Source organism: Alteromonas sp. ISO5, assembly GCF_058105165.1.
On the sequence record NZ_CM176572.1, the window covers coordinates 5,068,861 to 5,125,945 of the forward strand.

Annotated in this window: 54 protein-coding genes, 6 tRNA genes, 1 pseudogene and 1 other annotated feature (1 of these 62 cut by a window edge); of the genes and pseudogenes, 31 read left to right on the plus strand and 30 right to left on the minus strand. The window is 48.8% G+C overall.

The genetic code is table 11. From position 1 onward, the window contains the following. Positions 1–106 precede the first annotated feature (106 nt). The 6 genes from AC2T0J_RS22940 to gltX all read right to left on the minus strand — a co-directional run bounded on the left by AC2T0J_RS22940 (position 107) and on the right by gltX (position 3,516). Positions 107–1,006, minus strand: coding sequence for a M14 family metallopeptidase (locus AC2T0J_RS22940; protein WP_489808031.1), 900 nt, complete (start codon positions 1,004–1,006; stop codon positions 107–109). A 208-nt stretch (positions 1,007–1,214) separates the two neighbouring features. Continuing rightward, positions 1,215–1,290, minus strand: a tRNA-Glu gene (locus AC2T0J_RS22945). 166 nt (positions 1,291–1,456) lie between these two features. Further along, positions 1,457–1,532, minus strand: a tRNA-Glu gene (locus AC2T0J_RS22950). Positions 1,533–1,698: 166 nt separating this feature from the next. After that, a tRNA-Glu gene (locus tag AC2T0J_RS22955) sits at positions 1,699–1,774 on the minus strand. A 160-nt stretch (positions 1,775–1,934) separates the two neighbouring features. Continuing rightward, positions 1,935–2,010, minus strand: a tRNA-Ala gene (locus AC2T0J_RS22960). A 96-nt stretch (positions 2,011–2,106) separates the two neighbouring features. Beyond that, positions 2,107–3,516 (minus strand): glutamate--tRNA ligase, encoded by a 1,410-nt coding sequence (gene gltX / locus AC2T0J_RS22965; RefSeq protein WP_489808032.1) that lies wholly within the window; start codon positions 3,514–3,516, stop codon positions 2,107–2,109. A 247-nt stretch (positions 3,517–3,763) separates the two neighbouring features. On the opposite strand from gltX, the gene AC2T0J_RS22970 reads away from it, so the two are divergent. The 5 genes from AC2T0J_RS22970 to AC2T0J_RS22990 all read left to right on the plus strand — a co-directional run bounded on the left by AC2T0J_RS22970 (position 3,764) and on the right by AC2T0J_RS22990 (position 7,383). Then, positions 3,764–3,839: transfer RNA gene (locus tag AC2T0J_RS22970), tRNA-Val, on the plus strand. 30 nt (positions 3,840–3,869) lie between these two features. Beyond that, a tRNA-Val gene (locus tag AC2T0J_RS22975) sits at positions 3,870–3,945 on the plus strand. A gap of 510 nt (positions 3,946–4,455) precedes the next feature. Then, positions 4,456–6,090: a response regulator gene (locus tag AC2T0J_RS22980; RefSeq protein ID WP_489808033.1), complete on the plus strand. Its 1,635-nt coding sequence runs from the start codon at positions 4,456–4,458 to the stop codon at positions 6,088–6,090. A 134-nt stretch (positions 6,091–6,224) separates the two neighbouring features. After that, entirely contained in the window at positions 6,225–6,365 is a 141-nt protein-coding gene (locus AC2T0J_RS22985) for a hypothetical protein (protein WP_489808034.1), read from the plus strand. Between the two features lie 886 nt (positions 6,366–7,251). Beyond that, positions 7,252–7,383 (plus strand): hypothetical protein, encoded by a 132-nt coding sequence (locus AC2T0J_RS22990; protein WP_489808035.1) that lies wholly within the window; start codon positions 7,252–7,254, stop codon positions 7,381–7,383. A 10-nt stretch (positions 7,384–7,393) separates the two neighbouring features. On the opposite strand, the gene AC2T0J_RS22995 is transcribed toward AC2T0J_RS22990, so the two are convergent. Both AC2T0J_RS22995 and moaA read right to left on the minus strand, forming a co-directional pair. Then, positions 7,394–7,942, minus strand: a complete 549-nt coding sequence (locus AC2T0J_RS22995; RefSeq protein ID WP_489808036.1) for a GNAT family N-acetyltransferase — start codon at positions 7,940–7,942, stop codon at positions 7,394–7,396. A 4-nt stretch (positions 7,943–7,946) separates the two neighbouring features. Continuing rightward, positions 7,947–8,912: a GTP 3',8-cyclase MoaA gene (gene moaA / locus AC2T0J_RS23000; RefSeq protein WP_489810395.1), complete on the minus strand. Its 966-nt coding sequence runs from the start codon at positions 8,910–8,912 to the stop codon at positions 7,947–7,949. Between the two features lie 118 nt (positions 8,913–9,030). Here moaA and AC2T0J_RS23005 point away from each other — a divergent pair, with 118 nt between their 5' ends. From AC2T0J_RS23005 to AC2T0J_RS23015, 3 genes are read left to right on the plus strand one after another with little or no spacing between them, the layout of a single operon-like run. Beyond that, positions 9,031–10,812, plus strand: a complete 1,782-nt coding sequence (locus AC2T0J_RS23005; RefSeq protein ID WP_489808037.1) for an ABCB family ABC transporter ATP-binding protein/permease — start codon at positions 9,031–9,033, stop codon at positions 10,810–10,812. A 2-nt stretch (positions 10,813–10,814) separates the two neighbouring features. Then, the gene (locus AC2T0J_RS23010) at positions 10,815–11,042 is read left to right on the plus strand and encodes a DUF3820 family protein (protein WP_489808038.1); all 228 of its coding nucleotides are present in this window, start codon (positions 10,815–10,817) and stop codon (positions 11,040–11,042) included. Positions 11,043–11,046: 4 nt separating this feature from the next. After that, positions 11,047–11,376, plus strand: a complete 330-nt coding sequence (locus AC2T0J_RS23015) for a hypothetical protein (protein WP_489808039.1) — start codon at positions 11,047–11,049, stop codon at positions 11,374–11,376. A gap of 24 nt (positions 11,377–11,400) precedes the next feature. On the opposite strand, the gene AC2T0J_RS23020 is transcribed toward AC2T0J_RS23015, so the two are convergent. The 4 genes from AC2T0J_RS23020 to AC2T0J_RS23035 are packed head-to-tail and all read right to left on the minus strand — an operon-like array spanning position 11,401 to position 14,983. Next, positions 11,401–12,744: a class II 3-deoxy-7-phosphoheptulonate synthase gene (locus tag AC2T0J_RS23020; protein WP_489808040.1), complete on the minus strand. Its 1,344-nt coding sequence runs from the start codon at positions 12,742–12,744 to the stop codon at positions 11,401–11,403. A gap of 45 nt (positions 12,745–12,789) precedes the next feature. After that, positions 12,790–13,554, minus strand: coding sequence for an ATP-binding cassette domain-containing protein (locus AC2T0J_RS23025; protein WP_489808041.1), 765 nt, complete (start codon positions 13,552–13,554; stop codon positions 12,790–12,792). Further along, a complete protein-coding gene (locus AC2T0J_RS23030; RefSeq protein WP_489808042.1) occupies positions 13,551–14,519 on the minus strand; it encodes a FecCD family ABC transporter permease in 969 nt (322 codons plus the stop codon). The genes AC2T0J_RS23025 and AC2T0J_RS23030 overlap by 4 nt, the downstream gene beginning before the upstream one ends. Beyond that, complete coding sequence (locus AC2T0J_RS23035; RefSeq protein WP_489808043.1) at positions 14,519–14,983, minus strand: low molecular weight protein-tyrosine-phosphatase; 465 nt, start codon at positions 14,981–14,983, stop codon at positions 14,519–14,521. Before AC2T0J_RS23035 ends, AC2T0J_RS23030 begins: the two co-directional genes overlap by 1 nt. Positions 14,984–15,137: 154 nt before the next feature. On the opposite strand from AC2T0J_RS23035, the gene pepE reads away from it, so the two are divergent. Then, positions 15,138–15,851, plus strand: coding sequence for a dipeptidase PepE (pepE, locus tag AC2T0J_RS23040; RefSeq protein ID WP_489808044.1), 714 nt, complete (start codon positions 15,138–15,140; stop codon positions 15,849–15,851). On the opposite strand, the gene bioD is transcribed toward pepE, so the two are convergent. The 4 genes from bioD to bioB are packed head-to-tail and all read right to left on the minus strand — an operon-like array spanning position 15,844 to position 19,562. Continuing rightward, positions 15,844–16,446, minus strand: a complete 603-nt coding sequence (gene bioD, locus AC2T0J_RS23045) for a dethiobiotin synthase (RefSeq protein WP_489810396.1) — start codon at positions 16,444–16,446, stop codon at positions 15,844–15,846. The genes pepE and bioD overlap by 8 nt on opposite strands. 59 nt (positions 16,447–16,505) lie before the next feature. Continuing rightward, positions 16,506–17,306, minus strand: coding sequence for a methyltransferase domain-containing protein (locus AC2T0J_RS23050; RefSeq protein ID WP_489808045.1), 801 nt, complete (start codon positions 17,304–17,306; stop codon positions 16,506–16,508). Next, a complete protein-coding gene (locus tag AC2T0J_RS23055) occupies positions 17,293–18,468 on the minus strand; it encodes an aminotransferase class I/II-fold pyridoxal phosphate-dependent enzyme (protein ID WP_489808046.1) in 1,176 nt (391 codons plus the stop codon). Before AC2T0J_RS23055 ends, AC2T0J_RS23050 begins: the two co-directional genes overlap by 14 nt. Continuing rightward, the gene (bioB, locus tag AC2T0J_RS23060; protein WP_489808047.1) at positions 18,468–19,562 is read right to left on the minus strand and encodes a biotin synthase BioB; all 1,095 of its coding nucleotides are present in this window, start codon (positions 19,560–19,562) and stop codon (positions 18,468–18,470) included. Before bioB ends, AC2T0J_RS23055 begins: the two co-directional genes overlap by 1 nt. A 98-nt stretch (positions 19,563–19,660) precedes the next feature. Here bioB and bioA point away from each other — a divergent pair, with 98 nt between their 5' ends. The 3 genes from bioA to AC2T0J_RS23075 all read left to right on the plus strand — a co-directional run bounded on the left by bioA (position 19,661) and on the right by AC2T0J_RS23075 (position 21,921). Next, the gene (bioA, locus tag AC2T0J_RS23065) at positions 19,661–20,938 is read left to right on the plus strand and encodes an adenosylmethionine--8-amino-7-oxononanoate transaminase (RefSeq protein ID WP_489810397.1); all 1,278 of its coding nucleotides are present in this window, start codon (positions 19,661–19,663) and stop codon (positions 20,936–20,938) included. Positions 20,939–20,960: 22 nt separating this feature from the next. Continuing rightward, positions 20,961–21,476, plus strand: a complete 516-nt coding sequence (locus tag AC2T0J_RS23070) for a DUF2937 family protein (RefSeq protein ID WP_489808048.1) — start codon at positions 20,961–20,963, stop codon at positions 21,474–21,476. Positions 21,477–21,633: 157 nt separating this feature from the next. Further along, positions 21,634–21,921, plus strand: coding sequence for a hypothetical protein (locus tag AC2T0J_RS23075; protein WP_489808049.1), 288 nt, complete (start codon positions 21,634–21,636; stop codon positions 21,919–21,921). Here AC2T0J_RS23075 and AC2T0J_RS23080 read toward each other — a convergent pair. Together AC2T0J_RS23080 and AC2T0J_RS23085 are read right to left on the minus strand one after the other, a co-directional pair. Further along, positions 21,889–23,064, minus strand: a complete 1,176-nt coding sequence (locus tag AC2T0J_RS23080) for a GNAT family N-acetyltransferase/peptidase C39 family protein (RefSeq protein WP_489808050.1) — start codon at positions 23,062–23,064, stop codon at positions 21,889–21,891. The genes AC2T0J_RS23075 and AC2T0J_RS23080 overlap by 33 nt on opposite strands. Next, positions 23,061–24,512: a RimK family ATP-grasp domain-containing protein gene (locus tag AC2T0J_RS23085; RefSeq protein WP_489808051.1), complete on the minus strand. Its 1,452-nt coding sequence runs from the start codon at positions 24,510–24,512 to the stop codon at positions 23,061–23,063. Before AC2T0J_RS23085 ends, AC2T0J_RS23080 begins: the two co-directional genes overlap by 4 nt. A gap of 245 nt (positions 24,513–24,757) precedes the next feature. On the opposite strand from AC2T0J_RS23085, the gene AC2T0J_RS23090 reads away from it, so the two are divergent. Further along, positions 24,758–25,732, plus strand: a complete 975-nt coding sequence (locus AC2T0J_RS23090; protein ID WP_489808052.1) for a calcium/sodium antiporter — start codon at positions 24,758–24,760, stop codon at positions 25,730–25,732. A gap of 24 nt (positions 25,733–25,756) precedes the next feature. Here AC2T0J_RS23090 and AC2T0J_RS23095 read toward each other — a convergent pair whose 3' ends face one another. Continuing rightward, on the minus strand, positions 25,757–26,146 hold the full coding sequence (locus AC2T0J_RS23095; RefSeq protein WP_489808053.1) for a hypothetical protein: 390 nt from the start codon (positions 26,144–26,146) through the stop codon (positions 25,757–25,759). 241 nt (positions 26,147–26,387) lie between these two features. On the opposite strand from AC2T0J_RS23095, the gene asnS reads away from it, so the two are divergent. The 8 genes from asnS to AC2T0J_RS23135 all read left to right on the plus strand — a co-directional run bounded on the left by asnS (position 26,388) and on the right by AC2T0J_RS23135 (position 37,422). Further along, the gene (gene asnS, locus AC2T0J_RS23100; protein ID WP_489808054.1) at positions 26,388–27,785 is read left to right on the plus strand and encodes an asparagine--tRNA ligase; all 1,398 of its coding nucleotides are present in this window, start codon (positions 26,388–26,390) and stop codon (positions 27,783–27,785) included. Positions 27,786–27,962: 177 nt separating this feature from the next. After that, the gene (locus tag AC2T0J_RS23105; RefSeq protein WP_489810398.1) at positions 27,963–29,051 is read left to right on the plus strand and encodes a paraquat-inducible protein A; all 1,089 of its coding nucleotides are present in this window, start codon (positions 27,963–27,965) and stop codon (positions 29,049–29,051) included. After that, positions 29,048–30,682 (plus strand): intermembrane transport protein PqiB, encoded by a 1,635-nt coding sequence (gene pqiB / locus AC2T0J_RS23110; protein ID WP_489808055.1) that lies wholly within the window; start codon positions 29,048–29,050, stop codon positions 30,680–30,682. The genes AC2T0J_RS23105 and pqiB overlap by 4 nt, the downstream gene beginning before the upstream one ends. 5 nt (positions 30,683–30,687) lie before the next feature. Then, complete coding sequence (locus tag AC2T0J_RS23115; RefSeq protein ID WP_489808056.1) at positions 30,688–31,269, plus strand: PqiC family protein; 582 nt, start codon at positions 30,688–30,690, stop codon at positions 31,267–31,269. Then, positions 31,253–32,380, plus strand: a complete 1,128-nt coding sequence (locus tag AC2T0J_RS23120) for a GGDEF domain-containing protein (RefSeq protein WP_489808057.1) — start codon at positions 31,253–31,255, stop codon at positions 32,378–32,380. Before AC2T0J_RS23115 ends, AC2T0J_RS23120 begins: the two co-directional genes overlap by 17 nt. Positions 32,381–32,506: 126 nt before the next feature. Then, on the plus strand, positions 32,507–33,661 hold the full coding sequence (locus AC2T0J_RS23125) for an efflux RND transporter periplasmic adaptor subunit (RefSeq protein WP_489808058.1): 1,155 nt from the start codon (positions 32,507–32,509) through the stop codon (positions 33,659–33,661). An 18-nt stretch (positions 33,662–33,679) separates the two neighbouring features. Further along, positions 33,680–36,823, plus strand: a complete 3,144-nt coding sequence (locus AC2T0J_RS23130; RefSeq protein ID WP_489808059.1) for an efflux RND transporter permease subunit — start codon at positions 33,680–33,682, stop codon at positions 36,821–36,823. Positions 36,824–36,939: 116 nt separating this feature from the next. Further along, positions 36,940–37,422 (plus strand): GNAT family N-acetyltransferase, encoded by a 483-nt coding sequence (locus tag AC2T0J_RS23135; protein WP_489808060.1) that lies wholly within the window; start codon positions 36,940–36,942, stop codon positions 37,420–37,422. A 15-nt stretch (positions 37,423–37,437) separates the two neighbouring features. Here AC2T0J_RS23135 and AC2T0J_RS23140 read toward each other — a convergent pair whose 3' ends face one another. Beyond that, complete coding sequence (locus AC2T0J_RS23140) at positions 37,438–37,857, minus strand: CBS domain-containing protein (RefSeq protein ID WP_489808061.1); 420 nt, start codon at positions 37,855–37,857, stop codon at positions 37,438–37,440. Positions 37,858–37,986: 129 nt separating this feature from the next. On the opposite strand from AC2T0J_RS23140, the gene AC2T0J_RS23145 reads away from it, so the two are divergent. Beyond that, positions 37,987–40,287 (plus strand): efflux RND transporter permease subunit, encoded by a 2,301-nt coding sequence (locus tag AC2T0J_RS23145; protein ID WP_489808062.1) that lies wholly within the window; start codon positions 37,987–37,989, stop codon positions 40,285–40,287. Here AC2T0J_RS23145 and AC2T0J_RS23150 read toward each other — a convergent pair. After that, positions 40,278–40,631: a hypothetical protein gene (locus tag AC2T0J_RS23150; RefSeq protein ID WP_489808063.1), complete on the minus strand. Its 354-nt coding sequence runs from the start codon at positions 40,629–40,631 to the stop codon at positions 40,278–40,280. The two genes, AC2T0J_RS23145 and AC2T0J_RS23150, sit on opposite strands and share 10 nt — an antisense overlap. Before the next feature lie 220 nt (positions 40,632–40,851). Continuing rightward, positions 40,852–40,968: a sequence feature (His leader region), on the plus strand. A 45-nt stretch (positions 40,969–41,013) separates the two neighbouring features. Here AC2T0J_RS23150 and hisG point away from each other — a divergent pair. From hisG to hisIE, 8 genes are read left to right on the plus strand one after another with little or no spacing between them, the layout of a single operon-like run. After that, positions 41,014–41,916, plus strand: coding sequence for an ATP phosphoribosyltransferase (gene hisG / locus AC2T0J_RS23155; RefSeq protein ID WP_489808064.1), 903 nt, complete (start codon positions 41,014–41,016; stop codon positions 41,914–41,916). A 15-nt stretch (positions 41,917–41,931) separates the two neighbouring features. After that, positions 41,932–43,236 carry a histidinol dehydrogenase gene (gene hisD / locus AC2T0J_RS23160; RefSeq protein WP_489808065.1) on the plus strand — a complete coding sequence of 435 codons (1,305 nt, stop codon included), beginning with the start codon at positions 41,932–41,934 and terminating at the stop codon, positions 43,234–43,236. A gap of 15 nt (positions 43,237–43,251) precedes the next feature. After that, positions 43,252–44,337 (plus strand): histidinol-phosphate transaminase, encoded by a 1,086-nt coding sequence (gene hisC / locus AC2T0J_RS23165; protein WP_489808066.1) that lies wholly within the window; start codon positions 43,252–43,254, stop codon positions 44,335–44,337. After that, the gene (gene hisB, locus AC2T0J_RS23170; RefSeq protein WP_489808067.1) at positions 44,334–45,404 is read left to right on the plus strand and encodes a bifunctional histidinol-phosphatase/imidazoleglycerol-phosphate dehydratase HisB; all 1,071 of its coding nucleotides are present in this window, start codon (positions 44,334–44,336) and stop codon (positions 45,402–45,404) included. Before hisC ends, hisB begins: the two co-directional genes overlap by 4 nt. Beyond that, the gene (gene hisH, locus AC2T0J_RS23175) at positions 45,404–46,009 is read left to right on the plus strand and encodes an imidazole glycerol phosphate synthase subunit HisH (RefSeq protein WP_489808068.1); all 606 of its coding nucleotides are present in this window, start codon (positions 45,404–45,406) and stop codon (positions 46,007–46,009) included. Before hisB ends, hisH begins: the two co-directional genes overlap by 1 nt. A gap of 2 nt (positions 46,010–46,011) precedes the next feature. Further along, entirely contained in the window at positions 46,012–46,749 is a 738-nt protein-coding gene (gene hisA / locus AC2T0J_RS23180) for a 1-(5-phosphoribosyl)-5-[(5-phosphoribosylamino)methylideneamino]imidazole-4-carboxamide isomerase (RefSeq protein ID WP_489808069.1), read from the plus strand. Continuing rightward, positions 46,731–47,522, plus strand: coding sequence for an imidazole glycerol phosphate synthase subunit HisF (gene hisF / locus AC2T0J_RS23185; protein ID WP_489808070.1), 792 nt, complete (start codon positions 46,731–46,733; stop codon positions 47,520–47,522). Before hisA ends, hisF begins: the two co-directional genes overlap by 19 nt. A gap of 9 nt (positions 47,523–47,531) precedes the next feature. After that, positions 47,532–48,152 (plus strand): bifunctional phosphoribosyl-AMP cyclohydrolase/phosphoribosyl-ATP diphosphatase HisIE, encoded by a 621-nt coding sequence (hisIE, locus tag AC2T0J_RS23190; protein WP_489808071.1) that lies wholly within the window; start codon positions 47,532–47,534, stop codon positions 48,150–48,152. Between the two features lie 50 nt (positions 48,153–48,202). Here the strand turns inward: hisIE and AC2T0J_RS23195 are convergent, their stop codons facing one another. The 6 genes from AC2T0J_RS23195 to recR all read right to left on the minus strand — a co-directional run bounded on the left by AC2T0J_RS23195 (position 48,203) and on the right by recR (position 54,429). Then, positions 48,203–48,919 (minus strand): substrate-binding periplasmic protein, encoded by a 717-nt coding sequence (locus AC2T0J_RS23195; RefSeq protein WP_489808072.1) that lies wholly within the window; start codon positions 48,917–48,919, stop codon positions 48,203–48,205. A 100-nt stretch (positions 48,920–49,019) separates the two neighbouring features. Beyond that, positions 49,020–50,153: an alanine racemase gene (locus AC2T0J_RS23200; protein ID WP_489808073.1), complete on the minus strand. Its 1,134-nt coding sequence runs from the start codon at positions 50,151–50,153 to the stop codon at positions 49,020–49,022. Further along, positions 50,150–50,554 carry an MAPEG family protein gene (locus tag AC2T0J_RS23205; protein WP_489808074.1) on the minus strand — a complete coding sequence of 135 codons (405 nt, stop codon included), beginning with the start codon at positions 50,552–50,554 and terminating at the stop codon, positions 50,150–50,152. Before AC2T0J_RS23205 ends, AC2T0J_RS23200 begins: the two co-directional genes overlap by 4 nt. 144 nt (positions 50,555–50,698) lie before the next feature. After that, positions 50,699–51,343, minus strand: a complete 645-nt coding sequence (adk, locus tag AC2T0J_RS23210; protein WP_489808075.1) for an adenylate kinase — start codon at positions 51,341–51,343, stop codon at positions 50,699–50,701. 412 nt (positions 51,344–51,755) lie between these two features. Then, on the minus strand, positions 51,756–53,678 hold the full coding sequence (gene htpG / locus AC2T0J_RS23215) for a molecular chaperone HtpG (RefSeq protein ID WP_489808076.1): 1,923 nt from the start codon (positions 53,676–53,678) through the stop codon (positions 51,756–51,758). Positions 53,679–53,829: 151 nt separating this feature from the next. Further along, positions 53,830–54,429 carry a recombination mediator RecR gene (recR, locus tag AC2T0J_RS23220; protein ID WP_489808077.1) on the minus strand — a complete coding sequence of 200 codons (600 nt, stop codon included), beginning with the start codon at positions 54,427–54,429 and terminating at the stop codon, positions 53,830–53,832. A 369-nt stretch (positions 54,430–54,798) separates the two neighbouring features. Between recR and AC2T0J_RS23225 the strand changes: the two are divergent. Beyond that, positions 54,799–54,861 (plus strand): annotated as a pseudogene (locus AC2T0J_RS23225) (hypothetical protein); the annotation flags it as partial. Between the two features lie 335 nt (positions 54,862–55,196). Here AC2T0J_RS23225 and AC2T0J_RS23230 read toward each other — a convergent pair. The 3 genes from AC2T0J_RS23230 to AC2T0J_RS23240 form a co-directional block, all read right to left on the minus strand. Next, positions 55,197–55,763, minus strand: coding sequence for a YecA family protein (locus AC2T0J_RS23230; protein WP_489808078.1), 567 nt, complete (start codon positions 55,761–55,763; stop codon positions 55,197–55,199). Between the two features lie 86 nt (positions 55,764–55,849). After that, on the minus strand, positions 55,850–56,308 hold the full coding sequence (locus tag AC2T0J_RS23235; protein ID WP_489808079.1) for a hypothetical protein: 459 nt from the start codon (positions 56,306–56,308) through the stop codon (positions 55,850–55,852). A gap of 502 nt (positions 56,309–56,810) precedes the next feature. Then, positions 56,811–57,085, minus strand: partial view of a YbaB/EbfC family nucleoid-associated protein gene (locus tag AC2T0J_RS23240; protein ID WP_279318504.1) — the 3' portion only. The gene runs 52 nt beyond the window's last position; 275 of the gene's 327 nt are visible here — the last part of the coding sequence; the start codon falls outside the window, past its right edge; its stop codon occupies positions 56,811–56,813.

Genomic DNA, 57,085 nt, shown 5'->3' on the forward strand with positions numbered 1-57,085 from the left:
ACGTAAACCATGACATCCCCGCTACGCGTTAAGCATAGCGAGGAGTATACATTTAGACGTCTAGAAACCCAAACATCCAGACGTCGATACTCGATCGTTTATCACATTATTTCAATAAATGCTGTAAAGCTCCCTCTACAGCCGCCACCTGAGCACGGTTACAAACTTCTGGCGTGGCTGAAGGACTGTCCGGATACACTTCCGTAGTAGAACAGTAGGTTGCATTATTAAACCCGCCGCATAAGAAGAGTTTTCTCTTGTCGTAGCAGATTACGCCTTCAGAGGGTACCTCAGCACCAATAATCAGGCCGTTTTCGTCTGTGGGAGCAATATGGGTAATTTTCTTTACTTCGTTAATAATTGCTTGCTGCAATGGCAGATTAGGCGCCTTGGCATCCGCTACCAGATAAAAGCCGTCGGGTATTTCCCAGGCTTTTTGCTCAATGGCATCACGGGCCGCCAATGCCGGGCGGAACTCGCTGTTATCCGTATCCGTGGTTTCGTGCAGGTCGATGTGCAACAAAAACACTTGTGGCATTGCGCCAATAAAGTCCATAAGTAACTTTGATTCAGGGGCTGGCGAGTCAGGATAAAAGGAACGGTTCGGATCGATAGCCAGCGGATCCCAACGGTTAATCGTTTCATATCCCCACGGACTCACACAGGGCACCACTATCAGGTTGATTTTATCGGCATACGCCTGACTATATTCCCGCGCAAATAACAAAGCACCCTGCACGCCACTGGTTTCATAACCGTGGACTCCGCCGGTCACTAGCACCCATGGCGCATCAGCCAATGGCTGGCCGGGTACCAATGCAAATAACGGATAGCGGGCTTCATCATAGGGTAAGGCACCATACTGAATCACAGAAAAATAATCCGGCATGTCATCGAGTTGACTGAGCACTTCTTCTGCGTAACTGCGTTTAACCGACTGCGCGGCGAACCATTGTTTTTTTTCTTCTTCTCCCCAGGGCTGACCTGGCGTGCCGATAGGATACATTCATCACCTTTTTACTAGTAAATTAACGAATGAATTGTAGCATGATTGCAGAACGGATGAAGTGAAGGCAAATTGCGCACTAGTCAGGACGTAGCCTGAGAGCGCATAAGAAGCATCAGCAGAGATAATAATTGCGCAGCCTGAATAAAGGCTTCTCACGCCAAAGCGCACGCATAAAAAAACCAGCCGATTGGCTGGTTTTTCTATATGGCGTCCCCTAGGGGATTCGAACCCCTGTTACCGCCGTGAAAGGGCGGTGTCCTAGGCCTCTAGACGAAGGGGACAAAAAATCGTTTCGTAAAGCTTCGCTTTACGGATTTTTTGTAAAGGCGAAGTTAGCCAGCGAACTGAGCGACCTTACTTAAGACCTTTGCAAAATGATTTTAGTCCTGAAAGCGTTTCAGCTTCCGGCCTATCTCACAGTATTAACCGACTGTGACGCGATATAGATGGCGTCCCCTAGGGGATTCGAACCCCTGTTACCGCCGTGAAAGGGCGGTGTCCTAGGCCTCTAGACGAAGGGGACAAAAAATCGTTTCGTAAAGCTTCGCTTTACGGATTTTTTGTAAAGGCGAAGTGAGCCAGCGAACTGAGCGACCTTACTTAAGACCTTTGCAAAAAGATTTTAGTCCTGAAAGCGTTTCAGCTTCCGGCCTATTTCACAGTATTAACCGACTGTGACACGATATAAATGGCGTCCCCTAGGGGATTCGAACCCCTGTTACCGCCGTGAAAGGGCGGTGTCCTAGGCCTCTAGACGAAGGGGACAAAAAATCGTTTCGTAAAGCTTCGCTTTACGGATTTTTTGTAAAGGCGAAGTGAGCCAGCGAACTGAGCGACCTTACTTAAGACCTTTGCAAAAAGATTTCAGTCCTGAAAGCAATTCTGCTTTCGGCCTATTTCACAACATACATCATGAAAAGAAATTTGGTGGAGCCAGGCGGGATCGAACCGCCGACCTCTTGCATGCCATGCAAGCGCTCTCCCAGCTGAGCTATGGCCCCAAAATTGTGTTACGGTAGTCAGTGACTTTGTCGGTGACTGTTCCGTGACAGCGGGGCGCATTCTAGATAGCACGCCCCATCATGTCAACGCTTTTTTTAGGAATTTTCTCTGTTTGCTATAAAAGTGAGCGCCTTGTTTATTCTCTCAACAATTTTGCCCTGAGATAACAGATTTAACGTTACATCCAGCGACGGAGAATTACCGCTGCCAGTAGCCGCAACGCGCAGTGGCATACCCACTTTGCCCATGCCTACGCCCAATTCTTCTGCCGTATCATTAATTGCAGCCTGAATGGTTTGCGGATTCCAATCACTAATTGCCGCAAGTTTTTGCTGTACCAGCGCCAGCGCTTCTTTGGCTACCGGGCGTAAATGCTTTTTCGCAGCATTGGCATCAAACTCTTCATAGTCCTGATAGAAATATGCACTAATTTGCGCCAGTTCTTTTAACGTTTTCACACGGTCGGCCTGAATGGCGATCACATCGGTAAGTGCAGGACCATTTTCCAGAGCGATCCCCTGCTGCTCAAAATGCCAGGTGGCATGACGGGCAACTTCCTCTGCCGGCAAACTTTTAATGTAGTGTTGGTTTAACCACACCAGTTTTTCGGTATTAAATGCAGAGGCCGACTGACCAATGGCATCCAGGCTAAATAACTCAATCATTTCCTGTTCAGAGAAGATTTCCTGATCGCCATGGGCCCAACCAAGGCGCACAAGGTAATTCTTAACCGCTTGTGGCAGGTAACCGTCATCGCGATATTGCATTACACTAACCGCACCATGACGTTTGGATAGCTTTTTACCGTCATCACCTAAGATCATGGAAACGTGCGCGTATTCAGGTACTGGCGCGCCCAGTGCCTTTAAGATGTTAATCTGGCGCGGCGTATTATTAATGTGATCTTCGCCTCGAACTACGTGAGATATGCCCATATCCCAGTCATCCACCACCACGCAAAAGTTATAGGTGGGTGTACCATCGGAACGCTGGATAATCAGATCATCCATTTCTGTGTTGCTGATTTCGATTCGGCCACGGACGTGGTCGTCAAACACCACACTCCCGTCCAGCGGGTTTTTAAAACGAATAACATATGGCTGACCTTCGGGATGATCCGTACGATCCCGCCAGGTCCCCGGGTAACGAGGTTTTTCACCATTTTCTTTTTGCTGTTCACGAATAGCATCCAGCTCTTCTGCCGGCATGAAACATTTATACGCCTTACCTTCATCAAGCAGCTTTTGAATGATGGCTTTATAACGGTCGAACCGCTCTGTTTGATAGTACGGTCCTTTATCCCAGGTTAAACCTAACCATTCCATGCCATCCAGAATTGCTTGTTTGGCTTCTTCGGTGGAGCGTTCTATATCGGTATCTTCGATACGTAATACAAATTCGCCGCCCTGACTCTTAGCATATAGCCAGGAATATAATGCGGTGCGTGCACCACCGACGTGAAGATACCCCGTGGGACTGGGTGCAAATCTGGTAACAACCGACATGAATAATCTCTACTGTTAAAGGTGTTTTTCAAAGTGCGCGCATTTTACCAGCCATTGGGCTGTGCCACAAAGTGGCGATGCTATTTTTCTTGCAGACGAAATGAATTGTTCGCAAAATAACCTTTTCGGTTACTTTGTCATCAAACAGACACGGTTGTGTAATTTTTTCCATTTTTGTTGTTGACAGTTTCATTACCCTCTCTATAATACGCCCCACTTGCCGAGCACGGCAGGTAGCAAAGAAAGAGGACGCTTAGCTCAGTTGGGAGAGCATCGCCCTTACAAGGCGAGGGTCACTGGTTCAAGTCCAGTAGCGTCCACCACTTCTTTCCTAGCGAAAAATCAAAAAATTAGGACGCTTAGCTCAGTTGGGAGAGCATCGCCCTTACAAGGCGAGGGTCACTGGTTCAAGTCCAGTAGCGTCCACCATCTCTCTTTTCAAGTTCAAAAAAATAATTAACCAAAAAAGTATTAGTATCGTTCACTGGTTCAACACCTTCGTTGCGAGTCACAGCAGACGTCCACCATCTCTCTTTTCAAGTTCAAAAAAAATTATCCAAAAAAGTATTAGTACCGTTCACTGGTTCAACACCTTCGTTGCGAGTCACAGCAGACGTCCACCATCTCTCTTTTCAAGTTCAAAAAAATAATTATCCAAAAAAGTATTAGTACCGTTCACTGGTTCAACACCTTCGTTGCGAGTCACAGCAAACATCGGCATCCTTTTCACTCTCCGTTTTCATGCTTTTGTTTTCAGCTGGCTATAGCTCTGTTTGCTTACTTTATCGTGCATTGCGCCCTACTCTTATTTAAAGCACTGAACTTGAACCGTCACAGGGCTTGTTTGTTTTTCGTGACAGTGCTCAGTATTCAGGTTTTAATAATATTTATTAGCAAGTTGCCGATAAAGCATTCAGAAGCCAAACGGATATAGCGGTAATGAATTTAAAGTTAGCCAGACAGACTCGTGTATTAGTCATTGATGATCAGGTCCTTGCCAAAGGCTATTTGAAATATTCACTGGAAGAGCTGGGCTTTCAAAACATTGAATACGCCGATCGGGTGAGCACCGCGCTAACCTACATTCGCCGTAACCACTATGACCTTATCGTCTGCTCCTACGATCTGAAGAATGAACAGGACGGCTATTTTCTTTACGATCAGCTTAAAGAACATAACGAACTGCCACCCAGTACGGCTTTTGTTTTTATCAGTGCCGATACCACTGCGGATATCGTGCACAGTATTGTTGAGCTACAACCGGACGACTTTCTGGCCAAACCTTTTACCGTTCGGGAACTCGACCGCCGCTTAGGCAGATTATTAACTCGAAAACAAGTGCTGAAGCCGGTGTATCAATTTATTGAACAGGGCTCTCTCGATAAGGCGCTACTGGAGCTGGAAAATTTTTTAACCGAGCCGCGCAACTCTGAATTTTTCCCTCTGGCCTTAAAATTAAAAGGCGAACTATTGTTAGCCTGTGGTCATTTCGATGAAGCCAGGGAGTTTTACCAGGCCATTATCAATGTGCAGAACTTTACCTGGGCCCAGCTTGGTTTGATACGCAGCTTTATTTCACTGGATTTGGATGAAGAGGCGGAAAAGCTGGTTATTGAACTGGCACTCAAGCAAGACTCCATGATAGCTGCGTATGACTTGCTGGCTGCACTACAAATTAAGCACAAAGAGTTTGAAGATGCGCTGGAAAGTGTTGAGGTTGCCAGTGAAATTTCTCCCCGCAATATCCACCGCCACGCCAAAGCACTTGATTTATCCAGACTGACCCACGATTACGAATCTCAATTCGAAGCGGCCAAGAAAATTGTCAAAATTGCCAAGAACTCCATTCATGACAAGCCGGAAATTTACCTGAATGTGGCCCGGGCAGGTATCGATTTTGCTATGACCGCTGACGAAGAACAAACCAAACGTTTAATCAAGCAATCCACCGAATATTTAAAGCAGTTAAAAAATAACTTTCCGAAAGCCGACATTGATGAACAATTAAAGGTAATTGATGCCCGACTGTTGTACCTGGAAGACGAAGTAGACAACGCCAAGGCGCTGCTCGATCAATTAAGTAACGATGCCTGGGAAACTGAGAGTATTGAAGGGTTACTCGATAAAGCAAAAGCCTTCCATGAAGTCGGCTTCCAGGAGCATGCGCTGAAAATCCTCGATCTGATTGAACGCAGGTGTAATAACGATCCGGCCCAGAGCAACCTGTTTTTACAATATGTCCAACAGGAAAAAACCGAAAAAGCAGAAATAAAGCTCAGTCCCAAAGAACTCAACAACAGTGCCGTTAACCAGTATCAGCGTGGCGATCTGGAAAAAGCGCTGCATACCTTCCGTCAGGCATTTACTATTATGCCTAAAAACCCCTCCATAGCCCTGAATCTGTTACAGGCGGCAGCCATTAACTTTAGAGAAGCGAATAGTGAAGCGGCAAAAGATACCCTCAGTACGCAGTTAATTCATAACTGTCTTAAAGCGATTGAGTCCGGCAAACTTACTGAAGAGCAGGAACAACGCTATCAACGGGTTAAAAAGGTCTTAAAAGACTTAACCTAACGTCTATAACTCGCTTGCAATAAGGCTTTCAGACGGATTTTTTTGCGCCTGGACTTTGCCGTTGTTGAAGTCAGAGACTGTTCATTAAATAGTAAATATTTATTTAGTATGACTCTGAACGAAATAACGCTCACATGCAAAAAAGCTCTAATCGAGAGGTATCGCCTCACGACGATGAATATGGTGGCATATTGGATCAGTGTATTCAGTCCATACCGGGGATGTTGGAGATACCCATAGCCTTTTTGGCCGTGGTAGAAAGCGACACTCTGTAGTTTAAAGCTAAATTTTGGTATTGAAGCACAGGAAATGCCTGTGGGGGGGATTCAATTTGTAAGCTGGTAAAAGAGACAGGCGATATTATTTATATCGAAGATACGCTGCATGATGAACGTTCCCGAGATAAATTCTGTTTTACCGGTGAGCCATTCATTCGCTTTTATGCTGGCGTGCCCTTTCAGCTCCAGGATATCACCGTCGGTTCTGTGACACCCGGCCCCGGGTATTAACGCCCCAGGATATTGAGCTGCTCGCCAAATTCAGCCAGTATCTGGTCCAATGCATAGAGTTAATCTACGCTAATCTGCGAACAGAAAACGAACACCAGTTGCTAAACTACCCCCGGCTGCACTGATCCGCTGGCAGGCACAACCCAGTGTTACCACTTCATTATCTGTCGCAGAATTTTACTAAATTACTACACGTTGAACTCCCTGAAGATGTCTCACTTTTTCAATTGGAAAGCTTTATCTATCCTGAAGATCTCGACGGATTCATGTTTGCTATGTGCAACCACCACAGCAAGGCGCTTCGTTCTATGAATGTGATTTCTGAGTGCTAAATAAAGGCCATTCACCCGTTTGGTACAAACTGGTTTCCCGCAGTATATTTGAAGAGGAACTGTTGATAGCCGTACAAGGCCTGCGGCTGAATAACGCAGCGCAGAAATATCTGGAGCATTCTGTCAGGGGTTCGGACATGGTTGCTCGTTTGGGCGGACAAGAGTTTAGCTTGTATCTGGACTCAGACGAATAGCAGCAATGCAGTCACATTCTCGATGACATTTTGGCCAGCATCAGGGCTATTAGCATCGAAACGGACAAAGGGCAGTTAGACATAAGCACCAGCGTCGGTGCGACTCTTGTTTGCCGCAGTACACAATTGGCCACAACGTTTTTTGATATGGCGATGAAAGAAGCAGACGATGCCTTATACGAGGTCAAGCGGCAAGGCAAAGACCACTATTTCTGGCATCATCAGAGGGTAGCTAACCAACCGGAAAACAACCAGTAGATGGCAGCCGTTACCCCTTAACCGGGCTGGTACTATACACCACTACGTCATTGTCAAAAATGGCATCAGTATAACGCTCTGTGCGCTGATACTGCATACCAAGTTTGTGCATTATATTGATGGAGCTGTGGTTATCCGCCAGGGCTATAGCTGAAAACTGTGGGCACCCGGCCAGCCTGAGCGCTTTAACTACCGCTTTGGCTGCTTCCGTTGCATACCCTTTGCCCCAGCTACGACGACAGAAGCGCCAGCCTAGTTCGAGGTTATCCGGCTGCGGGTTGCCGGTAAAAAAGCCTAACGGACGAACCAGTATCCAGCCAATCGCTTCGCGACTACCGGTCTTTAAACGGACCTGCCATAATCCCCAGCCTTTCTCTTCATTATTGAAAGACTCGATACGCGGAATGAACACCTCGTCCACGTCCTTACGCGAGGTTTTCCGGCCTCCGGTCAAGTAGCGCATAACCTCTTCATCCTGATCAATTTCAAACAGGAAATCACGGTCTTGCGCGGTAATACGGCGATAGGTTAAACGCTCGGAAGGGTTTACAGTAAGCATGTAATTACCCTCCCAGCATGGACAGATTTTTAGTGATCCCGGTGATACCATCCTGCAGGTAATGAGACACTCTTTTATCGGCCAGACTGGCAGTCACAAAGTCTTTCACCGCCTGTATATTACCCGATTGTAATGACTCGCGTAAATCGAGCCCCTGCTCACTGAATAAGCATAGATGCAGTTTACCCAGCGCCGTTATACGCAGACGGTTACAACTGTTACAAAAGTCGCTGCTATAAGGCATGATAAATCCGATGCGACCTACATAATCAGGATGCGCCAGTTCTATGGCCGGGCCTGCATCGTTACCACGAGGGAGAGGCTGCCAGCCCCGCTCTTTAAGCGCAGCAAGATGCGGCTCGGCACTGACATGATGTGACTTAAAAAAGGCCTTATGCTGGCCGGTTTCCATCAGTTCAATAAAGCGCACCGTTACCGGCATGTCTTTTAACCAGGCTGTGAAGTCGCGTAACTGCGAATCAGCCCACGGGCGCAGCAATACGGCATTAACTTTTACATTCATGCCTTCTACCAATGCTGATTCCACGCCATCCAGTACCGCGTTGAGTTTATCCTGTCCACTCAAAAGCGCAAATTGAGCCGGCTCAAGACTATCGAGACTAATATTTACCTGTTTAAGACCAGCTTCAGCCAACGGCTTCGCCAGCGCGGCGAGCTTGCCGGCGTGGGTGGTCATGGCCACTTTACTGATGCCATTACTCTGAGCACAGCTGGCAATAACATCAACAATATCCCGCCTGAGGGTAGGTTCTCCACCGGTGATGCGAATTTTCGAGGTGCCCATTTGCGCAAAAGCATTTACCAGAGTATCAATTTCATTTAGGCTCAGAAACTGCTGGGCCTGTCCCTGATAACCATCAGGCAGGCAATACTGGCAACGAAAGTTGCATACATCAGTAATAGACAAGCGCAGATAATAAAAACGGCGGCCAAACGAGTCTTGTAACAAATTCATGCCTTTAAGGTTAATATCAACAAATAACATTGCACTTTGTGCTGTGGGTTATTCTACCTTATGTCAGGCCGTAACATAACCATTGATATTTTAAGGGTATAAAAGAGGATACATGCGCCCACATCGACAACCGGTTGATCCCAATACGCCCATGCAATGGCAGGTGTTTCGGCAGTTATGGCCTTACCTGCTGGAATTTAAGCAGCGCGTTATTCTGGCGCTGTTGTGTCTGGTAGCGGCTAAACTGGCCAGCATTGGCCTGCCCTTTATTCTCAAACATACTGTAGACAGCCTCAATGATGACACCGTCACCGCCCTTGCGGTACCGCTGTCACTGGTGTTTGCTTACGGTGTATTACGACTGTTTAATGTATTATTAGGTGAAGTACGTGATACCCTATTTGGCCGTGTTACTGAGCGGGCCATGCGCCGACTAGGCTTGCAGGTTTTTGAGCACCTGCACCGACTGGACCTGGGTTTTCATCTGTCCAGGCAAACCGGCGGCCTGTCGCGAGATATTGAACGGGGTACCAGCGGCATTAGTTTCCTGATGCGGTTTATGGTATTTAACATCGGTCCTACCCTGCTGGAAATAGCGCTTGTCGTGGGGGTTTTACTTACCCAGTATGGCGTGTCATTTGCGCTGATTATCCTTTGTTCGGTAATTGCCTATGTATGGTTTTCAATGAAAGCTACCGACTGGCGCACCGAGTACGTCCGTCAGGTTAATCAGGCTGATTCCAGCACTAACACCCGCGCCATCGATAGCCTGCTGAATTACGAAACCGTTAAATATTTTAATAATGAGCAATACGAAGCCAACCTGTACGACAGCAACCTCGCGCAATGGGAAACTGCTCGTCGTAAAAACCGCCTGTCGTTGTTTGCTCTGAATGGTGGCCAGGCTTTCATTATCGCCACCGCCATGACCAGCATGTTATTGCTGGCAGCCATGGAAGTCAGCGAAGGTAAAATGACCATTGGGGATTTTGTGTTAGTCAACGCCTTCACCATGCAAATTTTTATGCCACTTAATTTTCTGGGTTTTGTCTACCGCGAAATTCGTGGCTCGCTGGCCAACATTGAAAATCTATTTAATCTGCTCGACAGAGCACCACAGGTTGACGATAGCCAGGACGCTAAAACACTGGTTAGCCGTGAAGGGCGTATTGAGTTTCAGCAGGTTAGTTTTGCTTATCATGACGACCGCCCTATCCTCCGCAACGTTAGCTTTACGGTTGAACCGGGCAGCAAGGTTGCTGTAGTGGGCGAAAGTGGTGCTGGAAAATCCACACTGGTGAAATTACTGTTTCGTTTCTATGACCCCACATCCGGCATGATTACGATCGACGGCCAGAATATTGCCAAGGTCACTCAGCACAGCCTGCGTCAGCATATCGGCATCGTGCCCCAGGATACGGTGTTATTTAACGATACTATTTTCGAAAATATCCGTTATGGTCGCCCCGATGCCACTGAGGATGACGTAAATGAAGCCATTAGTCTGGCCCATCTTGATCAATTTATCAGCCAATTACCTGAGGGCGCCCAAACAAAAGTGGGTGAACGCGGACTGAAGCTGTCAGGGGGAGAGAAGCAACGGGTTGCTATTGCCCGGGCCATACTGAAACGTCCGGCGATTATGGTTTTTGACGAAGCCACCTCGTCGCTGGATAGCCAGTCTGAGCAAGCCATATTGCGAGCCCTGCGCGAAGTGGCTAAGGGCCACACGAGTCTGGTGATTGCCCACCGTTTGTCAACGATTGTGGATGCCGATAACATTCTTGTGATGAGCCAGGGCCAGCTCATCGAACAGGGTGATCATGACACACTCCTGAGCCAACAAAGTGTTTATGCCGGCCTCTGGCAGGCACAGCAAAAGCAGGCAAATTAACCATGACAAACGCTATGCCGGATGCGGCCGCCCTCAAACAAGCGATAAATCAAACCATGCCGTTCGGCAAATATGCCGGACGTAAACTTATCCAGTTACCGGAACCTTACCTGGTATGGTTTGCCAAACAAGGCTTCCCGGCGGGCAAACTGGGCGAGCAGTTGGCCTTAATGTACGAGATAAAACTTAACGGAATGGAAGGTATGCTGGCCCCATTAATCGACGACTAACGCGATGGTTTATCATCAAAAGAAGTACCAGCAACAGGAAGCTGACAAACGCAGCTTGTGCTTGCATGGCTGTATCGCCCTTAAGGTGCTGGCTGAACCGACCTTGTTAAACCAGGCAACCGCTACACTGCAACAACGCTATGAACAAGAGTTACTGAGCTATGGCGCTTATCTCAACTGGCAGGCTATTCTCGCCCAGGCCAACACACCCGAGGCGTTTGTCAAAGCGATGACCGCCACCGATAAAACCACCACAGCACTGCGCCGCAAAACCATCTTTACCGGTGTCCTGAACGAAAAAGAGCGCAGCGATTGCCTCGCTGCGCTCTATTAACACCATAAGCTTGCAGGCTACAGATTACTTACTGCGTAAGTGGTCCGCTACCAGAAACGCCATTTCCAATACCTGATCCGCATTTAAGCGCGGATCGCACTGTGTTTTATAGGCTTCTTTAAGATCTTCATCACTGATCTGGTAAGCACCACCGGTACATTCGGTGACATGCTGGCCAGTCATTTCCAAATGGATACCGCCCGCATAAGTGCCTTCAGCTTCATGGGCCTGGAAGAACTGCTTAATCTCGCTCAGGATGGCATCAAAATTACGGGTTTTATAGCCACTGGAGGCCGAGAAAGTATTCCCGTGCATAGGATCGGAGCTCCACACCACATTGCGCCCTTCGGCTTTCACCCGGCGTAACAGACGCGGTAAATTCGCTTCCAGCTTGTCAGCCCCCATCCGGGTGATCAGAGTTAGCCTGCCCGGGTCATTATTCGGGTTAAGCGCATCAATCAGGCGGATGAGCTCGTCTGCTTCCATCGACGGGCCGACTTTAACCCCAACAGGGTTGTTGATACCGCGGAAAAACTCAATGTGCGCATGGTCGAGCTGACGTGTGCGCTCACCTATCCACACCATATGTGCTGAACAATCATAGGGTTTGCCGGTTAGCGTATCGATACGCGTGAGGGCCTGTTCGTAATTGAGTAACAACGCTTCATGTGAAGTAAACAGCGAGGTTTCATGTAACGATGGCGTATTAGATGAGTTGATACCAATAACATCCATAAACTCCAAGGTATCCTGAATGCGACGGGATATGTCCAGATATTTATCTTTTTGCGGATTGTTTTCCAGAAACGCCATATTCCAACGGTTTACTTCATGCAAGTCGGCCAGTCCGCCCTGAGCAAAAGCACGCAACAGATTTAACGTGGCGGAACTGCGGTGATAAGCTTCAACCAGGCGCTGTGGTTCAGGGCGACGCGCTACTTCGGTAAACTCAAAGCTGTTAATGATGTCGCCACGGTAACTGGGCAAGGTAACACCATTGATGGTTTCGAAATCCGATGAACGTGGTTTGGCATACTGACCAGCCATACGTGCCACTTTGGTCACCGGACAACGACCGGCAAATGTCAGCACGATAGCCATTTGCAACAGTACTTTAAAGGTATCGCGGATCTTTGGTGCATTAAACTCACTAAACGATTCCGCACAGTCACCGCCCTGGAGTAAGAAACCTTTACCTTCGCAGACCTGACCAAGCTGACGTCGCAGCTCGCGGGCTTCAGCGGCAAACACTAAAGGAGGATACGAACTCAGGGTCTGCTCGACCTTCGCCAGTTCGGCTTTATCCTCGTACTCTGGCTGTTGCAAAATCGGCTTTGCACGCCAGCTATCTGGTTGCCAGTTATTCACTTAGCACCTCTTTCAAATGGGAAATTACAGAAAACGACTAATCTTTTAAAAGCCAGTTACTTGTCGTACGGGAATAAAATGCCGCTGTTCATCCTTAAACAGGCATTCAAACTGACAATCAAAGGTTAACCACAGGTTAGACAGGTTGAGTACATCTCTGGTAGGTCCGTATGCAAGCATTTGCCCTGCCTTCGCTAACAATACCGTATCGGCAAAGGTGTTAGCAATATTGATATCATGACAACTCATAATTATTTGGTTGCCTACCCCGGCCAGAGCACTGAGCCACTGCATCAATACTGTCTGATGACGAATATCCACCCCTTGAAGTGGCTCGTCCAGTACTATAATAGCATTACCGGATTTAATAGCTGGCCACACCTGTAACAGCGCGCGGCTGATCATGATACGTTGTAACTCACCACCTGACATGTGGCTAACCGGTTTATCCAGCAAATCAGCAATGTCTAGTTTACGGATCAGTTCACCAGGAATGTCATTCGTTTCTACCGGACTTAAAAATTGCAGACATTCGCGCCCGGTAAGCTCAAACTGAATGCTATGTTGCTGAGCCACAAAGCAGCGATTTACCGATAATACCGCCAATGGCGCTGCAAAAATATCAGTTTGCCCCCAGTAAACCTGTCCTTGATCTGGTGCAACCAACCCGGCCAGCACCAGCAGCAACGATGTTTTACCGGCGCCATTTGCTCCCAGCAAACAGGTGATACCGGGCTGCTTGATAGCAACCGAAATATTATTCAGCCGCTGGGCCAGGCCCACGTTGTGAAGTGTAATGGGCTGACTCACCTGAACTGCCCTTTAAGTAAGGCGTAAAGCAGCAACGGGCCACCAAGTGAGGCCGTAACCATCGATACTGGCAAGGTAGCATAAGGCAGCAAATCTGAGAACAATGCCACCAGCAATAACATGATCCCGCCACACAATGCACTGGCCGGTAACACCACCCGGTTATCAAACCCTATGAGCAGTCTGACATAGTGGGGCACCAGTAGGCCTAAGAAAGCAATGGAACCGGCAATGGCAACAGCGGCGCCGACAGCCAGGGCACAGGCTATAAGGACGACTTTGCTTTCATGAGCAGGGTCGATACCAGCACTGCGCGCTGTCAATTCGCCGTTGTAGAGATAATTCAGGGTTTTCCCCTTAGAGATTATCAGCAAGCAACTCCCCACTATCAGCGGTGCGCTCCACAACAGGATCCAACCATCAGCCTGATGCAGACTGCCCATTACCCAGAACGTAAGATTACGCATCGACTGCGCATCAGCAAACAAATAGAGCCAGCCCATTACTGCACTGGTTAACGTAGTAATAGCAATACCAGCCAGAATAACCGAGGTGTTGAGCCCTCGCAGACGAGCCGACAGACGATAAATAATACCGGTCGACACCAACGCACCGGCAAAGCAGGCTAAAGGCATGCTGTAATGCAGGGTACTGACCATCCACTCTGGCATCAGGATCAACACTAATGCCGCCATCAGGCTTGCGCCACTGGCGATACCAATAATCCCCGGATCGGCCAATGGATTACGTAACACCACCTGCAAGGCCGCGCCACTAACGCATAATGCGGCGCCTACTACAGTTGCAGTAATTGCCAGAGGTAGCTGTAAATTTAGCAGAATGTACCAGCGCGTCTCGGCGGTCGTATCAGCCTGCCACCAGACACTGGCGAGCAGTGCCGAAAAGCACAACAGCAATACGATTCCCAGTGCACCAACAGTCCATTTGGAGGCGGGGGCCGACATTAATTTCTGAGCGCCTTAATCAACCCGTCTGAAGCTTCCTCAATTAAACCAAGCACCAGCTCAAAGCCTTTTTTGCCACCGTAATACGGGTCCGGTACTTCTTCATTCTCATATCCGGCAAAATCCAGCATCAGGCGAATTTTATGATGATGTTGCGGATCGCTCATTTCGCGCAGGTTTTCAAGATTGCTCTGGTCCATAGCCAGGATCAGGTCGAAGGTTTCAAAATCGGAGTCGCTCACCCGACGACACTTCAGCCCTTTAAAACTATAGCCTCGCTCCTGTCCGGCGGCTTGCGAACGTTTATCAGGCTGGCTACCAATGTGGTAACCATGAGTACCGGCTGAATCTATGGTCAGTTTAAGTCCAGCTTCATCAGCTTTATGGCGGAATACCGCTTCGGCCGTCGGCGAGCGGCAAATATTGCCAAGACAGACAAATAAAACAGCTTTGGGTGATGTCATGGTAATTCCTATCTTTACGTCAGTAATCTTAGCCTGCAATTTAACCGGACTGCTGGCAATGCGACTTACCCCACCGGTTCGAGCGTGGTATTGTACTTATCATTAGCGTTGAACACTATGCTAAAACCCACGAAAAAAACAAAGAGACAGATAAATGCCGACAGATATTAATGCACATGTGCTAATGCTCTCCAGTTCGCGCATGGGAGATGAAGCATATTTGGAACACGCCCGCGATATGATATTTCAACACCTGGGAGAAGAAAAAGATGTCCTGTTCATCCCATATGCCGGCGTCACGTTGGGCTGGGATGATTATACAGACAAGGTAAGCCAGGCACTTGAGGAACTTACTATTACCGGGATTCACACCTGCGACGATCCTCAGCAAGCCATCTCCTCGGCTAAAGCGGTACTGGTAGGTGGCGGCAATACCTTCAACCTACTCAACGAATTGTATAAAAAATCGTTGCTTGATCCCCTGCAGCGCAGGGTTAGCCAGGGGATGCCCTACATAGGCTGGAGTGCTGGCAGCAATATCTGTGGCAACAGCATTCGCACCACCAATGATATGCCAATCATTGAACCCCCATCGTTTGCAGCGCTGAACTTTTTAAGCTGTCAGCTAAACCCTCACTACACCGATTACCAGCCGCCGGGGCACAATGGCGAAACCCGTGATGACCGCTTGTTTGAATTCACGCGGCTTAATCCTGAAACACCGGTGTTGGCTATCCGGGAAGGAACTGCACTGCACTACACCAAAGGTCGACTGACTTTACTGGGTGAACTGGAAGGATTTTGTTTTAGCGGCGATGATAAAACCCCCATCGCGCCGGGACAGGACTTAACCAACTATATCAGTTGAAAAGCTCGCTCAGTGCAGCAAAATCCGGCACTGAATCATAAGGGATAGTAGCCAATAGCGGCGCCGGCATTAGTTGCGCAAGCGTCGCCAGATTTTCATTGAAATAAGGCATATCAGGCGTCAGTGTATTGGCTATCCAGCCTTTAATATTAAGGCCATCAGCCTTAACGACTTCAGCGGTCAGCAAAGCGTGATTAAGACAGCCAAGTCGCATACCCACCACGATAATGACATCGAGCTGTAGTACCTTCACCACATCACTTAAGAAACGCCCATTGCCCAAGGGTAAACGCCAGCCTCCGGCCCCTTCCATTAACAGTATATCGGCTTGTTTATTCAGCAGGTAATGAAACCCCGTTTCAATCACCGCTTCGCTGATTGGCATTTCAGTAAGCGCTGCAGCAATATGCGGTGCGATTGCCGGCTCAAGTGCTACAGGGTTCACTTCGTTAAGGGTTAGCGCAACGTTCGATGCCTGCTGTAAGGCCAGGGCATCTTCGTTTTGCCACTGTCCGTTCAGCCAGTTACAACCAGCCGCCACAGGTTTGTATCCTATGGCACGCTTTCCGGCCATTACCGCGGCTTTTAATAGCATTGTGCTAACGTAGGTCTTGCCTACTTCGGTATCAGTTCCGGTAACAAAAAAAGCCTGAGTCACATTGGTTTCTCCAGTGTCAGGTGCAATACGGTATAGGTATTAGTTAACATCCCCTGCTCGTTGCGCGGCATCGCTCCTTCAAGTTGGGTTAAAGCTTTGCGGGTCAGGCCCTGACGCTGAGAACTCCGGGCGCTACTGCCGGCACCAACGCCTTTGATTGAGCGCAGTAGCGCAAATATTCCGGCAAATTCATCAGCATAATCCATCAGCAATTGGTTCTGACAGCACAGACCAGAGAGGCTTACTGAATCAAGCCAGTCGTTGGCTGTGAACAGGTCATTCACATGCAACGAGACCCCGGCTGCGCGGCTTGCCCTGCGTAATTCAACAAAGGAACCATCCACCATTATAGCCAGTTCAGCGCGGCCGCCACGGTTCAGAACCCGGGATATTTCATCGACAGCGGCTTGCGGACGACGGCACCACTGTAACGCCATGGAGGAAAAAACCAGATCAAAAGATGCGCTTTGCCAGGGCAATTGCTCGGCATCACCTTGAACAAACCGGATAGCGGGATAATTGCGCTGAGCCTGCTCTATCATACCTGCGGCCAAATCCAGCCCGGTTGTAGCAGTGGCCATCCGGCTTAAGCGGTGAGTGTGACAGCCGGTACCACAGCCAATATCCAACGCATTACTCAACGCATGTGAAGGTACGCGAGCCAACGCTGCTGCGGCTATCTGAGCCTGAATACTGGCAATTTCATCATACTGACTGGCAGCGTCACTGAACCGCCTGGCGACATCGTCTTTTGCGGTTGCCTGTTGCGGGGCTGACAGCGGATCAATCAGGGCCATGCTGTAACTCCTGACGCGCCAGTGTAAGTCCATCGACAAGGGCATCGATGTCCTGGGAACTGTGCACTGCACTGAGTGTAATGCGCAGACGATCTGACCCTTTCGGCACTGTGGGATGGCGCATGGCGGGCACCCATAGCCCCCTTTCCGATAATGCTTTGGAATACTGGCGGGCCAGTTCCGGCTCGCCTACGAGCAGCGGCTGAATTGCACTATCTGAGTCGAGCAAAGTCAGACCTTCCTGACTGGCGCGTTGTTTGAAATAGGCAATATTGTCGTGCAGTTGTTCCCGCCGGGGGCCGGTGGTCACACAGTTCAACGCGTAAATAGTTGCTACCGCCTGAGCCGGCGGAAAAGCCGTTGAATAAATATAATGCCGCGCATAGTTAACCAGATAATCTATCAGGCTGTGGCTGCCAGCTACAAAAGCCCCGGCGGTCCCCACAGCCTTTCCGAAGGTCCCCATGATAATCTGACAATCAGTTTGCTTCAGCCCGTATGCTTCAACTGAACCCAGTCCGGAATCGCCGGTTACGCCAAAAGCATGGGCATCATCCAGCATCAGCCAGCTGCCAGATTGTTTCGCACTTCTCATTAGCGCGAGCAGATCCGGACTATCGCCATCCATGCTGAACACCCCTTCAGAGGCAATCAGGCGGTTAGGTGCTTCAGACTTAGCCAGCAGGGTGTCCAGATGAGCGGTATCATTATGTGCGAAGCGGCGCAAGTTGCCCTGACTCGCCAGCGCGCCTTCAATAAACGAGGCGTGCATAAATTTATCTGCAATAATATCGCCGGACGAGGCAAACAACGTCTGACAAACGGCCTGATTGGCGGCAAAGCCGGAGTTAAACAACATTACCGCATCGTAACCCAGCGCTTCAGCCAGCATGAATTCCAACTCTCGGTGCGCCACGCTATAACCGGTCACCAATGGCGAGGCACCACTCCCCGCACCAAATTGTGCCAATCCCTCAACCCAGGCTTGTAACACCCCCTGATCGTGGCGCAGCCCTAAATAGTCATTGCTGCCAAAGTTCAGATAATGCTCGCCATTGACAGCGATGACGCCATCGCGTTCATAGTCTATCGGCGTTCGCTGGCGATAATAGCCTTGTTGCTGGCGCTCACTTAACTGCTTGTCGATAAAATCAAAAGCCATTATGCAGACTCAGTTTGTCCTTTTTCCGTGGCATCATAAAACAGTTCAGCCCGCGGGGTATTATGTTGTTCAATTGCTTCTTCCAGCGCCATTTGGTGCGCTTCGTCAGAATACTCCCTGGTCCGCTCAGAATTAATGCCCAGCTTCTTAAACAGTATGACATCCTCATGGGTGTCAGGGTTAGACGTAGTCAGCAGCTTACAACCGTAAAAGATTGAATTGGCACCGGCCATAAAACACAGTGCCTGCATTTGCTCATTCATTTGTTCGCGGCCAGCCGACAAACGAACGTGGGACTGAGGCATCATTATACGAGCGACGGCGATAGTTCGGATAAAATCAAAGGGCTCCATATCTTCCAGTTTGTCCAGTGGTGTTCCATCGACTTTTACCAGCATATTAATCGGTACACTCTGGGGCTGCTCCGGCAGATTGGCCAGTTGAATAAGCAGCGAAGCACGGTCGGCAAGGGTTTCCCCCATACCGACAATGCCACCTGAGCAAACGTTCATACCTGCATCCCGCACATTTTGCAGGGTATCCAGACGATCCTGATAAGTACGGGTGGTAATGATATCGCCATAAAACTCCGGCGACGTATCGAGATTATGATTGTAGTAATCCAGACCGGCCTGCTTTAGCGCTACTGCCTGGTCGCGGGTTAACATACCCAGCGTCATGCAGGTTTCCAGACCCATTGCTTTCACTTCAGCGACCATTTGAGTGAGGTAAGGCATGTCACGCTCTTTGGGATTACGCCAGGCAGCGCCCATACAAAAACGCGTAGAGCCGGTTTGTTTGGCTTCTTTAGCGCGTTCAATCACCTTTTCGATTTCCAGCAAACGTTCTTTTTCAAGGCCGGTATCATAACGGGCGCTTTGTGGGCAGTATTTGCAATCTTCCGGGCACGCGCCGGTTTTGATGGATAACAGAGTACTCACCTGCACCTGATTAGGGTCAAAATGCTGACGATGAACCACCTGGGCTTTGAATAACAAATCGTTGAATGGCATTGCGTACAATGCCTCCACTTCTTCCCGGCTCCAGTCATGTCGAACGACCGCTTCAGTGCTATTATGTTGTGATGCCAGCATCGCCTATCCTTTACTCTTGTTGTCTGGTCGCTTAGTCTATGCGGCAGCAAAGACTTGTCAACCAAATTAACCTTTTAAGCTTTACTATTGTGCACTATATAAACAACAAAGACTTTGACCAGCAACATATCTGGCACCCGTACACCTCGGCTATCGACCCCTTGCCCTGTTTTGAGGTCAGTGGTGCCAGTGGCGCAGAAATTACCCTGGCATCGGGAGAGACTCTTATTGATGGCATGTCCAGTTGGTGGGCCGCCATTCATGGCTACAACCACCCCGATTTAAATGCCGCCGCGCACCAGCAAATCGACAAATTTAGTCACGTCATGTTTGGCGGTCTGACCCACGAGCCAGCAATTAACCTGTGCCGACAATTGCTCAGCATGGCACCGGCAGGGCTTGAGCGGGTATTTCTGGCCGACTCTGGTTCAGTGTCAGTGGAAGTGGCGATTAAAATGGCTGTGCAATACTGGGCGTGTCAGGGCAGGCCTGAAAAAGCACGTTTGATAGCGCCCCGCAATGGTTACCATGGCGATACCTTCGCCGCGATGTCAGTGTGCGATCCGGTTAATGGCATGCACAGCCTGTTTGCCAATACCCTTACCAAACATGTTTTTGCCCCGGCCCCACAAACCCGTTTCGGTCAGGCGTTTAGCGAAGACGACATTCTGCCGCTGGAAGAACTGTTTGCCCGACACCATGAAGAACTGGCGGCACTTATCCTCGAGCCAGTTGTGCAGGGCGCTGGCGGGATGCGCTTTTATCATCCCGAATATCTACGCCGTTGTCGTCAGCTTTGCGATACCTACGATGTATTACTGATTTGCGATGAAATTGCTACCGGATTCGGCCGCACCGGCACACTGTTTGGTTGCGATCATGCCGAGATTAGCCCGGACATAATGTGTGTAGGCAAAGCCCTCACCGGTGGCTACATGACGCTGGCGGCCACCCTGTGTTCTGAGGATGTGGCCCGCGGTGTTTGTGAAGGCAGTCCCGGCGTATTCATGCATGGTCCTACTTTTATGGGTAACCCGTTGGCCTGCGCGGTTGCCAGCGCGAGCTTATCACTGATTAATCAGGGCCACTGGCAGGCCCAGGTACAAGGAATCGAAAAGCAGTTAATAGAAGAGCTTGAGCGCTGTAATGAACTTGCCTGCGTACAGGATGTCAGAGTATTGGGCGCGATTGGCGTGGTGGAGACCAAACACCCGGTAGATATGAAACGTTTACAGCCTTTATTTGTAAAACATGGCGTCTGGATCCGTCCGTTTGGCAAACTCGTATATATAATGCCACCTTACGTCATTACACCTGAACAACTCAGCCGGTTAAGTGACGCGATATACCATTGTCTGAGTAGCACCTACGGATAAAGCATTAAGGAGCCTGCGGTAAATGATTATCATGCGATTAATCGACAAGGTATTGTTTGCTGCGCTGCTGATCCTGCTGTTACAGGTGCCCATCGTTACGGATCACTATCTGCAGTATCTCAACGGCTATGTCGATGCCACACAGACCGAAGTAGACCACTACCAGCAACTGGCCGATACCTATGGCTACATCAGTATCAACGACATGCTTACCGCCCTTAAGGCTAACCGGGATCCGCTGGTGCGTGACGATGCTCAGCATAAGCAAACTGTAATGCGGGCGCATCAAGAGGCTCAGCAAGCCTTACTTACTCTGCGCACCAGTAATTATTTTGAGCAGGCCTGGTACTTTGCGCAACCAGCCCAGTATCATCGACTCAATCAGGTGCTTACTCTTTACCAGCCCTCATTGCCACTCAATCCACAGTCTATTGGCTCAGCACTGATCACCTCACTTTGCCTGTATCTGCTGCTTTGGTTGCCAGTTACCCTACTTCGCAACCGGCGTAAAAAACACCGCCAGATTTTCGGCCACTAATCCTTTTTTGATACCTGACCCGACAATCAGGTATCAAAATTGCTACCTGATCATCATGGTAAACACCTTTTATTCACATTTTATCGATTAATATTTACCCAGTATCGCGAAACGCCCCACTTTCATGGGCCATGCGATTGAAGTGAGGAAAATAACCATGACAGATACACCCAAAAATCAAACGTTAATTACCGGCCAGCTGTTGCAAATTAGAGACAAGTTAATGGCCAAACGCCACCTCATTCCTGCGTCATACCAGGCAGAATGGGATGCGTTAGCCGAGCAAACTGAAATGTTCGACCCGGCTAATCAGGGTCAGTTAAGCCACGCTGGTAATGAAATGGTCATCAAACACTCTGCTTTTAAAGGCACGGTAAATGATTTGCTGCAGTTAGTTGACGCCATGCGTAACTTAAACCGCCAGATCAAAATCAGCGCACATTAATTCGCCCGTGCTCAGTTCGTGAAGTCGCTGCCGCAACACGATTGCGGCTTGCACCCGGCGCTTGCCATAACTGGTCATGCGCTGGAAGTCTTCGCGGGCAATGGGCACATGCTGGTAATCAAGGATCCGCGATACGGCGGTGTCAGTATCCGGATCCGGATCATGAATATAAACACAATGCTCATCCGTGCCGGTAATCACTACCCAGTGCGGCGCTTTAGAGCGGTCCAGCCGATAGGTACTGATCAGGCACATCAGTGCACTTTGCGGTGCATTCGCTTCCTGATCAAGGACGTCCAGCCAGTTGCTGTAAAACACCGGTACCTGGCGAGCCTCAGCTTCAATTAAAAATTGCTGTTCCACGGCAATCAGCGTTTGCCTTTTATGCTCATTACGTACGCCGTCGACAAACAGTGGTCCTTCGTGGCTCAGATACACCTTTACGTCAAATCCCCGCTCCATTGCCGACATTGCCAACCCCAGCGGGTGTGTCCCGGCCGGACCACTGGTCATATAAACGGTATTCGATTCACGCCAGATAGCAAATTCTTCGGCCTGGGATAACTGTGCCGCCGGGTCGATCATTGCCATGGCCATCATCAGACTGGCCGGTCCACAGGTAAACGCTGTGGATTGCTGATACCACGGACATAACCTGTGCTGAATATCCGGTGTATCCAGAGGCAGTGCTTTTTGCATACGGATCGCGGTTGCGTCATCCTCATAGTAATGCGGGGTGATGGCAAAAGGCTCAAACCCCAAACGGGTATACAGCCGAATGGCAGACGCATTATGCTCTGCCACCTCAAGGCGCATATACCGCTTACCGCGTTTACTGGCGCGTTTTTCCAGATAACTAATCATGGCCTCTGCCATCCCCTGGCCTCGCGCTTGCGGCGCAACGGCCAACGAATATAAGCGGGTCAGCAGAGTGCCACGCCGGACTAACAATAATCCATACCCCACCAGCTCGCCTTCGGCATCGGCCACCACCATCTCAGCATTGCTGCTATGCAGGTAATGCCGGAAGCTGCGACGGCTAAGTCTGTCAGCACTGAAACAGCCGTTTTCCAGCACCAGTAGCGCAGCCAGATCGCTGTTTTGCGCTAACCTTAGCAACCACGGTGAATGTTCGGCGTTCATGACTCGCGCCCCCGGCGTTCCAGGAGGCTGACGAATTCCTGCATGATTAGCAGGTACAATTCGTTGCCCAGATATTTGTCTTCAATACCAGCATCAATATTGGGGTTATCGTTAACTTCGATCACGTAAACCTTGTTGCCGCGCTGCTTTATATCTACGCCATACAGCCCTTTGCCGGCTACATCTGCCGCCGCAATTGCCGCTTTCAGCACCTGCTTGGGCACTTCAAAGGTAGGCATGGTAACAAAGTCACCCGAATCGGACTTACCGTCTGCATGGTTATAAATTTGCCAGTGATTACGCGCCATAAAGTACTTGCAGGCATAAATTGGCCGACCACCGAGCATACCAATGCGCCAGTCAAACTCAGTAAAGATATATTCCTGAGCCAACACTAACGCAGAAGCGTCGAGCATCATGGTGAGCTTCTCTTGCAACGCGACTAGCGTTTCAACTTTATACACGCCTTTAGAAAAGGAGCTCTCCGGTAATTTTAAAATCATTGGCAATTGCAATGCACCGATTAAGGCCTCACAAGTGGTTAAATCAGCATCGGTCACAAACTGACTTTTCGGTGCCGGCACTTTGTGATAACTAAAGGCATCCTGCAGGAAAATCTTATTACAGCAGCGCAGAATAGACTGACTATCATCCATCACCACCACACCTTCGCGCTCTGCGGCGCGGGCAAGCCGATAGGTCTGATGGTCAATCGCGGTGGTTTCCCGAATAAACAGGGCATCGTACTGCGCCACGTCACCAATGGTCTCTGCGGTTACCACTTCGGCATGGAAGCCCGCTTTGCCAGCCGCTTTAACAAACTGGGCTATGGCTTTTTTGTCACTGGGCGGCGTTGATTCCTGCGGGTCGACCAGAATCGCCATGTCCCAGCGGGATTGTTTGCTTTTTGCCGATGTGCGCCATTGCTGCTGAGTAAACTGACTCAGTCGCTCAACAAAGCTGCTTTGTAGCGAATCTGGAATAGCATTAAAACCCACCGACAAGCAGGCAACGGTGGCCTGCTCCTGATGAACCGTCAGTTTCAACAGCGGGCTTGGGTAGCGACCAAAGGCAGAAGCTGCAATACGTTTCAGGCGACTATCTTGAGTTTTACCAAAGCACACAAAAAATTCACCACCAAGGCTTTCGATAATCGCTTTTTCCTGGGGTTTAATGACCAGCGACTGCCCTTCCTGACCGGCTTTGACCAAACGTAAATCGTTAATGGTATTAACGCTGGGGATAACGCGATGCTGTCTGGCTTCTGCCAGCAATGAGCAATAATACCCATTACTCAGGTATTGCTCTGTGTCACAAAGGTTGATGACCCGGGTTTTCGGTTCGTTCCATTTAGGATAATCCGACAGATATTGCTCAAAACTCAATACGGTTAATGAGGGTACGTCCAGGTCGATATGTTGATTTGCCACAATCAGAGTGTGATGCATGAAAATTTGAATGTCCTTACACGAACGTTCACAGACAATCGGCCCTATTGCCAATTCGCTGCCAGCGTTGATTTATTGCGCTATAGTACTTGGAAGCGAGTCGCACGAATAACGGATTATTTTTATCGTAACGACCTGTTTTGTTTCTGCTGCGACTGATGTATTTGCAATGTGAAAGGGTTATGCTCTATTCTGCGCCTACCCCGGCACCATTGGTTGGTGCACAGGCTGTTCAAGGAGATTATATGTTGTTAGCGAGTGTCGCTATTCTCGTCGGGTTACCCTTATTATTGTGGAGTGCGGATAAGTTTGTGGGCGGTGCTGCCGTTGTCGCCAAACACTTTGGTTTGTCGCCAATTCTTATTGGTATGCTGATTATCGGGTTTGGGACCTCAGCGCCCGAGATCATCGTGTCGATTATTGCCGCGATGGAACAAAGTTCAGGTATCGCACTGGGTAACGCCTATGGCTCCAACATCGCTAACATCGCACTTATTCTTGGTATTACGGCCCTTATCAGCCCCATAGCAGTACGCTCTCAAATTATTCGCAAAGAACTGCCCATCATGCTTGGCCTGACCTTCTTTGCAGCCTGGCAAGTACTCGATTTAAAGGTATCAAAAGACGATGCCTTTTCCCTGCTCGGCCTGTTTATTCTGTTGATCTCCTGGAGCATCTGGACCGGTATGCGCGGCGACAAGGATGCCCTTGCCGAAGAATATAACCAGGAACTGAACCTCGCCGACACCAATCTTAAAAAAGAAACCCTGTGGCTGGTAATCGGGCTAATCATCCTGGTAGCAAGCTCACGATTGTTAGTGTGGGGCGCGGTGGAAGTCGCTACCTACTTTGGTGTCAGTGATGTGGTCATTGGTTTAACCATTATTGCCATTGGCACTTCATTACCGGAACTTGCCTCATCATTGGTTGCGGTGAAGAAAGGCGAACACGACCTGGCCCTGGGTAACGTTATCGGCTCCAACATGTTTAACACCCTGGCGGTAGTAGGCATTGCCGGGGTAATTCACCCCATGGAAGTGAGCTCTGACTTCTTGTATCGCGACGTTCTGTTTATGCTGGTGGCGTCGGTTGCACTGTTTATTTTCTGTATTGGCCTTAAAGGGCCAGGTCGCCTGAACCGGCTGGAGGGTGGCGTGTTTGTAACCGCCTATGCAGGCTACACATGGTATTTGATTAATAGCAGTTTTATCGGCGGTTAGTTCACTATTGAGGGCAGCGCTGCCTTATGACAGCGCTGCGGCATTGAGCGTAACCAGACTAAGCGAGCTGATCCCAGCCAGGATAAATAAATTAACGCCATAGCGATCGCTTTTACGACGGTTGCGGCGAGAACGCAGAAACATCGTTATTAAGCTGGTCACCAGACACGCCTGCAATAACATTACCAAGGCATCAATATATTCAGCAGACCAACTGGTACGCCCTTCAATTCCCCAAAATTGCTGAACGCCTGACACCATCTCCGGGCGGGCAAAATGAAATAAAATCAGACAAATTACCAGCGATAACCAGGCGAAGGAATTCAAGGTGACGACCACCCGGTAATAAGTATCCTGCTCACGAGATTTCTTTCTGCGTTCCTGACCAAATTTTTGTACTTGTTTCGTTGTCATTTGCATCGGTATCGCTAGTATCCGCAAAGCGATTGAGTATACTAGCGCCTGTTTGGCTAAAGAGACTACCACACTGCTTATTATTCAAGCAGGCTACGGATGAAAAACGGCTTTTTTACCGCTCTAATACCCATTATCGGCCAACACATCATTTTGTTTAATGAATCTGGATGCAATCACGCTTAGCCTATGCGATGATTTGCGATTACATAAAGACACATTTTGATTGGAGAAAGTAACCATGACACACGCCCCCGTAGTTGACGTACTAGCTGGTAAGTACGCGGTTGGCGAATCGGTAACGGTTAAAGGCTGGGTTCGTACCCGTCGCGATTCAAAAGCAGGCCTTTCATTTATTGCTTTGCATGATGGCAGTTGTTTCGACCCTGTACAGGTCATTGCACTCAATACCTTACCCAATTATGCCGATATTCAACGTTTAACGGCAGGCTGTTCACTGGTGGTTACCGCTAATGTAAAAGCGTCCGAGGGCAAAGGCCAGGCACTTGAACTGGACGCCACGGACGTAGAAATCGTGGGCTGGGTTGAAAACCCGGACACTTATCCCATGGCCGCTAAGCGCCATTCCATCGAATATCTGCGTGAACACGCACACTTACGCGCCCGCACCAACGTTATTGGTGCCGTTACGCGCATCCGTAACTGTTTGTCACAGGCGATTCATCGCTTTTTCCATGAACAGGGCTATTTCTGGATCAGTACGCCAATTATTACTGCCAGCGATACCGAAGGTGCCGGCGAATTATTCCGCGTCTCAACCCTGGATATGATGAACATCCCCAAAACCGACAAAGGCGCTGTGGACTACAGCGAAGACTTTTTCGGTCGCGAAGCTTACCTGACCGTTTCAGGCCAGTTAAACGGTGAAACTTACGCCTGTGCCATGTCTAAAATCTACACCTTTGGACCAACGTTCAGAGCAGAGAACAGTAACACGTCGCGTCATCTGGCTGAGTTCTGGATGATCGAACCGGAAGTGGCGTTTGCCGACCTGAACGATATTGCGCAGTTATCAGAAGATATGCTGAAGTATGTGTGTAAAGCCGTACTGGAAGAACGTGCCGATGACATGGCATTTTTTGCCCAGCGCATTAACAAAGACGCTATTAACCGCCTGGAAAAACTTATCAGCAGTGACTTCGTACGCATGGATTATACCGATGCGATTACCATTTTAGAAAACTGTGGCAAAGACTTCGAATTCCCGGTGAGCTGGGGGATTGACTTATCCAGTGAACACGAGCGCTACCTGGCTGAAGAGCATGTTGGCGCACCTATCATCATGCAAAACTACCCGAAAGACATTAAAGCCTTTTACATGCGCTTAAATGATGACGGTAAAACCGTCGCAGCGATGGACGTACTGGCCCCGGGTATCGGTGAAATCATTGGTGGCTCCCAGCGTGAAGAACGTCTTGATGTGTTCGACAACCGCCTGGAAGAAATGGGCCTGAGCAAGGAAGACTACGGCTGGTATCGCGATTTACGCCGCTACGGTACGGTGCCCCACTCCGGTTTCGGCCTAGGTTTTGAACGTCTGGTAGCTTATGTGACCGGTATGCAAAACGTGCGCGACGTTATCCCGTTCCCACGTACACCGGGTAACGCCAGCTACTAGCAACTAAATGACTGGTTAACACCAGTTCTTAAACACCCGCGGGGCGCATTAAGCGCCCCGTTCTATTTTAAGTCGCCAGTGTTTAGGTTAAGCTAAACAAAACACTTTTCGACGCCCGTGATGTCAGCGCCACCTCTATGTAATATCACCTGCCCTCAGTGCGAAGCCAATGTGAACGTGCCGGCTTTGCAAAATAAACAGCGTGCTGTATGTCCACGCTGCGGCTATACACTGAGTATTTACCACCGCAATGATATGCCGGCGTCTCTGGCCTTGTCGCTGTCAGCGATGATTTTTTTAGTCCTGTCACTACCTTTTAACTTCCTTTCTTTCAGAGCCAATGGTCAGCAAAACAGTATCGATTTACCGGGCGGCCTGAACGTGCTCGTGGAGCAGGATTATGTCACGCTGGCTATCATCACAGGCTTGGCCACTCTAGTGTTACCCGGGCTGGTGCTGGTTGGATTAATTATTCTACTTACCTGCCGCTTGCTGACCACACCTAGCCCCTGGATGAAAACCGTGCTGCGCTGGGTAGAATGGCTGATGCCCTGGAGCATGGCTGAGATTTTCCTGCTCGGTACGCTGGTAAGTCTGATAAAAATTACTTCCCTGGCCGATATCGCCATTGGCTTGTCTTTTTATGCCTTTGTGTTGTTCAGCGTGTGCATGAGCGCGGCGCTGTTTTATTTTGACGATACCCGCCTCAAATTGTGGTTGCATAATGGTGAGTTACCTGAAGTCACCCCACTTACACCGCATATGGCGAGCCTGAGTATTCAGCGTACCTGGGCATTGCTGTTTACAGCGTTAATCCTGTATATTCCGGCTAATGCATTGCCCATAATGAGTACTGAGTTGTTCGGCAGTTCTGAGCCGAATACCATAATGGGCGGCGTGATATCGTTATGGGAGTCGGGCTCATACCCGGTGGCCATGGTGATATTTGTAGCCAGTATCGTGATCCCGGTGGCCAAACTGGTGGTGCTCGCCAGGTTGACCTATGCAGTACAATTTAAAGAACTGACGAATCCCGGCAGGCAAATCCGCTACTACCGGTTTATCGAATTTATTGGCCGCTGGTCGATGATAGATGTATTTGTCGTGGCTATACTTGTGGCACTTATCCAGCTTGGCAGTACCCTGGCGATTCATCCAGGGCCGGCGGCTCTGGCGTTTTGTGCGTTGGTATTTATTACCATGTTGGCAGCAATGACATTTGATTCCCGCTTAATCTGGCAGCAAAGGAAAGACTCAGATTTATGACCGATAATGCAGCAATAAAACCGACAACGCGAATTTCCAAAGTATGGGTAATCCCTATTATTGCGTTACTCATTGGCGCGTGGATGGTTTATTACCAATGGCAGAATCAGGGTCCGCTGATCACTATCGATATGAGTTCCGCCAGCGGCATTGAGGTCAATAAAACTCCCATTAAAATACGTGATCTGGACGTCGGCCAGGTAAAGAAAATTGAGCTTAAGCCCGAGCTGGACGGGGTTACGGTAACAGCCCGGCTGGAAAAAAGTGCAGCCCGCCTGCTCAATGAAAAGACCCGCTTCTGGGTTGTCGCACCCCGTGTTTCGTTTTCTGAGGTTTCCGGACTCAATACCTTACTTTCCGGTAGCTTTATTGCTATGACCGCAGAAACCGGACAAACCGAGCAGGATCATTTTACCGCCCTTGAAAGGCCACCGGTTACACCGCCCGGCACCCCAGGCTTACACGTTGAATTACGCAGCGATACCGATGATTTAACTTATAAACCCGGAGATACTATAATTTATAAAGGGTTTAAGGTTGGTGAGTTTGAGGAAGTAAACTTCGATGTAGAGCAAGGCCAGATTACCTACCGGGCGTTTATTCATGCGCCCTACCATAAGTTAATTGATGAAAACACGCGCTTCTGGAATGTTAGCGGTGTCAAACTGCAACTGGCCTCTAACGGCCTTACCATTCAAACCGGCAGCCTCGAAACCTTACTGGCAAACGGAGTAACGTTTGGCAATCCACAGGGCGATACTAAAGGTAATCCGATTGATGATAATGCCAAATTTGTTATCTACGGCGACTATAACGCGGCTGCTGACGAGCGGTTTCGCTATGCCGCTCAGTATATCCTGCTGATTGATGAAAGCGTGCGGGGGCTTACGGTCGGTGCGCCGGTAGAATACCGGGGCCTGCAGATTGGTAAAGTAGCCGCCATAAATGCTAATAACGTTGACGTGGGTAGCTTACTGGATGATGAGTATCCGATACCGGTGCTAATCAATATATATCCGGGTAAAGCGCGCCTGGAAGACAGTCAGGAAGGTCTGGCCTTTCTTAGAGAACGATTATCACGCTGGATAAAAAAGGATTTAAGGGCAACCCTGCGAATGGGTAATGTGATTACCGGCGGATTATTTGTTGACTTGCAACACGTGGACCAGCCAGACACCGCCTCTTTGTTGTCGGTAAACAATATGGACGTCATCCCCACGGTGTCCAGTGAGTTTACCCAGTTAACCCAAAAAGCCGATGCCATTTTAGACAAAATCAATGCACTCCCCCTGGAGGCCTTGATTGCTGATATTACTTCGGTCATCGACACTCTTAACCGCGCGGCCGAATCAGTCAATGAAACCAGTGGTAACTTTAACGAAACCATTGCTGCACTTGATACGGAACAGCTGAACAGCCAGATTCAACATAGTCTGCAGGCATTTGAGGGCCTCTTACAGCATTATTCTGAAGGTGGGTTAAGTAAAGCGGAAATTGCCAACACCGTCGACTCGTTGCAGGAAACACTCAGGGCCATTCAGCCTCTGCTCATGCAACTTAATAAAACCCCTAATGGGCTGATTTTCTCGGATAATGCCGAGATTGATATTCAACCACAGGCGCAGGAGTGAAACCAATGAAGAAGTGGATAACGGGTATCGCAGTACTGTGGTTAGTAGGCTGCAGCAGTAAACCGATTGGTTTAAATTACTATTTGCTGCACGAGCCAACTTTGGAAATGACAGAGTCCAGCCGCGATATTAGCGACCAGCCAACCCTGTTTTTGCGTTCACTCAGTGCCCCGGATTACCTCAAACAACGTAACCTGAGTTTGCAGCTCAGTGACAGCGAAATACACTTCGCTCCCAAACACGTGTGGGCTGAACCCTTTGACCGCGATTTTAAGATGGCATTGAGTGAATCCTTTTCTGTAAGCCATAAAATGCGACTTCGAATGCAAAGTAAGTGGACAAATCCTGTCCAACCAGAGTACATTTTAGACATCCAGTTGGACGATTTTATTCCCACCTACGATGGTAGACTCGTTTTGAAAGGAAAATTCAGGCTGGAAAAAGACGGGGTGGCACCGCAGATTATTAAGTTTAACTATCTGTTGCCTCTCAACAAGGATGGTTTTGCCTATTCAGTATCGCAAATGCGTTTGCTGATAGATAAACTTACCAACGATGTTGTGACAAGAGTTGAAGCTGTTAGATAGTTCCTACCAATTCATAAAACACCATTTCAATAGCCTGATTAGCAGCGGCTACCGAGAGGGGCTTGACGAAGAAACGAACCGCAAAATTATGGTAATAAACCTTTTTGCAATTGTGGGGATGTCCATCACTCTGGTTCTAGGTATTAAAGCCCTGCTAAATCAAAGTTATTCGTTAGGAGTTGTGTTGCTCTCCTCTGCTTCCCTATTTGGATTATGCAAAGGCGTTCTGCTTCACAGCAAACTAAAACACAGCCATATTATAGCCCCTACGCTGCTAGTGGTTTGCCTGATGAGCCTGATGCTTTACCTGGTTATATTTGGTGGTGTGGCGGGCACCGGACCTTTATGGATATATGTTCTGCCTCCGGTAGCCATGTTTTTTGCAGGGGTATTTTACGGTGTCATAACCATTTGTCTCTTTATGGCCTTATGCACTTTGGTCTTATTTTATCCAGATGATACGTTGCTTGTTACCAGTTATACCCATGAGTTTAAGGTCAGGCTGTTACTGTCTTTTGCCACCGTTACTTTTTTGTCAGCTTTTTATGAACATAGCCGTCAGACCAGCTTTACCATTATTCGTGATATCAGTGAAAAATTTGAGCGACAAGCATTATTTGACGCCCTGACCGACCTTCCAAACCGGCGCGGCATTCAAAATTTTATTGATCACGAAATTAATCGCGCCAAGCGCCAGCAGGAACAGGTAACCTTGATTCTGTGTGATATAGACCGCTTTAAACAAGTTAACGATACTTACGGCCATGACGGCGGAGATTTCGCTCTGAAGCATGTAGCCAAACTGTTCCAAGAGGTTATTAGGGATCAGGATGGCGTGGCTCGCTGGGGAGGCGAAGAGTTCCTGTTTGTTCTACCTACTACAAATGAAAACAATGGCCTCGTGTTGGCCGAAAAAATCCGTGAAAAACTCCAATCAACGCCGATACAAGTCCAAGGCACCTCACTAACAATCACCGCCAGCTTTGGCGTTGCCCAAATCAACCTGGCGAAGGGATTAAACAATGCCCTATCATTGGCCGACAAAGCTCTCTACCAGGCAAAAGAAAAGGGTCGCAATAAGGCCTTAAGTGCGTCATCATTAACACCATAAAACGATGAGCTTTCGCAGCATTACTTTTTAATAGTTGGTTACAATTATAAAACGATCCGATGGCTAACATCGCTCATACTATACATTCGAATGAAAGCGTATCCAGGGTCAAAGGAAGTACAAAATATGAAATTGATAAGAGTAATCTTACCAATAGCCATCATTGTTCTGGGGATTGGAGCAATGAAAACCGTTACCGCATTGGGTGACACCGCAGAAGAAAATGAGTCGGTTGATACCCGTCCGACCGTACAGGTTACACAGTTAAAGCCTGAGTCCTTTGCGATCAATATTGAAGCTTTCGGCGAACTTGCGCCTTTAGAAAGCACCCGCCTTGCGGCTCAGGTGAGCGGAGAAGTAGTCGAGTGGAATCCGAAATTCGTTGCCGGCGGCATTGTAAAGCGCGGCGAAACGCTGTTCTCGATTGAAAAAGATACTTACACTGCGGCCCTGCTGCAAGCGGAGTCTGCACTGGCTAATGCTCAGGCTGCCCTGATAGAAGAAAAAGCCCTGGCCAATGTTGCCGAGCGAGAAGCCGCCACCTTACCCAATTCAAGAGTGACCGATTTATACCTGCGCAAGCCACAGATTTTATCTGCCGAAGCAGCGGTTAAGGCCGCACAGGCACAAATGAAAATTGCTAAACGCGATCTCGCCAATTGTGAGGTTGTTGCGCCCTATGACGCACTGATTGTTAGCCGTTCCATTGGTAAAGGGGATTTTCTGACCGTGGGAACCTCCGCCGCCACCTTGTACAATGTGGAAATAGGCGAGGTCACTTTTCCTCTGGCCCGATTCGACCAGGCTTTCCTGCCGGAGGTCCTCAACGGTACTAAAGCAACAGTGTCCTTGCTGAACGGTACTACCGACGAAATTAAACGCTCTGCTACTATTGTTCGCGATTCAGGTATCTACGACAGTGCGACCCGCATGACGCACCTGGTGGCCAGAATTGTCGACCCTTACGGATTAAGCTCGCAACAACCGGTTCTGCGCTTTGGTGCTTACACCAAGGTTTCTTTTAACGGTAAAACCATTGATAACGTTTACCGTATTCCTCAGGAACTGATAACCCGACGCCAACTCTGGATCCTGGACGATGCCGACAAACTGGTGGCAAAACCGGTTGAAGTAGTACGTGAAGTGGGCAGTGAGTTTTTAATTCGGGTCGATATAGCCGCTGATGACCGCATTGTTATGACACTGCCGGAGTATCCGCAGAACGGAATGGCCGTGAAGGTCATTGAAGGTGCCGATAAGCTTGTCGCAAAACAACCCTAATCAACGGAAACCAGCGTAATGTCAGATCCATTAAACCCTCAAACCGGGCTTATTTCGTGGTTTGCCCGTAATTCGGTTGCCGCCAACCTGCTGATGGTATTCATTCTTATAATGGGTGCCTTCGGTTACAAAACCATTCAACGTCAGATGTTTCCGAATATCGAGAGAAACTTTATCAATATCTCGGCGCAGTATCGTGGCGCGTCACCGCAGGAAATTGAAGAAAGTATCCTGATCAAGATAGAAGAAAGCCTGAAAGACGTTAGCGAAATTAAACGCACGGTATCCCGCGCGTACAGAAACAGCGGCCGGGTGTCGCTGGAAATTGATAAAGATGAAGAACTTACTGATGTGTTGGATAAGGTAAAACTGCGCATTGACAGTATTGCCACCTTCCCGGCCGATATGGAGCCCGTCACCATTTCTCAGGCGGAGTTTCAGCAGCAGGTGTACGAAATGGCCCTGGTGGGTGATATTCCCCTGGAGGAATTAAAACCTATCGCCAAGGAAATTGAGGACGATTTACTCCAGTTAAGTAACGTTTCTCTGGCCAATGCCAGGGTGCCAAGTGATGAAATCGCCATCGAGATTAAGCCTGAGCTGCTGCGCATGTATAATTTGACTATCTCAGATGTTACTAGTGCCATTAATCAGTACTCTGCCAATATTTCAGCCGGTCAGTTACGTACTGACGCAGGCCTGGTCTCTGTGCGTATTGAAAGTCAGTTTTATAATGGTGATGAATTTGCCAGCATCCCGGTAAAAATCGGCGCGGACGGTGCCAAAGTGGTACTCGCCGATATTGCGGAGATCAAAGACGGTTTTACGGAGGGTGAGCGATACTTCCGCTATACCGGACAAAACGCGGTATTGATCGCAGTGAATGCAACCAAATCGCAAAGCATTGTGCCGATTGCAGAAACAGTGAAAGACTTCATGGCATTTAAGAACAAGGAGCTGCCGGCCGGTTTAGAGCTGAAAGAGCTGGTCGACATGACCTATTACTTAAATGCCCGTCTGAACATGATGCTCAATAACCTGTTTCAGGGCTCGCTACTGGTTGCTCTAATGCTGACAATCTTCCTGCGTTTCCGCCTGGCATTTTGGGTAATGGTGGGGCTGCCGCTGTGTTTCTTAGGCGCGATTATGCTGATGCCAGTTTTTGGCGTAAGTGTGAATATCCTGTCATTGTTCGCCTTTATCATGGTACTGGGTATTGTGGTGGATGATGCCATAGTGATAGGTGAAAGTGCCTATACAGAAATAGAACAACGAGGGACCGGAGTAGAAAACGTTATCCGCGGTGCCAAACGCGTAGCGACACCCGCCACTTTCGGGGTGTTAACTACCATCGCGGTGTTCGCACCGTTTACCCTCAGTAGCGGTCCTGACGGTGAATTCTTCTACAATATCGCTATTGTTGTGATTTTATGCCTGGCCTTCAGTCTGATTGAATCCAAATTAATCCTGCCTGCGCACATCGCCCACATAAAGTTCAGCGAAGTAAAACCTGATGGCTGGCGTGCCCGCTTTAACGCTAAATTTAATCAGTTTGTTCATGGCCCGTATCGCCGCACTGTCGAAAGAGCCGTGCAGTGGCGCTGGGCTGTACTGGCGGGGTTTGTTGCTATGCTGATGCTGAGCTGGGGGCTGGTTGCCGGTAATCATGTTCGAATGATACCGCAACCTAAAGTGCCACATGACTTTCCGAGTATCGGCATTGAAATGAACGAAAATGTGTCGGATATGGCGACCATTGAAGCATTGAAAACCATCGAGTCAGTGATTTGGCAGGTAGAAGAAGAGACCATCAAAGAATATGGCTCTGGCATGATCAAAGATTTGCTGGCGTTTAACGAGTCCCGTACCGAAGCGCGATTGGTTATTCCTCTGGTCGATGAGGACGCACGCCACTTTAATACTTTTGAACTGGCCCGTAAATGGCGCGAAAGGATCCCTGAAATCGCCGGAATGAAGAGCTTCAGCATTGAAGACGATGTGAACGGCGGCGGTGATAATGGCGAGTTTGGTTATCTGCTATACGGTGCCGACATTAAATCTCTTAACGAAGCGGGATTACGCTTTATTCAAATGTTACAGCAGGAAAAGGGCCTTTATGATGTAAGCTCTACCATTGACCCGGCCAGCAAAGAAGTTCGAATGGAACTGTTACCGGCAGCCTATGAGCTCGGCCTCAATCTGCGTAGCATTGCCAATCAGGTTGGCCTGAGCTTTTACGGCGGTGAAGCCCAGCGGGTGATCCGTGACGGCGAGGAAGTCCGGGTGATGGTGCGTTATCCGCGGTTAACCAGGGAGCGCTTTTCTGACCTAAAATATACCGTTATTACCACACCGGAAGGTGATGAAGTAATGTTAGGTGACGTGGTTACTCTGAGTGAAGAGCCCGGCATCAGCTACATTCGTCGCGAAGAAGGCTACCGCTCGGTTTATGTCTGGGGTGCCATCGATGAAGAACAGGTTGAACCTAACGAGGTAGTGGCCAGTATTGACGAAAAACTGCTGCCCCAGCTGTTCGAGGAGTTCCCCAATGTACAAACTCAACTGGGCGGCGACATTGAAGAGCAACAGGCTCAGCAGAACGAACAAATCATGTTCTTCGTGGCTGCCATGATCATGGTGTATATTCTGCTTGCGGTACCGCTGAAGAGCTATGGCCAGCCGTTAATCATTATGTCGGTGATCCCATTCAGCCTGACCGGTGCCATCTGGGCTCATTACCTGCTTGACCTGGACCTGAGTATGATGTCGACCTTCGGCTTAGTTGCCGCAGCCGGGGTAGTCATTAACGACAGCCTGGTAATGACGGATTACATCAACCAGAAACGAGTGGAGGGACACTCCATCCTACAAGCCGTTCGGGAAGCCGGTTGTGCTCGATTCCGTGCGATTACTCTGACATCCATCACCACGTTTGCCGGTGTCATGCCAATTCTGTTTGAAACCAGTTTGCAAGCCAAGTTTGTTATCCCAATGGCGGCTGCGCTGGGCTCAGCAGTATTGTATGCCACACTCGTAACGTTATTATTGGTACCTTGTCTGTATTTGATTTTGCAGGATTTAACAATTCTCTTCCGCAAATTCTTCGCCCTGTTTCCATTAATAAAAAATAAGCTGACAGGGAAGACACCCCAGCTTTCCTGAGCCAGTAGATATCGGGTAGCACGGTTGTTCTGACCGTGCTGCCTGCGACCTTTTCAGGTAAACTTCGCCACCATTAATAACAGATTACCCTGACATTGTTCGACCGAGGAGACCTTATGGCTATTACTATACGCCCCGCTCAAATCTCAGATACCGAAACCATCTTACATTTCATTAAAGAGCTGGCGATTTACGAAAAAGCTGAGCACGAAGCGAAAGCCACACCACAGCACATTCACAATACCCTGTTTTGTGAAACGCCCCATGCACATGGCCTGATCTGCGAACATGAAGGGCAGCCTATTGGCTTTGCCATTTACTTTTTCAGCTACTCTACCTGGCAGGGCCAATACGGCATTTATCTTGAAGACCTTTATGTTTCACCGCAAAGCAGAGGACTCGGCGCCGGCAAACAACTGCTAACCCACCTGGCTGGCATTGCAGTGGAAAAAGACTGTGGCCGTTTTGAATGGAGTGTGCTGGATTGGAATCAGCCCGCCATTGATTTTTATGAATCACTGGGCGCTAAGCCTCAGGGTGAGTGGATCCGCTACCGCCTGGATGGAGAAGCTCTCAAAGCGTTGGGTAGCCAGGCCTGAGCCAGTAACTAATGGCTAGCGGCGCTTCTCCACCGAAGCGCCAAAATAGCGAAATATATCCCGCCAACTGACAATACCTAGAGGTTTTTCCTCCTCATCAATTACCGGCAGACAGGAAATTCTATGCTGGTTAAATAAACCAATAGCTTTCACCATGGTGTCGGTAACTTTTAGGGTAATGACATCCCGGGTCATTATCTGATGCACTTTGCGCTCCAGGGTAGCCCGGTCACGGATGCGCTCACTGATACTGTTGATAAACGGACTGATCGCTTTCAGGTAATCCCGGTCTGATACCACTCCCACCAGCTTTTCATCCTCAACCACCAGCAAGTGATGAAAGCTACTGGCATCGAATATCCCTTTTACCACGGCCAGTGAATCATCCATTTGAACAGTCACTATGCGGTGGGTCATGACACTGGGTATACTCATTTAATACTGCTCCGGGATTAGCGACAATAAACGGCCAAATGACTCTGTTTCATCGGTGGAAATATCCACTTTACCGTGTGATAGTAGTTTATATAGTCTATGACAATATAACAATTCGAAGGACGTCAAATGACCTCTCGCCTCTACCAGCGATTCCTTAATCATCCTTACCTGATTATTCTGTGTAGCAGTATTCTGATTGTCACGCTGGCAGCAGGTGCACAAAACCTGTATTTCCGCGGCGACTACAAGACCTTTTTTCGCGAGGATAACCCCCAACGAGTAGCATTCGAAGAAATGCAGGATATGTTTAATAAAACGGAATCGGTAAATATTCTGGTTGTTCCGGATTCAGGCAGTGTATTTAATGCCACCACCCTGGATTTAATTCAATCCCTCACAGAAGAAGCCTGGCAAACCCCCTACTCCATCCGCATTAACTCCATTACCAATTTTCAGCATACCTATGCTGAGGGTGACGATTTAATCGTGGATAAACTCTACCCTGACTGGCAAACCCTCACACCTGAAGTCATCGATAATATTGAACAAGTCGCTCTGAGTGAACCTGATGTGGTGAACAGGCTGGTTTCACCGGATGGCCAGGTGGCAGTTATCAGTATAACTGTACGCATGAGCGATGGCGATCAAACCCCTGAAGTGGCTGAAATTGGTGATTTTGTAAAAAATATTAAAGCCCGGGTCGCCGAGGAGCACCCTGATCATATGCTGTATCTAACTGGTGTGGTCATGCTTAATGATGCCTTCCAGATTGCCGCAAACGACGATGCTGCAACCTTAGTACCGGCTATGTTTGCCGCTATAATTGTAATGATCGGAGTGCTGATGCGCTCCATTTTTGCCGCCATTACCACTCTGGTTATCGTAGCAGCCGCCATTGCCGCAACGATGGGATTTGCCGGCTGGAGCGGTTTCTTTTTAAGTGTATCAACGGTCAACGTTCCCACCATGGTGATGACGCTGGCAGTGGCTGATTGTGTGCACGTGACTGCCTCCTGGTTTCAACATATGCGTGAAGGTGAAAGCCGCGATAAAGCCTTACATAATGCGCTGGTACTAAACTTTATGCCGGTGGTCATCACGTCGGTTACCACCGCTATCGGCTTTTTAACCCTTAACTTTTCCGATGTCCCCATTCTGGCGGACTTGGGTAACCTCACGGCGATGGGTGTAATGCTTGCCTGTGTGCTGGCCCTCACACTGTTGCCGGCAATGCTAAAGGTTTTGCCGGTTAAGCCTCCGCGTCAAACCAGTACCAAACCACTGCCCTGGCTCACCGGGCTGAGTGAATGGGTGATCAGCTATCACCGCCGGATATTACCCTACAGTGCAATCGTTTTTGTTACCGCATTGATTCTGGCTTCAACTAACCAGTTAAATGACATTGCTATCAAGTACTTCAGTCAGGATAACACCTTCCGTCAGGCGGCAGATTATCAGTCTGATCACCTTAGCGGCCTCGCCACCATTGATTTTGCCATTTACACTGACGAAATATCGGGCATCAACAGGCCTGAAGTCTTAACGTCGGTTCAGGCGTTGACAGAGTGGTTAAGGGCACAGCCGGAGGTTGATCATGTTTCTTCCATCAGTGACACCTATAAAAAGCTCAACAAAAACATAAATTACGATGATGACAGTTTTTACCGGTTACCACTTGATGCGGAGCTGGCCGCCCAGTATCTATTGCTGTTTGAAATGTCTCTGCCCTATGGTCTCGATTTAAATAATCAGATAGACGTCGACAAAGCCGCAACCCGAATTAGCGTGACGCTGGATAACCTTGGCAGTAAAGAGCTCACAACCTTTGAACAGCGCGCCAAGGACTTCTTTCACAAACTGGCACCGGAACTCAGGTTAACCGCGGCAAGCCCGGCTTTGATGTTTGCTCATATTGGCGAAACCAATATGCAAAGTATGCTGAAGGGGTCTCTCACTGCGCTGGTGATCATTTCAGTGCTGCTAATCTTTGCCTTGAAATCACTAAAACTGGGCGCGATCAGCCTGGTGCCTAATTTGCTGCCAGCAGGGTTAGGTTTTGGGATCTGGGCATTGCTTTCCGGTGAAATCAATATGGCACTTTCGGTGGTACTCAGTATGACGCTGGGGATCATTGTCGATGACACAGTGCATTTTTTATCGAAGTATAAAAAAGCCCGAGAGCAAGGTAAAAGCGCCGAAGAAGCGGTGCGATATGCTTACAAAACCATTGGTCAGGCGCTTATTGTAACGACCACAGTGCTGACCGTTGGCTTTGGTATTCTTAGCCTGTCCAGTTTCGCGCTGAATTCAGACATGGGCCTGCTGACCGCCATTATTCTGGTTGGTGCGCTGATCATTGATCTACTGTTTTTGCCCGCGTTTTTACTGTGGCTGGATACCGACAGAACGGCCAAAGCTCACTCATAGATATCAATATGCGGAGCATCAGGGTCGTGATCATGCTCCGGCGTTTCACCATGACTATCGTAGAGCAGCTCTTCTTCGTCATCCGGCACTGGTGCAGCAGATTGTTTGTCAGCTTGCTCGCGAGGCTGTTGTCGGGAAGACTCCTGCTCTTGACGTGGTGCTTTTTCATGCACCTTATACTGCTCCTGCTCACTGATCAGGCGTTCTTCATCATGGGTTTGTTTCTCATCTTCAGACAGGTGCTTAGCCCGGGTTTCCTTACTGACCCGCTTGACCTTTTCGTCGACTACCACCGGCACCTTGCCTTCCCGTGGCAAAACCGAAAACAATAGATCGTTACTCATAACAATCACCTCCCAACCTTTGCCTCAACTATACGCCTTTATGTATAATTATTCACCAGTTTAGGGTATTCATTCCAAACTAACAGGCCTTATAACCATTTATTAGAGTATATTTACCTGCAAAAGTTGCAAAACACTTGCAATGGCTGCGCGTCTTGGCTATTGTTTGCGCGTCTAAATTAATGAACACATTTTTAAACATGATTAAACGCGCCGCCATTCATCACCACCATCATAAAGCATAACCTTTCAGGTTTGTGCTGGAAGGTTGTTGTTTTCCTTCCAGTGGCGCAGATAAAGCATATCGACCCCCGGAAGGAAACTTCCGGGGGTTTTTCGTTAATGGCGCACCAAATTCAGGACTAATTAGAGGATCATCACCATGAGTGATAACAGCAGACTGCGAATTGCAATTCAAAAATCAGGTCGCTTGAGCGACGACAGCATTGCACTTCTTAAAGCTATAGGCATTAAACTCAACATTCGCGATCGCCTGCTGATTGCCCATTCTACCAATGAGAATATCGACCTGCTGCGGGTGCGCGATGATGATATTCCGGGCCTGGTTATGGACGGTGTTGTTGACATGGGCTTTATTGGTGAAAACGAGTTAGAAGAAAAAATGCTTGAGCGTCAGGCAGCGGGTAAACCGGCAGACTTTGAAGTTCTACGCCGTCTTGATTACGGCGGTTGCCGTTTATCACTCGCTGTACCTACCGAGATGAACTACAGTGGTGCTGCATCACTAGCCGGTAAAAAAGTGGCTACCACCTACCCCTACCTGCTTGAACGCTATTTCAAAGAACAAGGCATTAGCGCTAAAGCGGTAATGTTAACCGGCTCAGTAGAAGTGGCTCCACGCGCTGGTGTGGCCGACGCCATTTGTGATTTGGTATCAACCGGTGCCACTCTGGAAGCCAACGGCCTGCAGGAAGAAGAAGTTATCTTCCGTTCTAAAGCGGTGCTCATCCAACGTGCCGATGGTGAAATCAATGAAGAAAAACAAGCACTGATTAACCGTCTGGTCCCCCGTATTGATGGCGTAATGCAAGCCAAAGAAAGCAAATATATTATGCTGCACGCGCCTAAAGCCTATCTGGAGCAGGTAAAAAGCTTACTGCCCGGCGCTGAGAATCCGACCGTACTGCCTTTAGCAGGTGGCGACGACACGGTGGCAATCCATGTAGTCAGCCCCGAGAATCTGTTTTGGGAAACCATGGAAAAACTGAAAGCATTGGGTTGTAGTTCCATTCTGGTTATGCCAATTGAAAAAATGATGGGTTAAAGCGAGGCTAATCCTATGATTAACTGGTCTACTCTGACTTTTGCTGAACAAGTTGATGCGCTGGCTCGCCCGGCGATGGCCGACAGCGCCAAACTCAAAACTACGGTGGCAGACATCCTTGCTCAGGTGTTTGCACGGGGTGACGAGGCGGTACTGGAATTTACCCGCCGTTTCGACTCACCGGCGCTTACCAGCCTGAAACTCAGTATTGAAAAACGTGATGAACTGGCTGCACGCGTTACGCCTGAAGTGCAAGACGCCATTCAAACCGCCTTTGCCAATGTAAAACAATTCCATGAAGCCCAGTATCCGCAGGATATCCGGCTTACCACTACGCCAGGCGTAGTTTGCGAGCAGCGTTTTACTGCACTGGAAGCTGTTGGGCTATACATTCCTGGTGGCAGTGCCCCCTTACCCTCCACGGTAATGATGCTGGGCGTACCGGCTTTGGTGGCTGGCTGTGAACGCAAAGTACTCTGCACACCGCCTAATGCTGAACAGGAAATTGCCCCTGAAATTGCCTATGCCGCTAAATGCTGTGGGATTGGCGAAATTTATCTGTGTGGTGGTGCTCAGGCTATCGCCGCCATGGCGTTTGGTACCGACACTATTACTAAGGTAGATAAAATATTTGGCCCCGGAAACAGCTTTGTCACCGAAGCCAAACAACAGGTCAGCCAGCGCGCTGATGGTGCTGCCATTGATATTCCTGCCGGGCCATCCGAAGTTCTGGTGCTCGCTGATGAAAGCGCCGACGCCGACTTTGTCGCGTCTGATTTACTTTCCCAGGCCGAACACGGCCCTGACTCACAAGCTATCCTGGTGACTAATAGTGCTGATCTGATTAAGGCTGTAGAAGCAGCCGTTGCCAAACAATTAGCCCAGTTATCGCGCAACAGTATTGCCAGCAAAGCCATGCAAAATGCCCGTTATATTCTGACCGGCTCAGTAAATGAAGCCATTGCAGTGAGCAATCAGTACGCCCCCGAACACTTAATTGTGCAATGCGATAACGCCCGGGGTTTGCTGCCGCTAATTAAACATGCCGGCTCGATATTTTTAGGCCCGTGGTCGCCTGAGAGTGCCGGCGATTACGCCTCTGGCACCAATCACGTATTGCCTACTTATGGCTACGCCAGAAATTACTCCAGTCTCGGACTGCTGGACTTTATGCGCCGCTACACTATTCAGGAGCTCAGTGAAGACGGCATGCGCAATTTAGGCCCGGCCATTATGCAACTGGCCGATGCCGAAGGGCTTGATGCTCACCGCAATGCGGTAGGGTATCGGCTGGATAAATTGAACAAGCAAAACGATTAACTTACAGAGACCGCTATGACAAGCAAACTGGTTGATACTTTAATCAACGCCAATCTGGTGCCGCTGAAACCTTATGAGTCAGCGCGCCGGTTATTTTCCGGTGGTCAGGACTGGCTGAATGCCAACGAGTCGCCTTTTGCCAACCCTTACAATATTGATGCCGGTAACTTTAACCGTTACCCCTCCTGTCAGCCCGACAGCGTCATTAACGGCTACGCCCAATATGCCGGCGTAGATAAGTCACAACTCATTGTGACGCGCGGTGCCGACGAAGGTATTGAGCTGTTAATTCGCACCTTTTGTACGCCGGGTGAAGACAATATTCTGATTTGCCCACCCACTTACGGCATGTATGCTATCAGTGCTGAAACCTGTGATGTAGGCATTAAACGTGTACCATTAAACAACGACTTTAGTCTGGATGTAGATGGTATTTGTGCCACAGATAACGTTAATCTGGTATTTATCTGCGCGCCTAACAACCCAACCGGCACTCAGGTTAGTCAGGCTGATTTAACTGCCGTGCTTACGCACTTCGCCGACACCGCCCTGGTGGTGGTAGACGAAGCCTATATTGAGTTTGATATCGAAAACACCTGGGCAACGAGGCTGGCAGACTATCCGAATCTGGTCATCCTGCGAACGCTTTCTAAAGCCTTTGCGCTGGCCGGATTACGCTGTGGTTTTACTATCGCCAGTGAAGCGATTATCCAATCGCTGCTAAAAGTGATTGCGCCCTATCCCATCCCGGAGCCGGTGGCACAAATTGTGGCGCAGGCGCTAATGCCGGAGAATATTGAGCGAATGAAGCAACAGGTAGCGTTTTTAAATGAACAACGCAGTTCCCTGCAGGCAGAACTGGCCAAGCGGCCCGGCGTAGAACTGATTGGCGATGTTAAAGCCAACTACATTTTGTTCCGCCACGGCCACTGCGCACAAATTATGCAGCACCTGGTTAGTCAGGGCATGCTTATTCGCGACCAGTCAAAACAATTTAACCTGCAAAACTGCCTGCGGGTAACTATTGGCAGCGCTGAACAGAATCAGCGTTTACTTTCCTTATTAGATGCTTATTTTGAGCAAGCGGGAGCAGCACAGTGAGCCAGCAAGCTATTTTATTTATCGACCGTGATGGCACTTTAGTAGAAGAGCCCCCCATCGACAAACAACTCGACAGCCTGGAAAAGCTGGTGTTCGAACCCCAGGTCATACCGGTTTTATTAAAACTGAAAGCCGCCGGCTTTAAACTGGTGATGGTCACCAATCAGGATGGTCTGGGCACCGACAGCTTTCCGCAGGCCGATTTTGACCTGCCCCACAATGCCATGATGGCGGTGTTTGAAAGTCAGGGCGTAACCTTTGACGATGTGCTGATTTGCCCGCACTTTGATGAAGATAACTGTTCCTGTCGCAAGCCAAAGCTTGGCCTGGTAAAAGACTATCTGCAACAGGGTAAGGTCGACTTTACCCGCTCATACGTAATTGGCGATCGCAAAACGGATATGCAGTTGGCCGAAAATATGGGTATCAAAGGTATTCAGTACAGCCGTGACGGCATTAACTGGCCAGCTATCGAGAAGCAGTTACTGGCGTCCTCACGCATTGCTGAAGTGACCCGCACTACCTCTGAAACCGACATTCATGTACGGGTGGATTTAGACTCGGCGGCAAAGTCGAGCATTGCCACCGGCATGGGCTTTTTTGACCATATGCTCGACCAGATTGCCACCCATGGCGGCTTTGAGCTTCAACTGAAAACCAATGGCGATCTGCACATCGACGATCACCACAGTGTGGAAGATACCGCGCTGGCGTTAGGTGAAGCCCTGAAAAAGGCGCTCGGAAACAAACGTGGTATCGGTCGCTTTGGCTTTGCCTTGCCGATGGATGAGTGTCGCGCTGAGTGTATTATGGATATATCCAATCGCCCTTACCTGAAATTTGATGCTAAATTCAGCCGTGATCAGGTAGGGGAAATGGCCACCGAAATGGTCGAGCACTTTTTCTATTCGCTGGCGCAAAGCATGGGATTATCACTGCACTTATCTACCAGCGAAGGCAATGCTCACCATCAGGTAGAGAGCCTGTTTAAGGTATTTGGCCGGGCATTACGTCAGGCGATAACCCGTTCGGGTGATGCCCTGCCAAGCAGTAAAGGAGCCCTGTAATGACCCAGCAAACCATTGTTATTGTTAACACCGGTTGCGCCAATATTTCCTCGGTTAAATTTGCTCTGGAACGTTTAGGAGTGAGTGTTACGGTATCGGACGACCCGGCGGTCATTAAAGGTGCCGATAAGGTGTTTTTACCCGGCGTGGGTGCAGCGGGCGCAGCGATGACCAGCATTGCCGCCAAGCAGCTGATTACCACTTTGCAGGGACTCACTCAGCCGGTACTGGGCGTGTGCCTGGGCATGCAGCTTATGGTTGAGCAATCGGATGAAGCCACCACAGGCACCATCGATTGTTTAAAACTGTTACCCGGCCACGTTAAGCGCATGCAGGCGGGAGAACTACGTTTACCACACATGGGCTGGAATACCATTAGCCCGGTCGGCGACTCACCGCTGTTTAAAGGATTAGGTGAAGGCACCTATTTTTATTTTGTGCATAGCTTTGCCGTGCCTGTTTATGAACATACCCTGGCCAGCTGCGAATACGGCCAGACGTTTTCGGCAGCCATTGCTTACAATAATTTCTTTGGGGTGCAATTTCACCCTGAGCGTTCAGGTGAAGCCGGCGCGCAACTGCTAACCAACTTTGTGAACCTATAATTATGATTATACCTGCTATCGATTTAATCGACGGCGCCGTGGTACGACTCTACCAGGGCGACTATAACCAAAAAACCCAGTACACCCTCGACCCGGTTGAGGTAGTACACAGCTATGCTGATCAGGGTGCCCAGTGGTTACACATCGTTGACCTTACCGGTGCTAAAGACACCGACAAACGTCAGTTGGAACTCATTCGCGCCATGGTCGACACCAAACGAATGAAATTCCAGTCGGGTGGCGGTATTCGTGAAGAGCGCGAAGTGGCCCAACTGCTTGAATCCGGCGTGAGCCGCGTGGTGATTGGCTCTCTGGCCGTGAAACAAACCGAGCTGGTAAAAAACTGGGTAAACCAGTATGGGCCTGAACACGTTGTACTGGCACTGGATATCAACATCGACGATGACGGTAATAAGTTTATTGCTACCCATGGCTGGCAGGAAAACTCCGGTGTGTCGCTGGAGCAAATCCTCGAAGCATTTGCCGAAGTGGATGCTAAACACGTTCTGTGTACCGATATTAGCCGTGACGGCACGCTGAAAGGCGCTAACGTGGAGTTGTATACCGAAGTAAGTAAACAGTTCCCCAATGTATCCTGGCAGGCCTCTGGTGGCATTGGCGGCCTTGATGATATTCGCGCTTTACGCCCAACCGGTGTGGGCGGTGTTATTTTAGGCCGGGCATTACTGGAAGGTAAATTCACCGTTGAGGAGGCTATCGCATGCTGGCAAAACGGATAATCCCCTGTCTGGACGTACGCGACGGTAAAGTCGTTAAAGGCGTACAATTCCGTAATCACGAAATTATCGGCGACATTGTCCCGCTGGCCGAGCAATACGCTAAAGCAGGTGCCGATGAACTGGTGTTTTATGATATTACAGCCAGTTCTGATCAGCGGGTGGTGGATAAAAGCTGGGTGAGCCGCATTGCCCAGGTGATTGATATCCCGTTTTGCGTGGCAGGCGGCATAAAATCGGTGGAAGATGCCGGTCGTATTCTGGAAATGGGCGCGGATAAGATTTCGATAAACTCTCCGGCGCTGACTAACCCGGAACTGATTAATCAGTTGCATGATGTATATGGCCAGCAATGCGTCGTGATTGGTATCGACAGCTTTTATAACGAAGCCAACAATCAGTATGAAGTGTACAAGTTTACCGGCGATGAAAGCCGCACCCAGCAAACTGCCTGGCAAACCCTGGACTGGATCAAAGAAGTGCAATCACGAGGCGCCGGCGAAATAGTGCTTAACTGCATGAATCAGGACGGCGTGCGCAAAGGTTATGATATTACGCAGCTGGCAGCAGTACGGGAAGTTTGTAACATTCCATTGATTGCTTCAGGCGGTGCCGGTGCCATTGAGCACTTCACCAACGTATTCAAGCAAGCCGATGTCGACGGCGCGCTGGCCGCCTCGGTGTTCCATAAAGCCATTATTAACATCGACGAATTAAAAGCGACCCTGGTGGCTGCTGGTGTCCCCATGCGCCAGCGTTATACGGTTGGTGTATAAGGAATAACTATGAAAATTACACAAGACACCCAGGGCCAGTTAGCCTGGGAAAAAATGGATAATCTGCTGCCCGCCATTGTGCAGGATACAGTGACCGGAAAAGTTTTGATGCAGGGTTACATGAACCCGGAAGCTCTCGATGTCACCCTGAGCAGCGGTAAAGTCACGTTTTTTAGCCGCTCTAAGCAGCGTTTATGGCAGAAAGGTGAAACCTCCGGCAACACACTTGATTTGGTCAGTGTCAGCAGTGATTGCGACGATGATTCCTTACTCGTATTGGTAACCCCTAATGGCCCGACCTGCCATACCGGGGCAGAGAGCTGCTGGTTTGATGGCGAGGTTGCCGATTACACTTTTATTGGTGATCTGGAACGAGTACTTGCAGCTCGAAAGGCTGCAGATCCAGAGTCCAGCTACACGGCCAGTCTTTACCATAAAGGCGTAAAACGTATTGCCCAGAAGGTCGGTGAAGAAGGCGTTGAAACAGCATTGGCGGCAACGGTAATGGATAAAGAAGAACTGCGCAACGAAGCAGCTGACTTACTCTATCATTTAACGGTATTGCTCCAGGCCTGTGATATGTCGGTATCTGATGCGGTAAACGTACTCAGAGAACGCCACAAAGGCTAATGACCAGACCTAGAGAAAGGCTACCGGATGGTGGCCTTTTTTGTGACGAGTTACTGATAACCCAGTTCCCGGGCGGCAACCTGTAAGCGACTCACTAGTTCCGGCTCCATATTGCCATTAGCTGCCAGATAAGCCACTACAGACAAGGCAGGAATGGGCTGCACAACCTTAATATCCCCAGCCTGCAGGCCAGCCAGCTCGGCGGTGGTTTCAATCAGGTTCGGATCTTCAATTATTATATCGACAGTACCAAGTTTTAACTGCTGCCATGAGCACAGAATATCGGCACAAATCAGCAAATCACGACCTTCTACGAGTCCTTTGCTAACCAGCCATGACTCAGCGATATCACCTCGCTGCGCGGCTGCCGACAAGCCTTCTAAACTGAGTTGCTGACTAATTTGGATATCATCTCGTTTGGCAAGTGCCAGAATACTCAGGTTAAACCTGGCAACCGGAGCAATCCAGTGAAACCGGGCTTCCCGCTTTGGCGTTTTTGCAATGGAATAAACGAGGGCACGACTGGAGCGTTCAACATTGAGCATCGTTCTGGCCCAGGGATATATCTTGAATTCCGCAGTGAGGCCAGCATGAGAAATAATGTTGCGGACCCGCTCCGTGGCAATACCGCGAACCTGATCGTCAGCCTGATACTGATAAGGAGGGGACAATTCGGTAAACACGACCAACGAAGGCGTGTTAGCGAATACGCCTCCGATACTGAATCCGAATAAAAAAATACTACTGATTAGGTGGCGAAACTTCATTTAGGACAGCAACTCATAAACGATATCATTTAAGTGTAAACTGATAAGGCATTTTTGCCCAGTTTACGACCTGAAGAAGTCTGCTCAACAGACCAGCATACTACCAGCCGTTTACCCTCGACCAGATAGCCGTGACATCGCCGTCATTGCCAATCACATGATATTTCGAATACTGGGCTGCCGTGGCACAGGCATGAATAGGTAAAATACGTAGTAAACGGCCATAGCCAAAGACAGACTCTGGCGGCGTAAGGTTATCGCGATGACGGATAATACCGTGTTCCTGATTGGTAGCGCTCACATACCAGCCATCCAGCAGCTTGCCATGCTCATCACAAACCAATCCATACCCGCAGTCCTGTTGCTGTGATGCCGTTCCCTGATCGCGCGACAAAGCCATCCAGCCGGCATCCACAATCACCCAGTTCTTATCGGGCTGATGACCAATAACAGAAGTCAGCACTGACAGGGCAATATCATTGGTTTCACAAACGCCCAGTCCGGCCATAACACAGTCAAATGTGGCATACACGCCCGCCCGTAGCTCATTAATGCCGGTGTGATTTATGCCTGCCAGCGCCGTAGGGGTTGAACCCGCCGAGACTAATTCACAGGGTATACCTGCATGTAACAAGGTATTTGCAGCGCTCGCTATGCGCTCACATTCCTGTTGCCCCATAGCCTGCTGCGCGGCCCTGGAGTGACAATCATAAGAGGCGCCGGCATGGGTCATTATGCCGCGGAAATGAATATTCGGGGTGTTGGATAACAGCCTGGCGCAAGCAACCAGTTCAGTGGAGTCCGGCAACAAACCAGCACGGTGATCGTCCACATCAACCTCGAGCATCACTGACAAAGGTAATGTAAGCTCACTGGCATACTTGCTTAAAGCGCTCACGGCGACAAGGCTGTCGGCTATTACCGTAAAATCCGGCGCCAATCGCTGTATGGCGGCTAGCTGCGGGAATTTATTGGGTGAGAGCCCCACCGCATAAAGAATATCGGTATAACCGGCAGCGGCGAAGGCTGCCGCTTCCGCCAGGGTCGACACGGTAACCGGACCAGAGGCCGGCGCATAATACTCTGCCGCCTCCAGTGATTTAAGGGTTTTAACGTGCGGGCGAAGCGTAAGTTGCTCGCTGTCTGCGACGGCCTGCATTCGCTGGCAATTCGCCCGGAACTTTTCGAAATCGAGCAGACACGCGGGAGTTATCAGTTGAGCAAACAGATTCATAAAAACGGTAACCAGTAGATCAGTGTGAGGTTGGCGCTGGCCAGGCCAAACATCGACATCAGTGTTAGCATCATACCCGCTATCCTTTGCCAGGTCGCACCGACAGAATGCCGCAGCCCGTAAGCATGCAAAACGCGTCCAATTACCAATGAGGCACCAAACAAATGAATTAGCCAGGGAATTTCAGTGCTGATTTCCAGAATAGCCAGCAGCAGTAACGTGAGCGGTACGTACTCAGCGAAATTGCCATGGACGCGAACCAGTCGCTGCAGCACTTCATCACCGCCGTCACCCACACCAATTCGGTTGCTACGCCGGTGAATAATCACCAATGTGGTAATGTACAAATAGATAAATGCCAGAATGCTGGCATAAAAAGCAGTTACCGGAAGCACGATCATCTTTTCACTACTACCTTCTCGTTAGAAGGTGATCATTGTGACAGTGAAACAGGTAAAGGGTAAAGCACTGTTTGCGGCAAGACTTCGCCAGAGACAAAAAAGCCGCTGTTATTCAGCGGCTTTTAAAGAGTAATGGTAGCAAGTTTAACCCAGCAATTCGCCTAATTGCTGACTAACCGTCTCAACCGGTTTTGTACCATCCAGCTTATGGTAGGCACAGTTACCCGCTTCGGCTTCAGCACTGTAGTAATCCACCAGAGGCTGAGTCTGCTCATGGTAGATACCTAAACGGGCGCGTACGGTTTCTTCTTTGTCATCATCACGAATGATCAACTCTTCGCCGGTCACGTCGTCTTTACCTTCCTCTTTTGGCGGATTGTAGACAACGTGGTAAACACGACCTGACGCAGGGTGAACACGACGGCCGCCCATCCGATCGACGATAACGTCATCCGGCACATCAAATTCGATAACATGGTCAACTGCCACACCCGCTTCCTTCATGGCATCTGCCTGAGGGATGGTGCGTGGGAAACCATCGAGCAGGAAACCGTCTTTACAGTCTTCCTGAGCAATGCGCTCTTTTACCAGGCCAATAATGATATCGTCGGACACTAATTTCCCTTCGTCCATGACTTTCTTTGCCGCTAAGCCCAGTTCTGTACCAGCCTTAATCGCACTACGAAGCATGTCACCTGTAGAAATTTGCGGGATACCATATTTGCCCATCAAAAACTGCGCTTGTGTACCCTTACCGGCTCCCGGTGCACCGAGAAGTATAATTCGCATATTTGCGCTCTCCGCTTATTTATTTCATAACTGTGAGGCACTTTACACACTACCATTCGACGTGACAAGTACTCAGCCGGTCTTGTCTGCTGTCTTACGACTAATAGCGTATGTAAATTAAGCTATTGAACAATGTCGACACAAATCCTTAACAGCAATGCCATTTTTTGCTTTAACTCTAAGAAATACCAGCGTTCCCAGGAACCAGTAAGCGCCTTCAAGTATTAAGCATTCCTGCATGCTATCCATTGCATTATTAACCTGAAAAACTACCAATATAAACCACGCTGATAATTTATACCGCGAAAACTTCGCCGATTGCCGGGTTGATGTTGTCGACACTCTTTCAGGTTAGCCCAAAAAAACGGGCAGGTTATAACCTGCCCGTTGTGTTCAGTGCTTACCTGATAACTTACTTCGACAGACTCATCAGTAAGCCATTCAGGTTGCGTACGAAAGACGCCGGATCTTTAAGGCTACCCTGCTCAGACAGTGCTGCCTGATCGAACAGCACTTCTGTCCAGCTCTTAAATACCGTTTCGTCCTGTACGTCTGCCAGTAGTTTCACTAACTGATGTTCAGGGTTTAGTTCAAAGTGATACTTCACTTCCGGTACCGGTTGACCGGCTGCTTCCATCAGCTTCATCATTTGCGTGGTCATACCGTTATCGTCCGCCACAATGACCGCTGGTGAGTCAGTTAAACGGTGAGTGAATTTAACGTCAATAACCTTATCGCCCAGCGCCGTTTTAGCACGCTCAAGTACGCCTTCTACCTGCTTCTCGGCTTCTTCGTGGGCTTTTTTACTCTCTTCGTCTTCCAGATCATCTAAATCCAGGTCGCCACGGGCAATCGACTTCAGTTGCTTACCATCAAACTCGGTCAGGTGTTGCATTAACCACTCGTCGATACGCTCGCCCATCAACAGTACTTCAATGCCTTTCTTCCTGAAGATTTCCAGGTGAGGACTGTTTTTGGCTGCCTGATAACTGTCGGCAGTCACATAGTAAATCTTATCCTGACCTTCTTTCATGCGAGAGATATAGTCAGCCAGTGATACCGTTTGGTCACTGCTGTCGGTATGAGTTGAAGCAAAACGCAACAAGCCAGCCACTTTCTCTTTATTAGAGAAGTCTTCCGCCGGACCTTCTTTCAGCACATTACCAAACTCATTCCAGAACAGCTGATACTTGTCCGCATCATTCTTAGCCATACGCTCCAGCATTTGCAGTACGCGCTTAGTGCAACCGGTACGCAGTGACTGGGTGATCTTGTTATCCTGCAGAATTTCACGGGAAACGTTAAGCGGTAAATCGTTAGAGTCCAGCAGACCTTTTACAAAGCGCAGATACGTAGGCATAAACTGCTCAGCGTCATCCATAATGAACACGCGCTGTACGTACAGCTTCAGGCCATGGCTTTGCTCACGATTCCACAAATCAAACGGCGCTTTGCTTGGAATATATAACAAGCTGGTGTATTCGGTTTTACCTTCTACTTTGTTATGCGCCCAGCTCATTGGCTCGGTAAAGTCGTGGGAAACATGGCGATAGAACTCAATGTATTCTTCGTCGGTAATTTCAGACTTATCGCGAGTCCACAGTGCAGTGGCTTTGTTAACCGTTTCCCATTCACCCGGCTGGGCAGGGATTTTCTCGCCGTCAGGGCCATCCTGCTCATCTACCGGCGCTTTCCACATGCGTACCGGAATACTGATGTGATCAGAGTACTTACTGATAATAGAGCGCAGGCGCCAGTCATCGGCAAACTCTTTTTCGTCTTCACGCAGGTACAATGTGATCTCAGTACCGCGATCGGCTTTATCGATATCACCTACAGTGAACTCGCCTTCACCGGCAGAAATCCACTCGACGCCCTGGTCGGCTGCTTGTCCCGCGGCACGGGTACGAACGACCACCTTATCAGCAACGATAAATGACGAGTAGAAACCGACACCGAACTGACCAATTAACTGTGAGTCCTTGGCTTTATCGCCAGACAGTTTGCTAAAAAAGTCTTTAGTCCCCGACTTAGCGATGGTGCCCAGGTTGGCAATCACATCATCACGGGTCATACCTATACCGTTATCGCTGATGGTAATGGTACCTGCTTCTTTATCCACGCTCAGCTTTACGCACAGATCGCCATCATTTTCGTACAGGCTGTCGTTTTCCAGTGCATTAAAACGTAATTTATCTGCGGCATCAGCTGCGTTTGAAACCAGCTCGCGTAAAAAGATTTCCTTGTTTGAATAAAGAGAATGGATCATCAAATGCAGAAGTTGTTTTACTTCTGTTTGAAAGCCATGAGTTTCTTGATGGGCCACTTCAGCCATATACCAGAGTCTCCTAGTCAGTTTAATTATTTTTCAACAAGACAAGTGAGGTCTCAGGACAGAAAATTCAACGGTAAAACACAAAAAATTGTTGTTTGGGTGGCAAAGTGCTGGTTATACCATGGCTTCCTGAAATAGGTTTCGACGCCACTCAGAGTGACCGTCGACCTGAAAACGCGTGGGTGAGTGTATTGCCGTCTATGTATTCGAGCTCACCGCCAATTGGAACACCATGCGCAATTCGGCTGGCGGCAACATTATGCTTCTGACACAGCTGACCGATGTAATGAGCAGTGGCCTCGCCTTCAACCGTGGGGTTGGTTGCCAGAATGACTTCGGCGTATTGCCCTTCAGCAATTTGTTTTTCGAGAATATCCAGACCAATTTCAGCAGGACCAATCCCATCGATGGGCGACAGATGTCCCATTAATACAAAGTAGGTCCCTTTGTAAGCCATGGTTTGTTCGATTGCCATCACGTCCTGTGGACTCTCTACTACGCATAGCTGCTGACTGTCGCTACGTTGGGGATTCTGGCAGATTTCGCATAAATCATGCTCGGAAAAATTACGACACTGTTTGCAATGACCAATGTGCTCCATGGCATTGTGTAACGCAGCGCTGAGGGTTCTGCCCCCTTCACGGTTACGTTCAAGCAGCTGGAACGCCATGCGTTGGGCCGTTTTATTTCCCACACCCGGCAAGCAGGTCAGGCTATCAATTAACTCTGCCAGTAAAGGACTGTATTTCATAATAGTGTTACAACACAAATGGAAGCCTGATAAGGCATTGATGTTTAATGAAGCGGCAATAAATACCCTGCTCTTGGGCTATTTCATCAACCCAATTTCGAACGACACTATACAAGACCCGATTTTAAGCGTAAACCATTTACATCGGTGTATTTAGCGCTATAAAACTTATCAGTGAAGGCGAGTGTGCTGAGAGTGCTACATTGGCAGTGTATAAAGCTGCCGTTCAACCAACAAAATGCCGAAGTCACTGAGTTATTGTAAACCTCCCCCTAAAATAGCAACATGCCTTTTTAGAGTTCTTCGGCGTAAACTGAGCCAAGAAAGGAGAACTCATGATGAAAAAAATCTCGATACACAGCAACGCAGATCGTGAAGATCTTAAAGGAAGTGGAAGCCGGCAGACTGGTAAAAGAAGTCTGCCGTGAGTACTTAAGCGTGACTGATCCACGAGCATAGACTGATGAGAAGGTGCCCACGGCGGATTGAGTAAGGTTAGCTCTGCTTATTCAACGAATAAGTAACCTACGAGTACCACTGGGGCGACACTCGCCATAACAACCGACGACATTACTGCCTCATCCGGTACGTTAGCTCATTTATTTGAGTGAAAAAGATAACTAATTATGGACTGAAAGAGTGTTAGGGAAGCACTCGTTCAGGGTTGACAAAGGGAGTCATACCAACGCTTGCAGCATGCGCGCCCATGGAATGGAGCCGAAGGCGCAATGTAATGGGCGTCGCCGTGCCTGCACTGGTTAGAGCAATCATTGGCAACACTGCTTATTTTTTCTACCAGACCCGCAGTAACAAGGGTCATTTCGGCCTGTGTGCTTTTTAATGGACCGAATGAATTCCATCGCGAGCCTCTGCTTCTCGAGATGGACTTTATCAAGGCCGAGTTGGTCACCGTTTAAACGAGCCTGATCAGATCGGTTCTCTAAATCAACCATGTTGCAAACGACCTTGTCTTCAACCACCGCAACTGCTCTGGTCGGTAACCGTTGATTTACCACTAAATCAGCAACCGAATCGTCTGCCACAAAATTATGATAATCGAGTGCGGCTTCGGGAGGGGTAACGCACAAAAGTTCTCCGTTTTCATCTTTGACCACTACGTGCCCATGCAACTTAATAATCACCGACCCAAGCGCCGAGAAAATCCATCCGTACTGAATCGAGCCTGGGTAGGAGGCCAAATAGCTTTTCACGTTATCGAGGCAGTATATTCGCCTGCCCGAGGCCATAGGTTCAATCGGCACCTGAATCACAGGCCCGAGATTGAGTTTGTCCAAAAAGCTCGTAGGCAATTTCTTAGGAATGTGATAATTCACCGAGGTCTACCCTCCGGCTCTAACGCTTCAATAACCGGCGCAGCTTTGCTGCGTCCGGCGCCGAAGGCGCGTAGTTAATTGACTTGTTATATTTCACTTAACGCTTGCTGTGCATGAGCAACTGTATCTTGAACATTTAGACGTCCGCCAATTAAATAGCCTTCATCACAAATTATAGTAGAGGTTCCATCAACTGAAGCTGTAAGATTTCCGTTATTAACACTTAACTCTGCAACAAATTCTTGCTGCCTACGCCCCTCTCCCTTTAAGTAAGCTACATCATGTTCCCTCATATTTCTGACTAATCTTGCTTCAGGTAGGTTTTCCTTGTAAGTGCAATAAGTTTGAAATTTTGCAGTATCAAACTCTTCCAGTTCAGCCCCCCATTCCAATGACTTACCTACAGCAATAACGAAGAAATGTTCATATGTGCTCGTCAGCTCTAGATCTGCGCGATTATTGGAAAGCTCAATTAGAGTATTGCCAACACTAACCACGCCTTTGAGCCATTTTTTAAAAGAATGATTTACAAACCAGCTATCCATAGGCTTCCTTTGAAATATAACAACTTAATATAGCGCAACTTGCGCGTTTTTCTGCCACCGCATCGCTCACTTTTGTATTTTCATTATTAATACCAAACTATCTATCATATTGCTACATAAAGGAAAACTAGTGATATGGATAAAGTGCTAAAGAAGAAAAACGAGCGATTGGGTCGTTTTCCTGAATATGGGAGCGACGCAGCTTATTTGGATAAATAAACGACCTTACTTAGTGATACGCGAGTATCCGTTGCTCGCTCATTAATGCCGTTCCGGATTACATATCTGAACGGCCACTTTACAAACCAACAGCAGACTATCAGGTTTTGTTACGCTCTATTATGAAAACTGTTAGATTGCGTTGTGATTAATGCAACTAAAGAAAGGTTGTAAAAAAAGCTCTATTAATTAATAGAGCTTTTTTGTATCTGGAGACCTTTTGGCCCCTATTTGGCCCCATCAGCTTTGATGCAGCCAGAGGGCAAAATACAAAGGATAGAGCTTAAAACGGCATTTTGAAGCCGGGAGGCAGTGGCATCCCACCGGTCACGTCTGACATCCTCTCTTTTGACGTTTCGGCAACGCGGCGCGCGGCGTCGTTAAATGCTGCAGCAACCAGATCTTCCACCATGTCTTTATCGTCTTCCATTAATGACTCATCAATCTCTACACGACGTACATTGTGGTTACAGGTCATGGTGACTTTTACCATACCAGCGCCTGATTCACCTACCACTTCAAGATTGGCCAGTTCTTCCTGGGTTTTCTGCATGCGCT

Excerpts from the sequence above, each read along its gene's own strand:
- AC2T0J_RS23050 (WP_489808045.1), bottom strand. The coding sequence starts at position 17,306 with ATGGCCCTGATTGATCCGCTGTCAGCCCCGCAACAGGCAACCGCAAAA.
- AC2T0J_RS23015 (WP_489808039.1), top strand. The coding sequence starts at position 11,047 with ATGGTTTATCATCAAAAGAAGTACCAGCAACAGGAAGCTGACAAACGC.
- bioD (WP_489810396.1), bottom strand. The coding sequence starts at position 16,446 with ATGCTATTAAAAGCCGCGGTAATGGCCGGAAAGCGTGCCATAGGATAC.
- hisIE (WP_489808071.1), top strand. The coding sequence starts at position 47,532 with ATGAAAATTACACAAGACACCCAGGGCCAGTTAGCCTGGGAAAAAATG.
- hisD (WP_489808065.1), top strand. The coding sequence starts at position 41,932 with ATGATTAACTGGTCTACTCTGACTTTTGCTGAACAAGTTGATGCGCTG.
- AC2T0J_RS23115 (WP_489808056.1), top strand. The coding sequence starts at position 30,688 with ATGAAGAAGTGGATAACGGGTATCGCAGTACTGTGGTTAGTAGGCTGC.
- AC2T0J_RS23200 (WP_489808073.1), bottom strand. The coding sequence starts at position 50,153 with ATGAATCTGTTTGCTCAACTGATAACTCCCGCGTGTCTGCTCGATTTC.
- AC2T0J_RS23195 (WP_489808072.1), bottom strand. The coding sequence starts at position 48,919 with ATGAAGTTTCGCCACCTAATCAGTAGTATTTTTTTATTCGGATTCAGT.
- AC2T0J_RS22995 (WP_489808036.1), bottom strand. The coding sequence starts at position 7,942 with ATGCTTACTGTAAACCCTTCCGAGCGTTTAACCTATCGCCGTATTACC.
- bioB (WP_489808047.1), bottom strand. The coding sequence starts at position 19,562 with ATGCTGGCATCACAACATAATAGCACTGAAGCGGTCGTTCGACATGAC.
- gltX (WP_489808032.1), bottom strand. The coding sequence starts at position 3,516 with ATGTCGGTTGTTACCAGATTTGCACCCAGTCCCACGGGGTATCTTCAC.
- hisA (WP_489808069.1), top strand. The coding sequence starts at position 46,012 with ATGATTATACCTGCTATCGATTTAATCGACGGCGCCGTGGTACGACTC.
- hisH (WP_489808068.1), top strand. The coding sequence starts at position 45,404 with ATGACCCAGCAAACCATTGTTATTGTTAACACCGGTTGCGCCAATATT.
- AC2T0J_RS23055 (WP_489808046.1), bottom strand. The coding sequence starts at position 18,468 with ATGGCTTTTGATTTTATCGACAAGCAGTTAAGTGAGCGCCAGCAACAA.
- AC2T0J_RS22940 (WP_489808031.1), bottom strand. The coding sequence starts at position 1,006 with ATGTATCCTATCGGCACGCCAGGTCAGCCCTGGGGAGAAGAAGAAAAA.
- htpG (WP_489808076.1), bottom strand. The coding sequence starts at position 53,678 with ATGGCTGAAGTGGCCCATCAAGAAACTCATGGCTTTCAAACAGAAGTA.
- hisG (WP_489808064.1), top strand. The coding sequence starts at position 41,014 with ATGAGTGATAACAGCAGACTGCGAATTGCAATTCAAAAATCAGGTCGC.
- recR (WP_489808077.1), bottom strand. The coding sequence starts at position 54,429 with ATGAAATACAGTCCTTTACTGGCAGAGTTAATTGATAGCCTGACCTGC.
- AC2T0J_RS22980 (WP_489808033.1), top strand. The coding sequence starts at position 4,456 with ATGAATTTAAAGTTAGCCAGACAGACTCGTGTATTAGTCATTGATGAT.
- AC2T0J_RS23085 (WP_489808051.1), bottom strand. The coding sequence starts at position 24,512 with ATGCATCACACTCTGATTGTGGCAAATCAACATATCGACCTGGACGTA.
- AC2T0J_RS23095 (WP_489808053.1), bottom strand. The coding sequence starts at position 26,146 with ATGACAACGAAACAAGTACAAAAATTTGGTCAGGAACGCAGAAAGAAA.
- hisF (WP_489808070.1), top strand. The coding sequence starts at position 46,731 with ATGCTGGCAAAACGGATAATCCCCTGTCTGGACGTACGCGACGGTAAA.
- AC2T0J_RS23125 (WP_489808058.1), top strand. The coding sequence starts at position 32,507 with ATGAAATTGATAAGAGTAATCTTACCAATAGCCATCATTGTTCTGGGG.
- pepE (WP_489808044.1), top strand. The coding sequence starts at position 15,138 with ATGCCGACAGATATTAATGCACATGTGCTAATGCTCTCCAGTTCGCGC.
- AC2T0J_RS23235 (WP_489808079.1), bottom strand. The coding sequence starts at position 56,308 with ATGGATAGCTGGTTTGTAAATCATTCTTTTAAAAAATGGCTCAAAGGC.
- AC2T0J_RS23135 (WP_489808060.1), top strand. The coding sequence starts at position 36,940 with ATGGCTATTACTATACGCCCCGCTCAAATCTCAGATACCGAAACCATC.
- AC2T0J_RS22985 (WP_489808034.1), top strand. The coding sequence starts at position 6,225 with ATGCAAAAAAGCTCTAATCGAGAGGTATCGCCTCACGACGATGAATAT.
- AC2T0J_RS23080 (WP_489808050.1), bottom strand. The coding sequence starts at position 23,064 with ATGAACGCCGAACATTCACCGTGGTTGCTAAGGTTAGCGCAAAACAGC.
- AC2T0J_RS23090 (WP_489808052.1), top strand. The coding sequence starts at position 24,758 with ATGTTGTTAGCGAGTGTCGCTATTCTCGTCGGGTTACCCTTATTATTG.
- AC2T0J_RS23145 (WP_489808062.1), top strand. The coding sequence starts at position 37,987 with ATGACCTCTCGCCTCTACCAGCGATTCCTTAATCATCCTTACCTGATT.
- AC2T0J_RS23150 (WP_489808063.1), bottom strand. The coding sequence starts at position 40,631 with ATGAGTAACGATCTATTGTTTTCGGTTTTGCCACGGGAAGGCAAGGTG.
- adk (WP_489808075.1), bottom strand. The coding sequence starts at position 51,343 with ATGCGAATTATACTTCTCGGTGCACCGGGAGCCGGTAAGGGTACACAA.
- AC2T0J_RS23070 (WP_489808048.1), top strand. The coding sequence starts at position 20,961 with ATGATTATCATGCGATTAATCGACAAGGTATTGTTTGCTGCGCTGCTG.
- AC2T0J_RS23030 (WP_489808042.1), bottom strand. The coding sequence starts at position 14,519 with ATGTCGGCCCCCGCCTCCAAATGGACTGTTGGTGCACTGGGAATCGTA.
- pqiB (WP_489808055.1), top strand. The coding sequence starts at position 29,048 with ATGACCGATAATGCAGCAATAAAACCGACAACGCGAATTTCCAAAGTA.
- hisC (WP_489808066.1), top strand. The coding sequence starts at position 43,252 with ATGACAAGCAAACTGGTTGATACTTTAATCAACGCCAATCTGGTGCCG.
- AC2T0J_RS23205 (WP_489808074.1), bottom strand. The coding sequence starts at position 50,554 with ATGATCGTGCTTCCGGTAACTGCTTTTTATGCCAGCATTCTGGCATTT.
- AC2T0J_RS23075 (WP_489808049.1), top strand. The coding sequence starts at position 21,634 with ATGACAGATACACCCAAAAATCAAACGTTAATTACCGGCCAGCTGTTG.
- AC2T0J_RS23035 (WP_489808043.1), bottom strand. The coding sequence starts at position 14,983 with ATGACATCACCCAAAGCTGTTTTATTTGTCTGTCTTGGCAATATTTGC.
- AC2T0J_RS23010 (WP_489808038.1), top strand. The coding sequence starts at position 10,815 with ATGACAAACGCTATGCCGGATGCGGCCGCCCTCAAACAAGCGATAAAT.
- AC2T0J_RS23140 (WP_489808061.1), bottom strand. The coding sequence starts at position 37,857 with ATGAGTATACCCAGTGTCATGACCCACCGCATAGTGACTGTTCAAATG.
- asnS (WP_489808054.1), top strand. The coding sequence starts at position 26,388 with ATGACACACGCCCCCGTAGTTGACGTACTAGCTGGTAAGTACGCGGTT.
- AC2T0J_RS23130 (WP_489808059.1), top strand. The coding sequence starts at position 33,680 with ATGTCAGATCCATTAAACCCTCAAACCGGGCTTATTTCGTGGTTTGCC.
- AC2T0J_RS23005 (WP_489808037.1), top strand. The coding sequence starts at position 9,031 with ATGCGCCCACATCGACAACCGGTTGATCCCAATACGCCCATGCAATGG.